The organism is Variovorax sp. E3 (assembly GCF_016082275.1).
GTDB lineage: Bacteria > Pseudomonadota > Gammaproteobacteria > Burkholderiales > Burkholderiaceae_C > Variovorax.
In genome coordinates this window covers 114,410-154,977 of record NZ_MOWM01000001.1, presented here as the reverse complement: position 1 = coordinate 154,977, position 40,568 = coordinate 114,410, and the positions used below count along the sequence as shown (strand labels likewise).

The following is a 40,568-nucleotide window of genomic DNA, read 5'->3' as shown; positions in this document are numbered from 1 at the left end:
GGGGGCGCCGCAGCCGGCGGCGTGGCTGCCGCCGCGGGCGGCGCGGCGGTGGCCGCAGGTTCAGGTTGGCATGCGGCGAGCCCGACGGCCAACGCCGCAACAGTCACACCATGGATTGCGGTCCGCCATCGCGCACGGTTCATAGGTCTTGGAGAATGCTTATTTCGCGGTCGACTTGGGCTGCTGTCGTCCACCTTCACGGTGAACTTGCCCGAGAGGATATCGGCCTGCCTGGCCTTCACCTTGGCGATGACGTCGGCCGGAACCTTCTTCTCGAAGGTACCGAGCGGCGCCAGCTCGGAGCCTTGTGCTTCATCTGCGCGTACACGCCGTAGTCTTCGGCCGCGAACTTGCCTTCCTTCACCAGCTTGATCGCGCGGTCGGCCGCGGGCTCGAAGTTCCACAGGGCCGAGGCCACCACGGTGTCGGGGTACTGGCTCTGCGTGTCGATCACGTTGCCGATGGCGAGCTTGCCCTTTTCCTTGGCCGCGTCGGACACGCCGAAGCGCTCGGCGTACATCACGTCGGCGCCCTTGTCGATCATGGCAAAGGCGGCTTCCTTGGCCTTCGGCGGGTCGAACCAGCTGTTGATGAAGCTCACGCTGAACTCGACCTTGGGGTTGGTTTCCTTGGCGCCGGCCATGAAGGCGTTCATGAGGCGGTTGACTTCGGGAATCGGGAAGCCGCCGACCATGCCGATGCGGTTGCTCTTGGTCACGCCGCCGGCGACCATGCCGCTCAGGTAGGCGGGCTCCTGGATGTAGTTGTCGAACACGCTGAAGTTGGGCGCCTGCGGCTTGAGCGACGAGCCCATCAGGAACGCGACCTTGGGGAAGTCCTTCGCGACCTTGCGGGCCGCCGCTTCCACGCCGAACACTTCGCCCAGGATCAGCTGGTTGCCGCCGGTGGCGTACTCGCGCATCACGCGTTCGTAGTCGGCGTTGCTGACGTTCTCGGTGGCCTTGTATTCGATCTCGCCGCGCGCCTCGGCGGCCTTCAGCGCCTTGTGGATGCGACCGACCCATTGCTGCTCGAAGGGCACGGTGTACACCGCCGCCACCTTCAGCTTGGCCTGCTGCGCGAGCGCAAGGCCGGGGGCGCCGGCCGCAAGTGCTGCGGCAACGGCGACGGAACGAATGATCAACTGGCGGCGTGCTGTCACGGTGCTTCTCCTCGGGGTATGGAAATCTTGTTCTGGGCTGCCCCGAGTCGAGTCGGGGAACAGCCGGGCGCGCGGCGGTGCGGGCGCCGGGGCGGCTTACTTCGTGCCGAAAATTCTGTCGCCGGCGTCGCCGAGGCCCGGAAGGATGTAGCCGTGGCTGTCCAGCTCGCGATCGATCGCGGCGGTGTAGATCGGCACGTCGGGGTGCGCGGTCTGCATCGTCTTCACGCCTTCGGGGCAGGTCAGCAGGCAGACGAACTTGATCGACTTGGGATTCAGCTCCTTCAGGCGCTCGACGGCGGCCACGGCCGAGTTGCCGGTGGCCAGCATCGGGTCGACCACGATCACGTCGCGGCTGTCCATTTCGCCGGGCATCTTGAAGTAGTACTCGACGGCCGTCAGCGTCTTGGGGTCGCGGTACAGGCCGATGTGGCCGACGCGGGCGCCGGGCACCACGGTCAGCATGCCGTCCAGGATGCCAGTGCCGGCGCGCAGGATCGACACCAGCACCAGCTTCTTGCCGTCGATGACCTTGGCCTGCATGGTCTCCAGCGGGGTTTCGACCTCGATGTCCTGCATCGGCATGTCGCGCGTGACCTCGTAGGCCATGAGCATGCTGATTTCGTTGAGGAGCCGGCGAAAGCTGTTGGTGGACGCGTCCTTGCGGCGCATCAGCGTCAGCTTGTGCTGGACGAGAGGGTGGTTGACGAGGTGGACGTTGCTCATTGGAATTTTGTGTGTGGCGTTGCTGAGAGAACCTTGTAGTCTAAAAGACAGTGCCGTCGCTCTCGATCAGCAGGGGCGGTGCACCGTCACGCAAGCGTTGTGCCAGGGCGCGGCCGGCGGCCCAGGTGCCGCCTTCGAGCACGCAGGCCAGCGGCAGCTCTTCCTCGGTGCGGTCGAGCACCTTGCGCACGCGCGGCGCCACCTCGTCGAGCAGCGCCACGGTCAGCGCGCGCCATTCGACGATGAATTCGTCGCTGGCCTTCCAGCGGCGGGTGAGAAAGGCCGGGTCTTTCGGCACGATCACGCCGCTGTCGATCAGCAGGCCGCCGTTGCGGTATTCGGGCAGGGCCGTGAGCGCGTCGAGGTGGCGCACCTTCACGCCGGCCCATTCGAAGGGTTCGAGCAGCGAGTACGTGAGCCACTGCGACAGCTTGTGAAAGGGCATCCAGCCGTTGGTCAGGCCGGGGCCGCGCACCGCGCTGTGGCGCCAGCAGTCGCCCAGCGCCAGCGCCGGGTCGCCCGAGCCGATGCCGCCCGCGTTGTCGCTGCCGTCGGCCGCGATGCTGTCCACCGAGTTGGCCGAGGGCCAGATGCGCGAGAGCGTCTCCAGCAGCAGCGACAGGATCTGGTGCGCCGTGATCTCGGCCGTGGGCGGCGCGGCCGGGCCGTAGGGGCCGACCAGCGCGTCGAACAACCGGCCCGGTCGGCCGTCGTCGCCGAAGGTTTCGGGCTGCTCGCTCATGGCTTCGCCGAGCCGGCGCAGCAAGGTGGCGCGGCCCGCCAGGCCGACCAGCGGGTTCACTTCGCTGACCTGGAAGGCCTCGCCCAGGCGGTCGGTCACCAGCCCGCGCAGGCCGGCCGCGTCGACCTGGTACGGGTGGTCGGGGTCGGACGAGAACAGCCCCGCCATGAAGGCGTGGTAGCTGGCCACGCCCAGCCCCTCGGAGCGCGTGAGGCGTTCGCCGGTGGCCGATTCGGTGTAGTGCCAGTCGGGGCCGGCGCGCGTCGAGCAGCACGCTCACCAGCACCAGGTCGATGTGGGCGCGGGCGCGCTGGCGGCTGTCGAGTTCGCCGAGCAGGGTGTCGAGTTCTTCGATGCGGTTGACGCCGCCGGCCTCGAAGTGGCGCCAGCGGCTGTGGTACGGAATGGTGTCCCAGGGGTAGCGCTCGCGCGTGACCTCGGCCACGGTGCGCGCCGCGTCTTCGAGCGTGTTGTCGTCGCCGATGCGAAACCACTGCGATTCGCCGCGCCGCGCGCGGGCCAGCAGCGCGCCGGCGCGCTCGCGGATGGCGGCGGTGGTGCGCAGCAGGCTGGCCGCGCCGGCGGGGTGCGCGGCGTCGGCGGTGAATTCGATCGACGGGTCGACCTTGCCCGCGCCGCCGGGCGGCAGGCTGCCGGAGCGTCGACGGGCATGTGGGGGTCGGTGTTGCGGCTTGTCGTCATTCAGTGAGTCCCCGGCCCTTGGCCTTTTTCAGTTCTTCGGCGTCCGGCACCGGGCCGGGCGTGAAATAGCCGGCCGCCATCTTGGCGTCCATCTCGCGCGGGCGTCGGCCGGAATGAGTTCGTCGGGAATGTTCACGCGCTCGCCGATCTCGATGCCCGAGCCGGTGATCGCGTCGAACTTCATGTTGCTCATCGACACGAGCCGATGGATCTTTTGGATGCCCAGCCAGTGGAAGACGTCGGGCATCAGCTCCTGGAAGCGCATGTCCTGCACGCCGGCCACGCACTCGGTGCGCGCGAAGTACTGGTCGGCCGTGTCGCCGCCCACCTGGCGCTTGCGGGCGTTGTAGACCAGGAACTTGGTCACCTCGCCCAGCGCGCGGCCCTCCTTGCGCGAGTAGGCGATGAGGCCCACGCCGCCGCGTTGCGCGCCCATGATGCATTCCTCGATCGCGTGCGTGAGGTAGGGGCGGCAGGTGCAGATGTCGGAGCCGAACACGTCGGAGCCGTTGCATTCGTCGTGGATGCGCGCCGTGAGCTCCACCGCCGGGTTGGCCAGGTCGCGCGGGTTGCCGAAGATGTAGAGCGTCTGCCCGCCGATGGGCGGCAGGAACACCTCCAGGTCGGAGCGCGTGACCAGCTCGGGGTACATGCCGCCGGTTTCCTCGAAGAGCGTGCGGCGCAGGTCGGTCTCCGAGCAGCCGAAGCGCCGCGCCACCTCGGGCAAATACCACACGGGCTCGATCGCGGCCTTGGTGACCATGGCCGCGCCGCCGGCGGTAAGGAAGTGGCCGTCGGCCTTGAGCCGGCCGCTTTGCAGCGCCTCGATCACCTCGGGCAGGATCACGTGGGCCTTGGTGATCGCAATCGTCGGGCGGATGTCGTAGCCCGCCGCCAGTTCGGGCGAGAACACGTCGGCGATCAGCGCGCCCCACGGGTCCAGCGAGACGATGCGCCCCGGCTCGCTCCACTGCGGATAGGGGCCGATCACGTCGGTGGGCGCCGTGTTGGTCAGGTCGGCCTTGTGCTCGCGCTTGAGCGCGCCCGACGCCACCGCCAGCGCGCGGTACACGCTGTAAGAGCCGCTGTGCGTGCCGATGACGTTGCGGTGCGCCCGCTTGGTGGTGGTGCCGACCACCGGCCCGCGCTCGGTGGCCGTGGCCGCGCCCCAGTGGATGGGCAGCGCGCCGAAGCCGCCGGCATGCGAGGTCAGCCGGATATGGCCGGTCGACGTGGAGGGGTGCAAGGGTGCAGGGGAAGGGAGGGGCGTGACGCCGCCCGGCGTGGAAGGGATCGTTGTGCTGTCTGCAGACATTGGGCGCCCTCAAAAAACACAATGTACCGATGGTGTGTAGTGCTTGCAAGCGGACGGCTTCGGCACAATCGGCCGGAATCTTTTTTCGACAAGGCTGTAACCAGCCGACCGGATGGCACGAAACACAGTAGGCAGCAGGACGAACTTGGGCGACGCGGAAGCGGCGCTGCGCAGCCTGTTCCTTCGCGGCCTCGATGGCGACGCGAAGGCGTACCGCGACTTCCTGCAGCAACTCAGCGCGCACCTGCGCGCCTTTCTGGGCAAGCGCCTTTTCGGCTGGCCCGATGAAGTGGAAGACCTCGTCCAGGAATGCCTGCTCGCCATGCACAACCAGCGCCATACCTACCAGAGCGACCAGCCGTTGACGGCCTGGGTGCACGCCATTGCGCGCTACAAGATGATCGACCTGCTGCGGGCCAAGTCGGTCCGTGAAGACCTGCATGACCCGCTGGAAGACGACCTGGCCGTGTTCGCCGAATCGGCCGAGGAGGCCAGCGACGCCCGGCGCGACCTGGGCGGCCTGCTCGAGAGCCTGCCCGAGCGCCAGCGCCTGCCGATCGTGCACGTGAAGATCGAGGGCCTGTCGGTGGCCGAGACCGCGAGCCTCACGGGCATGTCGGAGTCGGCCGTGAAGGTCGGCATCCACCGCGGCCTGAAGGCGCTGGCCGCGCGTTTCGGCAACAGCTGGGGAGGTGCCGCATGAAGACCGACGACCTCGTGGCGATGCTGGCCACCGGCGACGTGGCCGTGCCGCGCCGCAGCGCGAGCGGGCGCATCGGGCTGGCGGTGCTGGCCGGGCTGCCGGTGTCGCTGCTCATCCTGTTCGCCGAGTACGGCATGCGACGCGACATCGTGCAGGCCATGTTCTGGCCGATGTTCTGGGTCAAGGTGGCGTTTCCGCTGTGCATCGCGGCGGCCGGCTTCGTGGCCGTGCAGCGGCTCGCGCGGCCGGGCGTGCCGGCGCGGCATGCGTGGGCGGGCGCGGTGCTCCCGGTCGTCGGCATCTGGGCGCTGGCGGTGATCGCGTGGTTCACCGTGCCGGCCGAAGACCGCATGCCGTCGCTGATGGGCCAGTCGTGGCAGGTCTGCGCGGTCAGCATCGGGTTGATGGCGCTGCCGGTCTTCGCGGCCACGATGGTGGCGCTCAGGGGGCTGGCGCCCACGCGGCCGGCGCTGGCCGGGGCGGCGGCGGGCGCGCTCTCCGGCGGTGTCGGTGCGGCGGTCTATGCGCTGCACTGCATGGAGCTGACGGCACCGTTTCTGGCCGTCTGGTACGTCAGCGGTATCGCTGTGCCGGTGCTGGTCGGCGCCTTGCTGGGGCCGCGCCTGCTGCGCTGGTAGCCCGCCTGCGGTCCCCGATCGGGACAAACCCTTGCACGGGGGGAAATGTCGTTCCGATAACAGTCCTCGAAAAACGAAAGTAGTGGAATCGCGTCGCCTTTTTCTTCCAACAACGAAGGAGACACGATGCGAGAGATCTATCGAGCGGGGCTCAGGGTGCTGGGCCTGTGTGTATCGGCTTTGCTCATCAGCTGCGGCGGTGACGGGGGCGGAGGCGGCGGCGTCTTCCTGCCGTCGGGCAGCGCGCCGCCGGCCGCCAACCCGCCGGCCGCGCCGCCCGCGCCCAGCACGATGAAGATCCGCACGCTGTCGAACCGCGCGGACATGATCAGCGACGGCGACGCGTACGTGGAAATCGTCATGCCCGAAGGCGCGAGCGCCCTCGACCTGAAGGTGGACCTCGACGGCAAGGACGTGTCTTCCGCCTTCGCGCTGCGCGGCAACGGCCGCGTGCTGGGCACCGTCACCGGCCTGCGCGTGGGCGGCAACACGCTCACCGCCACGCTCAAGTCCACGAAGCAGGGCGCGAAGCTGGTCATCGAGAACTTCGCGCGCGGCGGCAACGTCTTCGCGGGCACGCCGATCCAGCCCTGGATCTGCGCCACCAAGGCGCCCAAGGCCAGCCTGGTGACGGCCCCCGGCACGGCGCTGTCGGACACCGTGACCAGCCAGGTCAGCGGGCTCGATGCCGACCCCGTCGACGCCGACTGCAACGCCCCCACCGTCTACAGCTACTACTACCAGCCCAAGGCGAAGGAGGGCACCGACTGCGGCCAGCAGCCCTTCGGCCCCTTTGCCTGCTTCGTGCAATACGACCCGGCCCACCGCCCGGCCGATGCCGACATCGCCAACTTCACCAACGACCGCGGCGACACCGTGAAGAGCCTGCTGCGCCTGGAGCTGGGCACCATGGGCCGCGGCGAATACCAGGTGGCGGTGTACTTCGACCCGGCCAAGCCGTGGACGCCATGGGCGCCGCAGAAGGGCTGGAACGGCAAGGTGCTCTGGAAGATGGGCGCCTCGGCCTCGGGCAACCGCTTCCAGCAGAACCCGGGCCCGGCGCTGTTCGACGACAACGCGCTGCGGGCCGGCTTCATGACCGTCAACTCGCAGCTCACCAACCACAACGACAACAACAACGAGTTCCTGGCCACCGAGAACATCATGATGGTCAAGGAGCACATCGTCGACACCTACGGCGAGATCCGCTTCACCATGTCCGACGGCGGCTCGGGCGGCTCGATGATGCAGACCGTGCCGGCCTCGGTGATGCCCGGGCTGCTCGACGGCCTGCAGACCGGCTACAGCTACCCCGACGCAGTCACGACCTGGATCGAGACGCGCGACTGCGGCGTGCTGTGGCGCTACTACATGACCGGCGCGGGCGGGGCGCTGTCGCCGACGGCGCGCGCGGCCATCGAGGGGCACCCGACGGACGCCTATTGCACCAACTGGGTCTACTCCTTCCTGGCGCCGCAGAACCCGGTGCAGGCGACCAACTGCGGGCCGGGCTTTCCGGCGTCGATCGTCTACGACCCGGTGCTGCGCCCGAACGGCGTGCGCTGCTCGATCCACGACGTGCTCACGCCGGTGCTCGGCACCACCGACTTCGACGGCGTGGCCAAGCCCAACTTGCCCTACGACAACGTCGGCGTGCAGTACGGGTTGAAGGCGCTGCGATCCGGGGCGATCACGGCGGAGCAGTTCGTGGCGCTCAACGAGGGCGTGGGCAGCTGGGACACCGACATGCTCTGGTCGGGCGACAAGGCCGTGGTGCCCGCCGCGCGCGCCCGCGCCTTGCCGGGCGCGATGACCACGCTGTACCGCAGCGGCCTCGTCAGCAACGCGAAGAACCTGGCCAAGGTGCCGATCATCGACCTGCGGCCCGAGCTGGGCGCCGACATCCACATGGCCTGGCGCACCTTCCAGCAGCGCGCGCGGCTCGACGCGGGCAACGGCGGGCACGACAACCACGTGGTGCGCGCGAGCAATGCCGGCACCGGCATCGCCATGACGAAGCAGGCTTTCCTGATGATGGACCGCTGGCTCAGCGCCATCGAGGCCGACACCTCGCAGGACGCGAAGGAAAAGAAGGTGGTGAAGAACAAGCCTTCCGACGCGGTCGACTTCTGCATTGCCACCGCCGGCATGACCAACGCCGAGCTGGTGGACATCGGCTTCACCAACCCGGCCTGCCCGGTGAAGGCCTACGAGTCGGTGCGCGTGGTGTCCGGCGGGCCGCTGTCGGAAGACGTCTTCAAGTGCCAGCTGAAGCCGGTCGACTTCGCCTCCGCCGACTACGCCGGCACCGTCTTCACGGGCGGCCAGCAGGTGCGCCTGCAGGCGGTGTTCCCCGAAGGCGTGTGCGACTGGACGAAGCCCGGCGTGGGGCAGGTGCCGTGGACGCCGACCACCTTCCGCGGCGGCCCCGGCGGGCAGGACCTGCCGGCGGCGCCGTCGTCCGTGGCGTTCTGAGGCGCGCGCCTCAGCCCGGCTGGTTGTTCGGAAACCTCGACAGGCGCTGCCTGTCGAGCACGTTGATGTAGCCGTAGCCGGTCTTGATGAGCTGGGCGGCTTCGAGCTCGTGCAGCGCCACGTTCACCCGCTGGCGCGACACGCCCACCATCCAGCCGATTTCTTCCTGGCTGACCTGCAGCGTGGCGTCGGTGTTCGGGTAGAGCACCGGATGGAACAGGCTCGCGATGCCGCGCGCCACGCGGGCGGTGGGCTCGAGCAGCCGGTCGAACTTCACGGTGGCGATGAACTGGCTCAGCCGCTCGTTCAGGTGCGACAGCATGAAGTGGTTGAACGGCACGCTGCGGTCCAGCAGCCAGGTGAAAGTGTCGCGCGGCAGGTGCAGCGTGGTGGTCGGGCGGGTGGCGGCAATTTCGTACTTGCGCTGCTCGATCTTCAGCAGCGAGCCCTCGCCGATCCAGCCGCCGGTGGCCACGCCCGTGAACATCACGGGCTTGCCGTCGGCCGAGGTGTCCTGCACGCGCAGGAAGCCGCGGATCACGCCGATCCAGCTGTCGGCGATCTCGTTGCGCTGGCAGACGAATTCGCCCTGGTCGTGCTGGCGCGTGTACATGGCCTTGAAGACCGTGTCGCGCTCCGACTGCGTCAGCACGCGCGGCCAGATGCAGCGTTCCCAGAAGGCGGAAACGTCCGCTTCAAGGGGCTTGCCGGCCGCGCTCATGCCGCCGCTTCAGCGCTTCTTGCTGCCGAAGATCCCGCCCAGCACGCCGCGCAAGATCTCCTTGCCCACCGAGGTGCCCATGGTGCGCACCGCCGACTTGGCCATGGTCTGCACCAGGCCGTCGTGCTTGGCGCCGCGCGGGCCGGTGGTGCCGAAGAGCATGTCGTTGAGCATGCCGCCCACGCCCGAGCCTGCTGCTTCGGCCCCGGGCTTGCCGCCCGGCGCGGTGGCTGCGGGTGCGTCAGGCGCGCTTTCCGCGCGGCCCTTGAGCTTTTCGTAGGCCGATTCGCGGTCGACCGTCTTTTCGTAGACGCCGGCCACCAGCGAATTGGCGATCAGCGCCTTGCGCTGGTCGGGCGTGATCGGGCCGAGCTGGCTGCCCGGCGGGAGCACGAACACGCGCTCGGTCACGCTCGGGCGGCCCTTGTCGTCCAGAAAGCTCACCAGCGCCTCGCCGACCGCGAGTTCGGTGATGGCGGTCTCGATGTCCAGCCCCGGCTTCTGGCGCATGGTGCTGGCCGCCGCCTTCACGGCCTTCTGGTCGCGCGGCGTGAAGGCGCGCAGCGCGTGCTGCACGCGGTTGCCGAGCTGGGCCAGCACCGTGTCGGGAATGTCCAGCGGGTTTTGCGTCACGAAATACACGCCCACGCCCTTGGAGCGCACCAGGCGCACCACGAGTTCGATGCGCTCGACCAGCGCCTTGGGCGCCTCGTTGAACAGCAGGTGCGCCTCGTCGAAGAAGAAGGCCAGCTTGGGCTGCTCGGGGTCGCCGATTTCGGGCAGTTGCTCGAACAGCTCCGACAGCATCCACAGCAGGAAGGTCGCGTACAGGCGCGGCGAGTTCATGAGCTTGTCGGCCGCCAGCACGTTGATCACGCCCTTGCCGCCCACGGTCTGCATGAAGTCGGCAATGTTGAGCATCGGCTCGCCGAAGAACTTGTCGCCGCCCTGGGTCTCGATCTGCACCAGCCCGCGCTGGATGGCGCCCACGCTGGCGGCGCTGATGTTGCCGTACTGCGTGGTGAACTGGCTCGCGTTCTCGCCCACGTACTGCAGCATGGCGCGCAGGTCTTTCAGGTCGAGCAGCAGCAGGCCGTTGTCGTCGGCGATCTTGAACACCAGGTTCAGCACGCCGGCCTGGGTGTCGTTCAGGTCGAGCATGCGGGCCAGCAGCAGCGGGCCCATGTCCGAAATGGTGGCGCGCACCGGGTGACCCTGTTCGCCGAACACGTCCCACAGCGTGACGGGGCAGGCCGAAGGCTCGGGCACGTCGATGCCGCGTTCCTTGAGCGTGGCGGCCAGCTTGTCGCCGATGGCGCCTTTCTGGCTGATGCCGGTCAGGTCGCCCTTGACGTCGGCCATGAACACCGGCACGCCGATGCCGGACAGCTTTTCGGCCATGGTCTGCAGGGTGACGGTCTTGCCGGTGCCGGTGGCCCCGGTGATCAGGCCGTGGCGGTTGGCCAGGGCGGGCAGCAGGGCGCACTCGACAGTCTGGTGGCGGGCGATCAACAATGGGTCTGTCATAGGGTCCTCACTCATGATTTGCGGGCAGTCTATCCAAACCCCGCCTTTACAATGGCTGCGAATTTTCGTATCAACGCAAACCGGAGCGCGTGTTGTCCTCGACCGTCCAAAACAATTCTTCCGCCGTAGGCGATTCGCCTGAACAGTCGCCCACCGAAAAAGAGCTGGCCGTGCTGCTGGTGAATGCGTTGAACCTCGAGATCGCTCCCGAGAACATCGTGCCGACCGACCCCCTGTACGGCGACGGCCTGGGGCTCGACTCGATCGACATCCTCGAAGTGGCGCTCGAAGTCTCGCGCCGCTACGGTTTCCAGCTGCGTTCGGACGACGAACGCAACCAGCAGATCTTCCAGTCGCTGCGCACGCTCGCGACCCACGTCGCCGAGCACCGCGTCGCAACCTGATCCCTATGTCTCGATGGCGATTGGCGCTCCTGCTGCTGGTGGGGGTCGCTTATGCCGGCCTCTCGCACTGGATGACGCTGTTCCACGCGGCAGCGCCGTGGGCGGTGGTGGTGTTGCTGGGGCCGCTGTGGCTGGCCGCCGTGGGCTTTGCCGCCAGCCGGTTCGGGCGCTGGGGCTGCGCCGGCGCCGTGCTGCTGGGCATTGCCGGCTTCGTGCTCGTCTTCCTCGGTGAGGCGGGCGACCCGAACCGCCTTTACGTGTTGCAGCACGTGGCCATCAACGCGCTGCTGTGCGGCTGGTTCGGCTCCACGCTGCGCGGCGAGGGCCTGCCGCTGATCACCCAGTTCGCCCAGCGCGTGCACCCGCTCAAGGGCCACATGCTGGCCTACACGACGCAGCTCACGCGCATCTGGACGGGGTATTTCGCGGTGGTGGTGCTGGCGTCGATCGCCATCTACCTGACGCGGCCGTTCTCCGACTGGTCGCTGTTCGCCAACGTGCTCTCGCCCGTGATGGTGGGCGTGCTGTTCGTCGGCGAACACCTGGTGCGCTACCGGCTGCATCCCGAATTCGAACGCACGCGGCTGGTGGATGCCGTGCGTGCGTTCTATGGCACATCGTCGGTGGACTCCAGCGCCGGCGGCCAATGACACAGGCGCTGCCCGCGTGACGACGACAGACAACTTCTTCCTGCCGCTGCTCGCGGACCGCGACCCCGACGCCCCCCTGGCCTGGCGCGGCGGCGTGCCCGTGAGCACCCGCCAGTTCCTGGCGACGTGGCCCGCTTCGCGCCCGAACTGCCCGGCGAAGGCCCGGCCGTCAACCTGTGCGCCGACCGCTACGCCTTTGCCGTGAGCCTGGGCGCGGCGCTGGTGCGCGGCCACGCGAGCCTGCTGCCGCCCGACGCGCGGCCCGACACGCTCGCACGCCTGGTCGAATCGGGCGGCCCGAACCTGTTCGCGCTGGCCGACGACCCGAAACTGCAGACCCCGGGCATGCGCCGCGTGCTGATCGAAGACCGCTCCAGCCTCGAAGGCGACGCGAGCGGCGCGGTGCCGCAGATCGCCGCCGGCATGCACGCGGTCAGCCTGCTGACCTCGGGCTCGACCGGCGTGCCGCAGCCGCACGCCAAGACCTGGCGCACGCTGGTGGGCGACGTGGCCGTGGCGGTCAAGCGCCTGTGCCGCGAACTCAACCGCACGTCGCTCGAAGGCCTGACGCTGGTGGCCACCGTGCCGGTGCAGCACAGCTACGGGCTGGAATCGTCGGCACTGCTGGCCATGCTGGGCGGCGCGGCCTTCGAGAGCGGCCGGCCGTTCTTCCCGGCCGACGTGGCGCAGACGCTGGCTTCGGTGCCGCGCCCGCGCGCGCTGGTCACCACGCCGTTTCACCTGAAGACGCTGCTGCTCTCGGGCATCGCGCTGCCGCCGGTCGATTTGATCCTGTCGGCCACCGCGCCGCTGTCGCCGCAGCTCGCGCTGCAGGCCGAGCAGGCCATGGGCGGCGTGCTGCTCGAAATCTACGGCAGCACCGAGTCGGGCCAGGTGGCCACGCGCCGCACGACCGAAAGCGAGATCTGGGAAACCTTCGGCGACATCCGCGTGCACACCGAACCCGGTGAAAGCGGCGGGCCCGAGCGCTTCATCTTCAGCGGCGACTTCATGCCCGAGCCGACGCCCATGGCCGACGTGCTCGAACTGCTCGACGACCGGCGTTTTCGCCTGTTCGGCCGGGCCAACGACCTGATCCACGTGGCGGGTCGGCGCAGTTCGCTCGCGCACCTGAACTACCACCTCAACAGCATCCCCGGTGTCGAGGACGGCGCCTTCTGGCTGCCCGACGAGGTGGCCGACGGCGTGGTGCGGCCCGTGGCCTTCGTGGTCGCGCCGACGCTCGCGGCGGGCGACATCATCGCCGCGCTGCGCCAGCGGCTCGAAGCCGTGTTCGTGCCGCGCCGCGTGGTGCAGGTCAAGGCTTTTCCGCGCGAAGGCACGGGCAAGCTCACGGTGCGCGCGCTGCGCGAGTTCGCGCTGGCGCAGCTCGCCGAAGACGACACGCCGGTGCAACTGGCCCACACGGTGCCGGCCGACCACCCGGTCTTTGCCGGCCACTTTCCGGGCCAGCCGCTGGTGCCGGGCGCGCTGCTGCTCGCCGAAGTGATGGAAGCCGTGCAGCGCGTGCCGGCCCTGGCCGCGCGGCTGGGCGCCAACCCCACGCTGGCCGCGGCCAAATTCCTGGCGCCCGTGCGGCCCGGCAGCACGCTGTCGATCGAGCTGCATCCGGAGGCCGGCGCGGGCCGCGGCGTACGTTTCGACGTGCGCTGCGACGGCGTGGTGGCTGTCAGCGGCCGGTGGACGGCCGTGCAAGAGTCTGCGTGATGAAGCACACAGACGTTGAAGCGCGCGCCGTGAACGAGGCCGCCCGGGCGCCCCAGTCCTCGCACGACAAGGGCGAATGGGCGCGCGCGCCCGAGCGCAGCAACATGCTCGCGCTGCGCTTCATCTGTCTGATGGCCCTCGTGTGCGGGCGGCACGTCACGCGGCTGCTGCTGCCGCCGATCAGCCTTTACTTTTTGCTGTTCCTGCCCGCGCAGCGGCGGCACATCAAGCGCTACCTCTTCAGGGCCATCGGCCCGCACGCGGGCTGGGTCGACGGCTACCGCCTGCTGCATGCCTTCGCCTCGACGGTGCTCGACCGGGTGTACTTCCTGCGTGGGCGCATGGACCTGTTCAAGGTCAGCATCCAGGGCAATGTGCCCATCGACAACGAGCTCACGCAAGGGCGGGGCGCCTTCCTGCTCGGTGCCCATGTCGGCAGCTTCGAGGCGCTCGGCGCGTGCAAGCAGCAGACGCACCAGCACGACCTGCGCGTCGCGATGCTGATGTACCCCGACAACGCGCAGCGCATCACCGCCATCCTCAATGCCATCGCATTGCCCGAACAGCGCCCCCACGTCATCGCGCTGGGCCGGCCGCATTCGATGCTCGCGCTGCGCGACTGGCTCGACGGCGGCGGCCTGGCCGGCATGCTGGCCGACCGCACCCTGCCGGGCGGCGAAGACCAGCCGGCGCACCAGCGCGGCAACAACATCGTGCTGCCGTTCCTGGGGCAGCCCGCGTGTTTCAACGACGGCCCTTTCCGGCTTGCGGCGCTGCTGCGTCGCAAGGTGTTCTTCATGGCGGGGCTCTACGGCGGCGGCGCGCGCTACGACGTGCAATTCGACCCGCTGGCCGACTTCGGCGAGCCGGTGTCCGGCGTGGCGGAGCGCGAGCAGCGCATTCGCGCCGCGCTGGAAGCCTACGTCGCGCGCCTCGAGGCGCTGTGCCGCGCCCACCCCTACAACTGGTTCAATTTTCATGATTTCTGGCTCGAAGATGCGGCTTGACCGGCTGGGCAGGGCCCTCGGGGCCTTTGTGCTGGCGCTGGCTTTCTGTAGCGCGATGCCGGCCTGGGCGGCGTTCGACCTGCCCGAGCTGATGACGCTGCTGGCCAAGCAGAAGAGCGGCGAGGCCCGCTTCACCGAACAGCGCTTCGTGCACGGCCTCGAAGGCCCGCTCGACGCCAGCGGCACGCTGAGCTTCGACGCGCCCGACAAGCTGGTGCGCCGCACGCTGTCGCCGCGCATCGAGACCATGGCGGTCGAGGGCAACACGCTGACGCTGTCGCGCGGCGGCCGCAACCGCACGCTGACGCTCGACAGCATGCCCGAGCTGCTGGGCCTGGTCGAGGCCATGCGCGGCACGCTCACCGGCGATGGCGCCACGCTGCAGCGCTACTTCCGCAGCACCGTGACGGGCTCCGCGGCCAAGTGGACGCTCGACCTCGTGCCGATGGACAGCCGGCTGGCCGCGCAGGTGCGCAGCATGCGCATCAGCGGCCGCGCGAGCGACGTGCTGGGGCTCGAAATGGAGTTTGTCGGCGGGGACCGTTCCGTCATGAACATTTCGCCGGGCGCGGCGCCCGCCGGCGCGGGCGGCCGCACCACGCCGTGACTGCTTCGCAGGCGGGCGGCCCGCCGAACTGGCGGCGCAGGGCGGTCGTGCTGCTGGCGTGGCTGCTGGTGCTGCTGTGCGGCGCCGTGGTCATCGCGCGCACGCAGATCGGCGCCGACCTGTCGGCCTTCTTGCCCAAGAGCCCCGACGTGCGCCAGCGCGTGCTGATCGAGCAGCTGCAAAGCGGCGTGGCCTCGCGCACGCTGATGCTGGGCATCGAGGGCGGCAGCGTCGAGCAGCGCGCCACGGTGTCGCGCGCGGTGGCCAGGAGCATGCGCGAGAGCCAGCTGTTCGACCTGGTGCAGAACGGCGACGTCAGCGACTGGAGCGACGCCGGCACCTGGGTCTTCCAGCACCGCTACCAGCTGTCGACCGGCGTCACGCCGGGGCAGTTCACCGCCGCCGGCTTGCGCGACGCGATCAACGAAACGCTGTCGATGCTCGGCACGCCGGCCGGCAACGTCATCAAGCCCTTTCTCGACCGCGACCCGACCGGCGAAACGCAGCGCATCGCGATGGAGCTGGTGCCCGCGAGCGCGCCGCGCAGCGAAGACGGCGTGTGGATGTCGCGCAGCGCGCCGCGCGCGCTGATGATCGCCACCACGCGCGCCGCCGGCAGCGACCTCGACGCGCAGGCCGTGGCCATCGCGCGCGTGCAGGCGGCCTACGAGGCCGTCTCGAAGGACATGGGCGCCGACGCGCCCAAGCTGCTGCTGAGCGGCCCACCGGTGTTCTCGGTGATGAGCCGCGACAAGATCAAGACCGAGGCCATCCACCTCGCGATCGTGGGCGGCATCGTGATGGGCGGGCTGCTGCTGCTGGCCTTCGCTTCGCCGCGCGCGCTGGTCATTGCCTTCCTGCCGGTGGCCACGGGCGTGGTGGTCGGCACCGCCAGCGTGAGCCTGGTGTTCGGCTCGGTGCACGGCCTCACGCTGGGCTTCGGCAGCACGCTGATCGGCGAGACGGTGGACTACGCCATCTACTACCTCATCCAGGCGCGCGGCGCGGCCGTGGCCGGCACCGGCTGGCAGCGCTGGCGCGACCTCAATTGGCCCACGGTGCGGCTCGGGCTGTTGACCTCGGTGTGCGGCTTCGCGGCGCTGGTGTTCTCGGGCTTCCCGGGGCTGGCGCAACTGGGCGTGTTCTCCATCGCAGGCCTGGTGGCGGCCGCGCTGGCCACGCGCCATGTGCTGCCGGTGCTCGCACCCGACGGCGCCACCGGCATGGGCATGCGCCGCCACATGGCCCGGCTCGCGGGTGCGCTGGTGCGCGGCCTGCCGCGCCTGCGCTGGCCGCTGGCCGCGCTCGGCGTGGCCGCGCTGGGGCTGGTGCTGTGGCAGGGCGGCCACCTGTGGCGCGCCGACCTGGGCGCGATGAGCCCGGTGCCCAAGGCCGCCCAGCAGATGGACGAAATGCTGCGCAACGACATCGGCGCCAGCGACGGCGGCGTGCTGGTGGTGGCCTACGGCAACGACGAGCAAGCCGCGCTGCGCAACACCGAGGCGGCGGCCACGCGGCTCGATGCGCTGGTCGACAGCGGCGAACTCATCGGCTACGAGACGGTCACGCGCGTGCTGCCCAGCGTGGCCGCGCAGACGGCCCGCCTTGCCAGCCTGCCCGACAGCGACGTGCTGCGCGCCAACCTCGCCGAGGCGACGCAGGGCCTGCCGCTGCCGGCCTCGCGGCTCGGGCCCTTCGTGGCCGATGTCGAGGCGGCGCGCAAGCTCGCGCCCGTGCAGCGCGCCGACCTGGCGGGCGGGCCGCTCGGCTCGGTCGTCAACACGCTGATGTACCAGCGCCCGGGTGGCGGCTGGGGCACGCTGGTGGTGCTGCACCCCGGTGCCAAGTTCGACCAGAAGCGGCTCGAAATGGCGCTGGCCGGCCTGCCCGAAGTGCAAGTGGTCGACGTCGGCCGCGAACTCGCGGGGCTGTACCAGCGCTATCTGCACGAGGCTTTCGTGCAGGTGCTGCTGGGCGCGCTGGCGGTGGTGGTGCTGCTGGGCGTCTACCTGCGCTCGTGGCGCCGGCTGCTGGCCGTGTGCCAGCCGCTGCTGTTCGCGGTGGTGCTCACGCTCGGCGGCATGGCCGTGCTGCAGGCGGCGCTGGGCATCCTGCACCTGGTGGGGCTGCTGCTGATCGTGGCGGTGGGCTCCAACTACGCGCTGTTCTTCGACCAGTTGCGCACCACGGGTCGGGCCGACGAAGACACGCTGGCGTCGCTGATGCTGGCCAACCTGACGACCGTGGTGTCGTTCGGGCTGATCGCGATTTCCGACATTCCCGCGTTGTCGTCGATCGGCCGCGTGGTGGCGCCGGGCGCGCTGCTGGCGCTGCTGCTGTCGGCGGCATTCGCACGCAGCGTGGGGCCTTCGAAGGCTTCCCGCGATCGATGAGGGGAAAATCCGGTTCCATGTCTTCCGCCTCCGCCCCTCGTGAATCCTGGCCCTGGCCGCCGGCCATCCGCGCCAGCGCGGCGTGGCACGTGGCCGCCATCGGCGCGGGTGTGCTGGTGCCGGGCGCATTGCCGTGGGCCGTGGGCGCCATCGTGCTGAACCATGCGCTGATCACCGGTGCCGGCCTGACGCCGCGCAGCAGCCTGCTGGGCCCGAACGTCACGCGGCTGCCCGAAGCGGCGGGCGCGCGGCGCGAAGTGGCGATCACCATCGACGACGGCCCCGAGCCCGAAGTCACGCCGCGCGTGCTCGACCTGCTCGACGCGCACGGCCAGCGCGCCACCTTCTTCTGCATCGCCGAGCGCGTGCTGGCGCAGCCGGCGTTGGCGCGCGAAATCGTGGCGCGCGGCCACAGCATCCAGAACCACACGGCGCGGCACCGGCACAACTTTTCGTTTCTCGGGCCGCGCGGTTTTGCCGCCGAGATCGCGCGGGCACAAGACATCCTGAGCGACGTGACCGGCCAGCGCCCGACGTGTTTTCGCGCGCCCGCCGGCCTGCGCAACCCTTTCCTCGAACCCGTGCTGCACCGCCTCGGCCTCTCGCTCGTGAGCTGGACGCGGCGCGGTTTCGACACGCGCGAAGGCGACGCCGCCAAGGTGATGGCGCGCCTGAGCCGCAACCTGCAGGCCCGCGACATCCTGTTGCTGCACGACGGCAATGCCGCGCGCACCGCCGAAGGACAACCCGTTTTGCTGGAGGTATTGCCCTTGTTGCTCGACCGCCTGCGCGCCGATGGACTGCGCGCCGTGACCCTGCCCGAGGGCCTGAAACCATGAACGCGGTGTTGCCGCCGTCGGGCTCGACCGACAACGCCTGGCGCGAGCTGCACGAAGCCGCGACCATTCCCTACAAGAAGGGCGGCAGCTTCGCCTGGCACTTCGCGCGCGGCAAGCTGGGGCGCGACCCGGTGTTTCGCGGCCTGCTCGAGCGCGGCCTGATCGGCGCGCAGCACAGGCGCGTGGTCGACATCGGCTGCGGACAGGGCCTGTTCGCGAGCCTGCTCGCGTCGATGAGCGCCATGCAGCAGAAGGGCCGCTGGCCCGCGTCGTGGTCCGCCACGCCCGCCGCCGCCGACTACACCGGCATCGAGCTGATGCCCAAGGACGTGGCGCGCGCCGAGGCCTCCATCGGCCATCTGCAGCCCGCGCCCCGGTTGGTCTGCGCCGACATGTGCTCGGCGGCGTTGCCGGACTGCGACCTGGTCGTGATCCTCGACGTGCTGCACTACGTGGGCCTTGAAGCGCAAGAGGGCGTGCTGCTGCGCGTGCGCGATGCGCTGAAGCGCGGCGGTAGCAAAGAGGCGCGCCTGCTGCTGCGCGTGGGCGACGCATCGAGCCGCCGTGGTTTCGCGATCAGCCAGTGGGTCGACCGCACGGTCACGCGCATCCGCGGCCACAAGGTCTCGCCGACCTGGGGCCGACCGCTGGCCGAATGGACCGCGCTGCTCGATCACATGGGCTTTCGCGTGCGCAGCATTCCGATGAGCGAGGGCACGCCCTTTGCCAACGTGCTGCTGGTGGCCGACCTCGAAGAGAGCCAGGCCGCATGACCGCACCGCAAACGCTCGACCGCGCCGGTATCGCGAGGCGCATTCCGCACAGCGGCAGCATGTGCCTGCTGGAGCGGCTCGAAAGCTGGGACGCCGACGCAATCCATTGCAGCACCACCACGCATGCGCAACCCGACAACCCGCTGCGCACCGAAAGCGGCCTGCTCGCACCGAACGCCATCGAATACGCCGCGCAGGCCATGGCGCTGCACGGCGGCTTGCTGGCCGTCGAAGGCAGTGCGCCGTCGGCCGGTTTCCTGGCGAGCGCGCGCAACGTGAAGCTCGCCGTGGCGCGGCTGGACGACATCGCGGGCGCGTTGCAGGTCAAGGCCAGGCGCCTGTCCGGCGACGACCGCCAGATCCTCTATGAATTCACGTTGAAGGCCGACGACGGTCGTTCGCTGGCCGAAGGCCGCGCCGTGGTCGTCCTGAACACGCCGCTCGCAACAGAAAGCACCCCGTCATGAGTCTCGAAGGAAAACGCGCCCTGATCACCGGCGCCAGCGGCGCGCTCGGCGCGGCCATGGCCCAGCGTTTTGCGCGCGAAGGCGCGACCGTGCTGCTGCACGCCAACTCGCGCCCGGAAGCCGTCGAGCAACTGGCCGCGTCGATCACCGCCGCCGGCGGCAAGGCCGAGTGCCATGTGTTCGACCTGCGCAGCGACGAGGCCTGCGCGGCCGCGTGTGCGCGCATTCTCGAAGGCGGCCCGGTGCAGATCCTCGTCAACAACGCGGGCGTTCACGACGACGCGGTGCTGCCGGGCATGCGCGCCGAGCAGTGGCACAAGGTGATCGACGTGTCGCTCAACGGCTTTTTCCGCGTCACGCAGCCGCTGCTGCTGCCGATGATGCGCACGCGCTGGGGGCGCATCCTGAACATCTCGTCGGTCGCCGCGATCGCGGGCAACCGGGGGGCAGGTCAACTACGCGGCAGCGAAGGGCGCGCTCAACAGCGCGACCAAGGCGCTGTCGCTCGAAGTGGCATCGCGCGGCGTCACGGTGAACGCGATCGCACCGGGCATCATCGCGTCGCCGATGGCCGATGCCGTGTTCGATCCGGCGCTCATCAACCAGATGGTGCCGGTGAAGCGTGCGGGGACGCCGGAGGAGGTGGCTGCGCTGGCGGCGTTCCTCGCTGGAAACGAAGCCGGCTACATCACGGGTCAGGTGATTTCCGTTAACGGCGGGATGATCTGACTCGGCAATTCTTGCTCCCTCTCCCTCTGGGAGAGGGTTGGGGTGAGGGCAGACGGCCTGAAGAAGAAGCAGGGCCCGTGTGCGACCCCCAAGCCCGGTATGCGGTGCGGTGTGGGCGGCCCCTCTGTGCCGCCGAGGAGCGCAGTGTTTCGCGATCAGGGCTCGCAGCTGTTTGAGCGAAGCGAGTTCTGCGAGACCCCGCGAAACGCGAGCACCGCAGGGGAGCCCGAAGGGCCGGCACAGTGGGGCCGACCGCGCCGTGCCGCGTACCGGGCGCTCCCCACAAGAAAATCAGACCTGAAACGGCGGCTTCCGAGTCAGCTTGCGAAACAGCAGCCCAGGCAGCCGCAACACGAACTCCACCATCAGCCGAGCGTGCATCCAAGTCAGCAGCACGTTGTCCCGTCCATAGCGGAAATGTGAAACCCCGCCTTCCTCGGCGGTAAGGTATTTCACAGGCGCGTCGATGTTCACCGGCTTGACCCCGCGCCACGCCAGCCGAACCACAGCCTCGGTATCGAAGTCGAAGCGACGCATCCAAGGCTGCTTCGCCATCACCGCGATCAGGTCGCTCACCGGATACACGCGAAAGCCGTAGAGCGAATCGCCGACGCCGGCGAACAGCGTCTCCAGCTGCGTCCATCCGTTCGACACACGCCGACCGCGCACACGCAAAAGCGGCGCGCTGGCATCGAACACCGGTCGCCCCAGCACCATCGTCTCCGGCCGCTCCAGCGATGCCTTCATGAACGCAGGGATCAGGTCCGCCGGATGCTGCCCGTCCGAATCCATCGTCAATGCGTGCGTGAAGCCCGCGTCCTTCGCGGCGCGCAGCCCGTGCAGCACCGCCGAGCCCTTGCCCTGGTTCTGCGGCAGCACCCACACGCGCAGGCCCGGGTCACCGGCCGCCATCTGCTGCAGCCGCTCGCCCGTGCCGTCGTCGCTGCCGTCGACCACCACCCACACCGGGTTCCATTGCGCACGCGCGGCCGCGACCGTGGAGAACACGCGTTCTCCCGTGTTGTAGCTGGGAATCAGGACAAGGTGGGTGCGCGAGGCGTCTGGCATTCGGGGGACGCGTCGGTGGCGCGCTGTTCCATGTTTTGGCGAAAGTAGTGTTCCAGGTCGGCCTGGAGCACGTCGCTGTCCTGCGTGGCCGCGAAGCGCTTGCCCAGCCGCAGGGTGAAGACGATCGGCAGCGGCGGCACGCGCCACAACGGCCAGCCCTTGCTGAGGTAGGGCGAGTCGGTGTCGATGAACACGGTCTGGATGGGCGCCTGCGCCAGCTTGGCGATCAGCGTCACGCCGGGGCGAAAGGGGTTGAGCGGCGGCGTCACCGTGCGCGTGCCTCGGGAAAAATCACCAGCTGTCCGCCGTTGCGCAGGTCGTTTACCGCCAGGCGCACCATCATCCGGGCCGACTTGTTGCTGATGTAGCGCGCCAGCCGCGCCCCGGCGCCAAGGAAGATGTTGCCCATCAGGTCGGCCTTCATGATGCAGGCGCTGCGCGGCAGCCGTGCCACCAGCAGCAGGGCGTCGAGCATGGTCGGGTGGTTGGCCACGAAGATCACGCCCGGCTCGTTGCGCATGGGGTCCAGGCAGGCCGCGTCGATGCGCATCATGCCGGTCACCGACGCCAGCCACCAGAACATGCGGTAGGCAAAGGCGATCGTCATGCGGCCCAGCGCGCGGGCGGGCCGCGTGGGAATCACGGGGTAGATCAGCATCGCCACCAGGTTCCAGAACAGCGAGATCAGTCCGAGGAACAGCAGCAATGCGTAGAGCATCAGCGCGAGCGGAATCGAGGTGAGGATGCGCAGCACGCGGGTCATTGAATCAATCGGGGGCGGTCGGGCGGTGGGCCGATCGGTCGGGCGCGACCGGTCAGGCCCGCAATCGGCCGGCGGCCACCGTGTGGGCCTCGATCTCGACCAGCAGATCGCTGCGGCAGATGTCGGCTTCGAGGTAGACCGCGTGGCGGGCCATCGGCGCGTCGGCGCCGAGGGTGCCTTCGATGATGTCGCGCACGGCCTCGGTGTCCGCCGGGTGCCGCACGTAGACCACGCAGTCGAGCGAGGCCAGCGAGAACTTCGCGGTGCCGCGTTCGTTGGCTGCGGTGACCACGGCCTGCAGGTTGCGCAGGGTTTCGCGCGTTTGCTCCAGCACGTCGCCGTGGTGCACGGTCTCGTGCCCGACGATGCTCGCGGTGCCCGAGATGAAGAGGGCGATGTTGCCGTCGCCGATGTCCGACAGCGCGGCGCGCGAGAAGGTCGGCGAGCGCGGGCCGTAGGTTTCGGGATAGCGGTAGGCCGACACCTGGCGCGGGTTCTCGACGGGCAGCGGCGCCTGCTGGCCCGCCAGGAAGCGGATCGACAGCGCGCCCTGGTGAATGCCCAGCGCGCAGGCCGCGGGCGCGCCCTCGAAGGCGGCGCGGCCGGCTTCGAGAAACGCCTCTTGCCGGCCCGCGTTGAACTGGCGATAGCGCTCCAGCCCGCCGCCGTCGGCATTGATCTGCGGCAGGTAGTTCCAGATGCGCTGCAGGTGCGGCGCGCCGGCCTGGTCGAGCGTCTTGAACAGGTCGCGGTAGGCGCGGTGCGCGAGTTCGGCAAGGCCCTGCTTTTCAGTGGCTTCGTCCAGGTCGATGGCGCCCAGCAGCCAGTGGCCGTCGGTGCGCCAGCGCGCGATGCCGGTGGTGCCCGACTCGATGTTCGGGCCCGTCACGTGCCACACGTCGGCCATGGCGCCGCGCGGCGAGAGCACGCGCGCATTGACCGTCGGCATCCATGCCACGCCGTGCGGCGTGCCGTAGCCCAGCGCCGCGAAGGGCGCCTTGCGGTCGGTGGCCAGCGCCAGGCTGTCCGGCAATGAAAGGCGCTCGACGCGCAGATGGGAAGAAGAGGGTTCGTCCTGTGGTCGCACTGTCACCTGGCCTCGACGTTGGGTTCTGGTTTGATGGCGGTATAGGCGGAGAAGACGCCGAGGCTCGCATGCCGGCGCACGTCGCGAAAACCCGCGGCGGCCAGCGCCTGCATCACCTGTTCGGGCGGAATGCAGGCCTCGATCGTGTCCCAGTAATAGCGCCAGAGTTCCGAGGTGTCTGCCCGGCGACCGACCACGCGGGCGATCAGCGGCACCACGGCGCGCATGTAGCCCTTGAGCAGCGCCGTCGCGACGCGGCCCTCGGGCTTGGTGATTTCGAGCACCACCGCGCGCCCGCCGGGGCGCAGCACGCGATGGAATTCGCCGAACGCGGCGGCCACGTCGCTGATGTGGCGCATGGCATAGCCCATGCTCACGAAGTCGCAGCTGGCGTCGGGGCGGGGCAGTGCTTCGGCAAAGCCGCGCACCAGCTCGACGCCGGGCAGGTCGACCTGGCCCATCATGCCGGGGCTGGGGTCCACGCCCACGAGGCGGCCGGTCGGGCCGATGAGCTTGAGCGCCTCGCGCGCCACCAGGCCGGTGCCGATGCCCACGTCGAGCACGTGCGCGCCGGCGGCCAGGCCGGCCTGCTGCAGCGCCGCACGGCGGTAGGCGGGGCCGGTGCCGAAGGCGAGCACGCTCTCGATGCGGTTGTAGTCGGCCGCGGTGCTGTCGAAGATCCGCAGCAGGAACGCCTGGTGCTCTGCCTCGTTGTTGTAGTACAGCGGCAGGGGAGCGTGGGGCGGCAGGACGACGGGCGTCGAGGGGCCGCCGTGAGGCGATGGCGTCATCGAACGATTATCACCAAAAGCCCAGGCCCGAATTCCAGGGGGCCGGCGGGCGTTGTGTGCGCCGGACAGTAAACTCGGAGCTTGCTTTGAAAACACAAGACAGCGAGATAGAAAGCCATGGCCGGACATAGCAAATGGGCAAATATTCAGCACCGCAAGGGCCGCCAGGACGAGAAGCGCGGCAAGCTCTGGACCCGTGCCATTCGCGAAATCACGGTGGCGGCGCGCGCCGGCGGCGGTGACCTGAGCGCCAACCCCCGGCTGCGGCTGGCGGTGGAAAAGGCCAAGGCCGTGAACCTGCCGATCGACACCATCAAGCGCAACATCGACAAGGCCACGGGCAACCTCGAAGGCGTCAATTACGAAGAAATTCGTTACGAAGGGTACGGCATCGGCGGCGCGGCGATCATCGTCGACACCATGACCGACAACCGCGTGCGCACCGTGGCCGAAGTGCGCCACGCCTTCTCCAAGCACGGCGGCAACATGGGCACCGAAGGCTCGGTGGCCTTCCAGTTCAAGCACTGCGGCCAGATCGTGTTCGCGCCGGGCACCGACGAAGACAAGGTGATGGAAGTGGCGCTCGAAGCGGGCGCCGAAGACGTCATCACCGACGAGGACGGCGCCATCGAGGTGCTGACCCCGGTCGCCGATTTCGAGGCCGTGAAGAACGCGCTGGAAGCCGCGGGCCTGAAGCCCGAGGTGGCCGAAGTCACCATGCGCGCCGAGAACCCGATCGATGTCACCGGCGAAGACGCCGCGAAAATGCAGAAATTGCTCGACGTGCTCGAGGACCTGGACGACGTGCAGGACGTTTATCACAACGCCTCCTTGTCCGAGTAAGCACGAATATGAATGTTGTTTGTTGAATCACAGCGAGAAATGAAGGCCCGCGAATGAAGGTACTGGTAATTGGGGGAGGGGGCCGTGAACACGCTCTGGCATGGCGCCTGGCGCAGGCCACCCGTGTGAGCCGCGTGTACGTGGCGCCGGGCAACGGCGGCACCGCGAGCGACGAACGCTACGACTGCATCGACATCACCGAGCCCGCCGCGCTGCGCGAGTGGGCCATCAACGAAAAGATCGCGCTGACCGTGGTCGGCCCCGAGGCGCCGCTGGCGGCCGGCGTGGTCGACGAGTTCCGCGCGCACGGCCTGCGCATCTTCGGGCCGACGCAGGCCGCCGCGCAGCTCGAAAGCTCCAAGGCCTTCTCGAAGGCGTTCATGAAGCGCCACAAGATCCCCACGGCCGAGTACGAGGCGTTCACCGACGCCGCGCTCGCGCATGCCTACATCGACGCCAAGGGCGCGCCCATCGTCGTCAAGGCCGACGGCCTGGCGGCGGGCAAGGGCGTGGTCGTGGCCATGACCGCGCAGGAAGCGCACGAGGCGGTCGACTTCATGCTGGTCGACAACAAGTTCGGCGTGTCGCACAACGAAGGCGGCGCGCGCGTCGTCATCGAAGAATTCCTGCAGGGCGAGGAAGCCAGCTTCATCGTGCTGTGCGACGGCAAGAACGTCACCGCGCTGGCCACCAGCCAGGACCACAAGCGCCTGCTCGACAACGACGAAGGCCCCAACACCGGCGGCATGGGCGCGTATTCGCCCGCGCCGGTGGTCACGGCCGAGGTGCATGCGCGCGCCATGCGCGAGATCATCCTGCCGACCATCCGCGGCATGGAAAAAGACGGCATTCCGTACACGGGTTTCCTGTACGCCGGCCTGATGATCGACGCGGCCGGCCATCCCAAGACGCTCGAGTTCAACTGCCGCATGGGCGACCCCGAGACGCAGCCGATCATGATGCGCCTGAAGTCCGACCTGTTCGAGGTGTTCTGGCACGCCACCGACGGCACGCTCGACCAGGTCGAGCTGCAGTGGGACCGGCGCGTGGCCATGGGCGTGGTGATGGCCGCGCACGGCTACCCGCTGTCGCCGCGCAAGGGCGACCGCATCACGGGCATTCCCGCCGAAGTGGCCGACGCCGTGGTGTTCCACGCCGGCACGACGCTGGAGAACGGCGAGCTTCGCACCAGCGGCGGCCGCGTGCTTTGCGTCACGGTGCTGGCCGACAGCGTGAAGCAGGCGCAGCAGCGGGCCTACGAAGTGGCGGCGCGCGTCAACTTCGACGGCGCGCAATACCGCAAGGACATCGGATTCCGCGCCGTGCATGCGCGCAACACCCCCCACGCTTGATGCAGCAAACCAACCCGGCAGCGGTCGGCGACTACCTGCGCGGACTGCAGCAGTCGATCATTTCAGCGGTCGAGAAAGCCGACGGCGGCACCTGCGTGCGCGATGCCTGGCAGAAGCTCCCGGCGAGCCGCTGCAGGGCCACGGCCTGACGTGCATTCTCGAAGGCGGCGAGCTGTTCGAGCGCGCGGGCTGCGGCTTCTCGCAGGTGCGCGGGCCGAAGCTGCCGCCCTCGGCCACGCAGAACCGGCCTGAACTCGCCGGCGCGCCCTTCGAGGCCATGGGCGTGTCGCTGGTGTTCCACCCGCGCAACCCCTACGTGCCGATCGTCCACATGAACGTGCGCATGCTGGCCGCGCTGCCCGAGGGCGGCGAGCCGGTGTGCTGGTTCGGCGGCGGCATGGACCTCACGCCGTGCTACGGCTTCGAGGAAGACGCGGTGCACTTTCACACCGTGTGCCGCGATGCGCTCGCGCCCTTCGGCCAGGACAAGTACCCGCGCTTCAAGACCTGGTGCGACGAGTATTTCTTCCTGAAGCACCGCAACGAGCAACGCGGCGTCGGCGGCATCTTCTTCGACGACTTTTCCGAGGGCGGTTTCGAGAATGGCTTTGCCATGATCCGCTCGGTGGGCGACGGCTTCCTGCCGGCCTACCTGCCCGTGGTCGAGCGTCGCCGGGCCACGCCCTACACCGAGCGGGAGCGCAACTTCCAGCTCTACCGGCGTGGGCGCTATGTCGAGTTCAACCTCGTGTGGGACCGCGGCACGCATTTCGGCCTGCAATCGGGCGGACGCACCGAATCGATCCTGCTGTCGATGCCGCCGCTGGCCAGTTGGGCCTACCAGCAGCAGCCCGAGCCGGGCAGCCCCGAAGCCGCGCTGTACAGCGACTTCATCGTGCGGCGCGACTGGCTGTGACCCCTCCCGGCAAGGCTCCGCGCATCGGCGTTTTCGGCGGCGCGTTCGACCCGCCGCACCGGGCCCATGTGGCGCTTGCCGAAGCCGCGCTGGCGCAACTCGATCTTGCCGAACTGCACGTCATTCCCACGGGGCAGGCCTGGCACAAGAGCCGCGCGCTCACACCGAAAGAAGACCGCCTGGAGATGACCCGCCTGGCCTTCGCGGGCCTGAAGGGCACCGTCGTCATCGACAGCCGCGAAGTGCTGCGCAACGGGCCCACCTACACGCTCGACACCCTGCACGAACTGCAGAAAGAACAGCCCGGCGCGCAGCTCGTGCTGATCATGGGCGCCGACCAGGCCAGCGCGTTGCCGAGCTGGCACGGCTGGCAGGCTATACTCGGCATTGCTATCGTTTCTGTAGCGTATCGCGCATTATCGACGGGTGACATCGCTCGTTTTGATCCGAAAATGCTGCCCGGCCTCCCGGCCGGCGCACGTTTCGAGGCGCTCGAATTGCCGGCCATGGACACCAGCGCAACCGAAATTCGGCGGCGCGCGGCGCTTGGCGTGGACATTTCCTCGCTGGTTCCGGCCACCGTTGCACGCTATATTGACCAACACCACCTCTACCGCTCTGCCTGATGACCACTGAAGCCGCCGCCAAAAAAGACACCCAGAAACTCCAGCGAGCCATCATCGATGGTCTCGAAGACGTCAAGGCGCAGGACATCCAGGTATTCGATACCGAGCATCTGTCACCGCTGTTCGAGCGCGTGATCGTTGCGTCGGGCACGTCGAACCGCCAGACCAAGGCGCTGGCCGCCAGCGTGCGCGATGCCGTGCGCGAAGCCGGTTTCGGCAAGCCGCGCATCGAGGGCGAGGAAAACGGCGAGTGGATCATCGTGGACTGCGGCGCGGCGGTCGCGCACATCATGCAGCCGGCCATCCGCCAGTACTACCACCTCGAAGAGATCTGGGGCGACAAGCCGGTGCGCTCCAAGCTGGGCGGTGCCAAGCCTGCCGCGTCGACGAGCTCGTCGGTCAAGGACGAGCCCGAGGCCAAGAAGAAGCCCGCCGCCAAGGAACCGACGCTGCGCCGCTCGAGCGCCGCCAAGACCGCCATCCGCGCGGCCGAGCAGGAAGCCAAGGCCGCGAAGGCGCCGGCAAGAAAGCCGGCTTCGAAGACGGCCGCCAAGACCACCGCCAAGAAGGCACCGGCCAAAAAGACCACCACCGCGCGCGTGCCGGTCAAGGTGGTCGGCAAGCCCGCCGCCAAGAAGCCCGCTGCAAAGACCGCAGCGAAGACTGCCGCCAAGAAGGCGCCAGCCCGCCGCGCATGAAGCTCCTGGTGGTCGCCGTCGGGCAGCGCATGCCCGATTGGGCTCAGACTGCCTGGGACGACTACGCCAAGCGCTTCCCACCCGAGCTCAAGCTCGAGCTGCGCGCGGTCAAGACCGAGCCGCGCGGCTCCAAGACCCTGGAGACGCTGTACGCCGCCGAGCGCGAGCGCATCGAGGGCGCCATCGCGCGCGGCATGCGCATCGTCGTGCTCGACGAGCGCGGCACGGCGTTGACCACCAAGGCGCTCGCCACGCGGCTGCAGACCTGGCAGGGCGAGGGTGACGACGTGGCGCTGGTCATCGGCGGGCCCGACGGGCTCGACCCGGCCTTCAAGGCCGCGGCCCACGAGCGCATCCGCCTGTCCGACCTGACGCTGCCGCACGCAATGGCGCGGGTGCTGCTGGTCGAGCAGCTGTACCGGGCGTGGTCGGTGAACGCGGGCCATCCTTACCACCGCGAATGACGAGCGCCGACGGGCAGGCCGCGTGGCTCGACGAGAAGGGCTATGTGCTTGTACCGGCGCTGCTGCCGAACGGGCTGCTGGACGAAGCCGCGCAGTCGCTTGAAGGCTGGCTGGGGCACGAAGCGGCAGGCAGTCGCAACCTGTTGGCCCAATCGCAATGCCACCGGATGGGCGTTCAACTGAAAGCGCGGCTGGTCGATCTCGGCCTGCTCGAGGCCGAATCCGTCGCCGTGCAATGCACGCTGTTCGACAAGACCGCCGACCGCAACTGGCTGGTCGCGCTGCACCAGGACACCTCGATTCCCGCCTCGGGCGGCAGCCTGCCGATGGTGACCAAGGAGGGCGAACCGTACGTGCAGCCTTCGATCAAGGTGTTGCAGTCGCTGCTCGCCGTGCGCGTGCACCTGGACGATTGCGGCGCTGAAGCCGGGCCTTTGCGCGTCGTGCCGGGCAGCCACCGCGTCGGCCGGCTGGGCGACGCCGAGGCGCAGGCGCTGCGCGCTGCCCATGGCGAAGAGGTCTGCATCGCGGCACGCGGCGATGCGCTGCTGATGCGCCCGCTGCTGCTGCACGCCTCGTCCCGCGCCCGGTCGCCTGTGCGCCGCCGCGTCCTTCACTTCCTCTTCGGACCCGGGCGCCTGCCGCATGGCCTGGTCTGGAATCGCACCGTGGCCGGCGCGCGGACTGCGCCGCCGGCCTCACAGGAGAACTGAGCCTTGACCGACTTCATCTACCTCGCCTCGCAAAGCCCGCGCCGCGCCCAACTGCTCGGCCAGCTCGGCGTTCGCCATGCGCTGCTGCTCGCCGATGCCGGCGAAGACGCCGAGGCGCTCGAAGCGGTGCTGCTCAACGAGCGCCGGCCTCCTACGTGCAGCGTGTGACCGCGCTCAAGCTCGATGCGGCCGTGGCGCGGCTGGCGCGCCGAGGCCTGGCCAGTGCGCCGGTGCTCTGCGCCGACACCACGGTTGCGCTCGGCCGCACCATCCTCGGCAAGCCCGAGGACGCCGCCGATGCCGCGCGCATGCTCGCGATGCTGTCGGGCGCCACGCACCGCGTGCTCACGGCGGTGGCGTTGCAGCACGGCGAGCAGCGCCATGCCGCGCTCAGCGTTTCGCGCGTGCGCTTCGCGAAGATCACCGAGGCCCAGATCGCCCGCTATGCGGAAGGCGGCGAGCCGCTGGGCAAGGCCGGGGCCTACGCCATCCAGGCGCGGCGGCCGCGTTCATCGAGCACATCAGCGGGTCCTATTCGGGCATCATGGGACTTCCCATGTTCGAGACGGCCGGCCTGCTTCGAAACGCCGGCTTCAATACTTAAGACTTCCATGCAAGACATCCTGATCAACTGGTCCCCGCAGGAGACCCGTGTGGCGCTGGTCGAGCACGGCGCGGTGCAAGAGCTGCACGTCGAGCGCACGCTGGAGCGCGGGCTGGTCGGCAACATCTACCTGGGCAAGGTGTCGCGCGTGCTGCCGGGCATGCAGTCGGCCTTCATCGACATCGGCCTGGAGCGCACCGCGTTCCTGCACGTGGCCGACATCGTGGCGCCGTTCACGCCCGGCTCGCGCCCCAGCGCGCCCGCGCCCGAGCGCGACCACCGCAACGGCGGGCCAATGGTGCCCATCGAAAAGCAGGTGTTCGAAGGCCAGTCGCTGCTGGTGCAGGTCATCAAGGACCCGATCGGCACCAAGGGCGCGCGGCTGTCGACACAGATCAGCATTGCCGGCCGGCTGCTGGTGTTTCTGCCGCAGGACAACCACATCGGCGTGTCGCAGAAGATCCCGTCGGACCAGCGCGAGTCGCTGCGCAACCGCATGCTGGCGCTGATCGAGGCGGCTGCCGCGGCCGACAGCGGCGGCGTGGTGCCGGCCAACACCGGCGGCTTCATCCTGCGCACCAACGGCGAGGATTCGTCCGACCCCGAGCTGGCCGAAGACATCGCCTACCTGCGCAAGACCTGGTCGCGCATCCGCGAGGCGTCCGGCCGTATGCCCGCCATGTCGCTGCTGCACCAGGACCTGAGCCTGCTGCAGCGCGTGCTGCGCGACATGACCGTCGAAGACACGCAGACCATCCGCATCGACTCGCGCGAGCAGTTCGAGGTGCTGCTGAAGTTCGGCCTCGAATTCATGCCCAAGGCGGCCGGCAAGCTGCAGCACTACAAGGGCGAGCGGCCGATCTTCGACCTGTACTCGGTCGACGAGGAAATCGCCAAGGCGCTGGGCCGGCGCGTCGAGCTCAAGTCGGGTGGCTACCTCGTGGTCGACCAGACCGAGGCGTTGACCACGGTGGACGTGAACACCGGCGGCTTCGTCGGCGCGCGCAATTTCGACGACACCATCTTCAAGACCAACCTCGAGGCGGCGCAGGCCATTGCGCGGCAACTGCGGCTGCGCAACCTGGGCGGGATCATCATCGTCGACTTCATCGACATGGGCCGCGACGACCACCGCGAGCAGGTGCTGGCGGAGTTTCGCAAGCAGCTGGCGCGCGATCGCGTCAAGACCACGGCGGGCGGTTTCTCGCAGCTCGGGCTGGTCGAGATGACACGCAAGCGCACCCGCGAATCGCTGGCGCACATGCTGTGCGAACCATGCGTGGCCTGCGGCGGACAAGGCATCGTGAAGACTGCGCGCAGCGTGGCCTACGACGTGATGCGAGAGATCTTGCGCGAGGCGCGCCAGTTCACGCCGCGCGAGTTCCGCATCGTGTCGTCGCCGCAGGTGATCGAGCTGTTCCTCGACGAGGAAAGCCAGCACCTGGCGGGGCTGAGCGACTTCATCGGCAAGCCGATTTCGCTGCAGTCGGAGCCGGCGATCGGGCAAGGGCAGTACGACATCGTGCTGCTCTGATTCCGATCCCGTCGGTGCGGTCGGTTCCGGCCAGCTAGCGGCGCGACTCCTGCCCCTGCCGCATCCAGATGCTGGCCAGCGCGGCGGCCACCAGCAGCACCGCGATCAGGAGCAGCCCGTTCCTGGTGCTGCCCGTGCTCTGCTCGATCCAGCCCATCACCGAGGGGCCGATGAAGCCGCCCACGAGGCCGCAGGTGTTGACCAGCGCCAGTCCTCCGGCGAGCGCGACGCCCGCCAGGCGGGAAGACGCGAACAGGAAGATCACCGACTGCACCACGAAGAACATCGAGCCCGTGACGCAGAAGCCCGCGAGCGCGACGGCGGGGCTTGCGAATGCCGCGAGCCACAGCCCCACCGCCATCGCGAGCAGCCCGACCAGCAACAGGCGCCGGCCGCGCTGCGGTGTGACCGCAAGCCGCGGGAGCGTGACGGCGCCGATGGCGGCGGCGATCCACGGCAGCGAGTTGAGCGCCCCGATCTGCAGCGGCGAGAGCTTGCCGTAGGTGCCGATGATGCCCGGCAGGAAGAAGATCACGGTGTAGATGCTGATCTGGTGGCAGAAGTAGACAAAGATCGCGAGCCAGATCTGCCGGTCGGCCAGGCAGGCACGCAGGGATTCGCCGACCTGGCCGCTCGCCACATCCTCGGCGCGTTCGGCTGCCAGCCGGTGTTCGATGGCTTGTGCCTGCGCTCGCGTGAGCCAGCTGGCGCTGGACGGTCCGTCGGGCAACTTGCGCCAGACGACGAAGGCCAGCACCACGGCCGGCAGGCCCTCGAGCACGAACATCCATTGCCAGCCGTGCCAGCCCAGCAGGCCGTCCATCTGCAGCAGCGCGCCGCCGACCGGGCCGCTCAGGATGTTCGCGATGCACACGCCGAGCAGGAAGTAGCCCGTCGCGCGTGCGCGGTCCTTGCGGCCGAACCAGTAGTTCAGGTAGAGCATCACGCCCGGGAACAGGCCGGCCTCCGCCGCGCCCAGCAGGATGCGCATCACGTAGAACGAGGTTTCCCCCGAGACGAAGGCCATGCCGGCCGACAGCAGCCCCCAGGTGATCATGATGCGCGCGATCCACCAGCGTGCGCCCACCCGGTGCATCACCAGATTGCTGGGCACTTCGAGCAAGGCGTAGCTCAGGAAGAACAGACCGGCACCGAGCCCGTAGGCCGCGGCCGAGATGCCGATGTCCACGGCCATGTGGCTCTTGGCCAGCGCGATGTTCGTGCGGTCGATGAAGCTGACCACATAGGCCAGCACGAGCAGCGGCATGAGCTTGCGAAAAGAGCAGCGCGTTCAGGGAGCGTTGTTCTTCGGTCGTCTGTTCGAGCTGGAGCCCGATCGGGGCGGTCTGGGTGGATGCGTGTGGCATCGTGTGTCTCCTTCTGGGTCCGGGGATGGGCGCCGGGAGGTCCGGGCAGGGCCGACCGACGGGCGTGCAGGGTCCGGCCGCGGCGATGCGGCCAGGACGATGGTTCTCGTGCAGGCTAGAAGTCGACGCGCGCGGCGCCCTTGAGCCCGAGCATTTCGCGCGCCTCGTCGGGCGTGGCGATGTCGATGTTCAGCGCCTCCAGCACCGCGCGGATGCGCAGCACCTGTTCGGCGCTCGACGCGGCGAGCCGGCCGGGCCCGATCCACAGCGAGTCCTCGAGCCCCACGCGCACGTGCGAGCCCATGGCGGCGCCGATGGTGGCCAGCGGCAGCTGGTTGCGGCCGGTGCCGAGGATCGACCATTGGAAGCGGTCGCCGAACAGCCGTGCGGCGGTGCGGTGCATGTGCATCAGGTCCTCCGGGTCGGCACCGATACCGCCCAGGATGCCGAAGACGGTTTGCACGAAGAGCGGCGTCCGCACCAGTCCGCGATCCAGGAAATGCCGCAGGTTGTTGAGATGGCTGACGTCGTAGCACTCGAACTCGAAGCGCGTGCCGTTGGCGTTGCCGAGCTCGAGGATGTTCTCGATATCGGCGAAGGTGTTCTTGAAGATCAGGTTGCGGCTGTTCTCGAGGTGCTCGCGCTCCCAGTCGTGCTCGAGGGACTTGAAGCGCTCGAGCATCGGGAAGAGGCCGAAGTTCATCGAGCCCATGTTGAGCGAGGCGAGCTCGGGCTTGAAGGTGGTCGCCGGCCGCATGCGTTCCTCGACGCTCATGTGTGGCTGCCGCCGGTGGTGATGTTGATCACCGCATCGGTCGCGGCCTTGATCTTCGACAGGAACGGGCGGAACAGCGCCGGGTCTTGCGAGGGGCGGCCGTCCTTCGGGTCACGCGCATGCAGGTGCAGGATCGCGGCGCCGGCGCGGGCGGCTTCGATGGAAGCCGCCGCGATTTCATCGGCCGTCACGGGCAGGTGGGGCGACATGCTCGGTGTGTGGATTGCGCCCGTGGGCGCGCAGGTGATGATGGCTTTGGAGCGGTGGGCCATGGGTGTGTCTTGTCCGGATGAGAAGAGGAAAGAAAAGGAAGGGCGGCCGGCGATCAGCTCAGTGCCTGGGTATGGCCGTCCACCGCGAGCGCCTGGCCCGTGACGCTCGCGGCCAGGTCGCTCGCGGCGAACAGCACCATGTTGGCGATGTCGCCGGGCGTCACCATGCGCCCCAGTGCCGATTGCGCGGTGTAGCTGCGCGTGACTTCCGCCAGCGGCTTGCCCAGCGCTTCGGCCTTGGCGGCGATCACTGCGCGGATGCGGGGGCCGTCGACCGCACCCGGCAGGATCGCGTTGACGCGAATGCCGTCCTTGCCGAGTTCGATCGCGAGTGTCTTCGTGAAGCCGATCACCGCCCATTTCGAGGCGGAGTAGGGCGAGCGCCCCGGCATGCCCAGGTGGCCGGCGGCCGAAGAGAGGTTGACGATGGACGGGTTGCGCCCTTGCCGCAGTCGCGGCACCGCAAGCCGTGCGCAGAGAAACTGTCCCGTGATGTTGACGGCGAGCGTGCGCTCCCAGTCCGCCAGCGAGAGGGTTTCGACACCTCCGGTCGGCCCGGCCACGCCGGCGTTGTTCACGAGCACGTCGAGGCCGCCGAGCTCGCGGTCCACGGCGTCGAACAGCCGGGCCACGTCTTCTTCGCTGGAGACATCGGCGAGGCGGCCGGCAATCGCCGGCAGTTCGCGTTTCAATTCATCGAGGCTCGCCTGTTGCACGTCGCAGGCCAGGACCCGGGCGCCCGCCGCGGCGAAGCCACGCGCGATTTCGAGGCCGATGCCGCTTGCACCGGCCGTGACGAGCACGCGTTGGCCGGCGAGGGAATTGCCATTCCACATGTTGGAGAACTCCTTGGGTTGATGCGTTGACTGGGCGGGATCGTATATCTGTGATCACAGATATTTCATAGGGAATACCCCGCTCGTATACTTCGCCGCATGGGCCTTTCCGATCTCGTCACTCCGCTCAAGCGCCAGACGCTCAGCGCGAACGTCTATGACCAGTTGCGCGACCTCGTGATGAGCGGGCAGATGATGCCGGGCGAGCAGATCTCGTTGCGCAGCGCCGCGGCGGCGCTCGGCGTGAGCGTGATGCCGGTGCGCGAAGCCATGCAGCGCCTCGTGGCCGAACAGGCGCTGGAGCTGACGCCCAATCGCGCCTTGCGCGTGCCGAGAATGACGGCGGCGCAGTTCAAGGAGATCACGATCATCCGCACCAACCTCGAGGCCTGGCCACCGAGGTCGCGGCCTCGGCGTCCGGCGGCGTGTCGTTGCGCGACATCACGCAGTGGCACGATGCATTCGCCGCCGAAATGAAGTCCGCGAGTCCCGACGGATCGAAGCTCGTCACCTTCAACAAGGAATTCCATTTCGCGGTCTACGCTGCGGCGGACATGCCCGTGCTGCTGCAGATGATCGAGGCGCTGTGGCTGCGCATCGGCCCCATCCTCAACTACGACCTGCGCGGCGGCTCCCGTCGTGTGCGCGAGAAGGTGGCGATGTCGCACCACGCGGCGCTGCTCGCCGCGCTGAAGCGGCGCGACGGCGCCAAGGCGCGGGCCGCGCTGCAGGGCGACATCGAGAGCGCCGCCGAATTCATCCTGTCGGCCGGCGTGCTGGTCTCCCACGGCGCATTGCCACCGGAGAGCACCGCGCCGGCGGCGAAGAAGCCGCGCGCCACGCCTGCCGCGCCGCGCTGACGCGGCGCCGTATCAGAGCGTCGGGTCTTGCCCCGGCGTGGCGCTGCGCACAGCCAGTGTCTGCAGCCGCGCATACAGCCCGTCCAGCTGCATCAGCTGCTCGTGGCTGCCTTGCTCGGCAATGCGGCCTTGCTCCATCACGATGATGCGGTCCGCGTGCTGGATGGTCGACAGGCGGTGGGCCACGATCAGCGTGGTGCGGTTCTGCATCAGGCGTTGCAGGGCGTCTTGCACCAGCCGTTCTGATTCGGTATCGAGGGCCGAGGTGGCTTCGTCGAGCAGCAGCACGGGGGCGTTCTTGTAGAGCGCACGCGCGATGGCCAGGCGCTGGCGCTGGCCGCCCGACAGTTGCGTGGCGTTGTGGCCCAGCACGGTGTCGATGCCTTGCGGCAGGCCTTCGACGTGCGAGCTCAGGTTGGCGGCGGCGATGCATTGCAGCACGCGGTCGCGGTCGATGTCGGAGCCCAGCGCCACGTTGGCGGCGAGCGTTTCGTTGAGCATGACCACGTCCTGGCTCACCATCGCGAACTGCGAGCGCAGGCTCTTCAGTCGCCATTCGCTGGTGTCGTGCCCGTCGAGCAGCACCTGGCCGCCGCTGGGTTGCACGAAGCGCGGCAGCAGGTTGACCAGCGTGGTCTTGCCCGAGCCCGAGGGGCCGACGAAGGCCACCACCTGGCCGGGCTCGATGGTCAGGCTCACGCCGTCGAGCGCGCGCTGCTCGTCTTCGCCGCGGTAGTTGACCTGCACGTTGCGCAGTTCGATGTGGCCGCGGGCATGTTCGAGGCTGAAGCTGCCTTGCGACTCCGGCGCCACTTCGTCGACCAGCACCAAGCCGCGTTCGAGCGCGGCAAGGCCACGCGTGATGGGCGCGGCCATGTCGGCCAGCCGGCGGATCGGCGCGATCAGCATCAGCATGGCCGTGATGTAGGCGACGAAACCGCCCACCGTCAGGCCCTGTTCGCCGCTTTGCCAGAGCGCGATCATCACGACGACCGACAGCGCCAGCGACGCCATCATCTGCGTGAGCGGCGTGGTGGCGGCCTGGGCAATGGTCGACTTCACGGCCAGCCGGTTCAGGCGCTGGCTCAGTTGCTCGAAGCGCTGGCCCTGCGCGGCTTCGGCGCCGTGCAGCCGCACCACGCGGTGCGCGAGCACGTTTTCCTCGACCACGTAGGCCAGCTCGTCGGTGGCCTGCTGGCCCTGCTGCGTGAGGCGGTAGAGGCGCTTGGAAAACACCTTCATGATCCACGAGATGCTGGGCACCAGGAACGCCACGATCAGCGTGAGCTTCCAGTTCAGGTAGACGAGGTAGCCGAGCAGCGCGATCAGCGTGAAGCCGTCGCGCGTGAGCCCGAGCAGCGCCTGCACCAGCAGCATCGCGCCGGTCTGCACTTCGTAGACCACGGTGTTCGACAGTGCGCTCGCCGACTGGCGCGTGAACAGGGCCAGCTCGGCGCCCATCAGCCGTTCGAACAGCACGCGGCGCAGCCGCTGCATGCCTTCGTTGGCGATGCGCGACAGGGCGTATTGGGAAATGAACTGCGCAATGCCGCGCACCGCGAACAGCAGCAGCACGGCAGCCGGCACGATCCACAACTGGAGCTGGCCGCGGTTGAAGCCGCGGTCGAGCAGCGGCTTGAGCAGGGCGGCCATCAGCGGTTCGGTAATGGCCGCCATCAGGGCGCCGATCAGGCCTGCGGCCCACCATTGGCGGGAGCCACCGAACCAGGTCATGAGTCGCGCCAGGCGGCGCATCAGGGGAGGGCGCGCGTTCTCGCTGCCGGGGGATGCTTGCATGGCGGCGGATTCTACGGGGCCCCCCATTTCGGGCTTCCTGAAGTGATTCTGTAGGACCGCATCGCCGGATAAACGTTTTGTGACGGCGCCTGCGAGCCAGTGTGTAACATGTGGCCCGTCAAGCCGGGAAGAAACTTTTTCGCCGGAAACCTCTCCGAACCGCATGAACAAGCCGTTGCCAACTCCAATTCCAACTCCTTCTTCATCGCTATTTGCACGCCGCACCCTCATTGCGGCCCTTGCTGCCACCCCCATGCTTCCAGCGCTCGCCCAGTTCCGGGTCGAAGTGTCGGGCGTCGGGTTGACGCAATTGCCAATCGCGCTCGCCCCCTTCAAGGGCCAGGAGTCTTCGCCGCAGAAGATCTCGGACATCGTCCAGGCCGACCTGGAGCGCAGCGGCCAGTTCCGCGGCGTCGATGCCTCCGGCCAGGCGCTGGACGAAGCCTCGCGCCCCGACCTGTCGCTGTGGCGCCAGCGCACCGCCGACTCGCTGGTGGTGGGCAGCGTCAGCAAGCTGGCCGACGGCCGCTTCGACGTGCGCTTTCGCCTGTGGGACGTGGTCAAGGGGCAAGACCTCGGCGGCCAGAGCTACACCGTGCCGCAGGGCGACCTGCGCCTGGCTTCGCACCGCATTGCCGACTACGTCTACGAGAAGCTGACCGGTGAGAAGGGCATCTTCTCGACCCGCATCGCCTACGTCACCAAGGCCGGCAGCCGCTACTCCCTGTGGGTGGCCGACGCCGACGGCGAGAACGCGCAGGCCGCGCTCGCCAGCCCCGAACCCATCATCTCGCCGTGCTGGTCGTCCAACGGGCAGCAGCTGGCGTACGTGTCCTTCGAATCGCGCAAGCCGGTCGTGTACGTGCACAACGTGGCCAGCGGCCAGCGCCGCCTGCTTGCGAACTTCAAGGGTTCGAACAGCGCGCCGGCCTGGGCGCCCGACGGCAATTCACTGGCCGTCACCCTCAGCCGCGACGGCGGCTCGCAGCTGTTCACCATTCCGGCCAGCGGCGGCGAACCGCGCCGCCTGACCCAGAGCTCGAGCATCGACACCGAGCCCGCGTACTCGGCCGACGGCAGCACCATCTACTTCGTGAGCGACCGTGGCGGCGCCCCGCAGATCTACAAGATGGGCGCCAGCGGCGGCAACCCGACGCGCGTGACCTTCAGCGGCACCTACAACATTTCTCCGGCTGTCAGCGGCGATGGCCGGTGGTTGGCCTACATCTCGCGGGTGGGCGGTGCCTTCAAACTCCACGTGATGGAGTTGGCCACCGGCAATGTGAGCGCAATCACCGACACTTCCGCCGACGAAAGTCCAAGTTTTGCCCCGAACAGCAAATTGATCGTCTACGCCACGCAACTGCAAGGTCGCGAAGCCCTCATGACGACCACTTTGGATGGAAAAATAAAGGCTCGACTGGCGGGACAGGCGGGAGACATAAGAGAACCGGACTGGGGTCCGTTTCAAAAGCAATGATTAGGTTTACTTGAGGAGTTCGAAAATGTTGAAACGTACGATTTATTCGCTGGCCATCGTGGCCCTCATCGCCGGTTGCTCGTCGGGCACCAAGCTCAACGAAACGCCGGTGACCGACCGCTCCGGCACCGCCGGCGGCCAGCAAGGCGGCGCCAGCAGCGTGGCACCCGTCACCATCGATCCGAACGCGGGCACCGCGCAAGGTCCGGTGGGCGTGGCACGCATCATCTACTTCGATTACGACAGCTACACGGTCAAGCCCGAGTTCCAGTCGGCCATCGATGGTCACGCGCGCTTCCTGAAGGCCAACCCGCAACGCCGCATCTCGATCGAAGGTCACACCGACGAACGCGGCGGCCGCGAATACAACCTGGCACTGGGCCAGAAGCGTTCGGAAGCCGTGCGTCGCGCACTGGCCCTGCTGGGCGTGAACGACAGCCAGATCGAAGCCGTGAGCTTCGGCAAGGAAAAGCCGGCGGTCACGGGTTCGGGTGAAGAAGTCTGGGCGCAAAACCGCCGCGCCGAAATCACGTACCGCCGGTGATGCAACGCGCTGTGTTGCGAGGCGCGGCGCTGGCTGCCGCCTTGCTCTGCGTCTCGATCGGGTCGCAAGCCGCATTGTTCGAGGATGACGAAGCCCGCAAGGCCATCCTCGACCTGCGGCAGCGCGTCGAGGCCATGCGCCAGCAAACCGACCAGCGGCTGACCGACGAAAACGGCCAGCTGCGTCGCAGCCTGCTCGATCTGCAAAACCAGATCGAGCAGATGCGCGGTGACCTGGCGCGCATGACCGGCCAGAACGAGCAACTCACGCGCACGCTGAGCGAAATGCAGTCGCGCCAGACCACCCTCGACGACAAGCTCAAGCAGAGCGAGCCCTCGAAGGTGTCGGTGGACGGCCGCGAGTTCAACGCCGACCCGAAGGAAAAGGCCGATTTCGACGCCGCCCTCGGTGTGTTCCGCTCGGGCCAGTTCGCGCAGGCGCAAACCGCGTTCGCCGACTTCGTCAAGCGCTACCCGCAAAGCGGCTACAACGCCTCGGCGCTGTTCTGGCTCGGCAATGCGCAGTACGCCACGCGCAACTACAACGAAGCCATCGCGAATTTCCGCTCGATGCTGTCGCTCGCACCCGACCATGCCAAGCCCCCGAGGCCGTGCTGTCGATCGCGAACTGCCAGATCGAACTGAAGGACACGCGCGCCGCGCGCCGCACGCTGGAAGACCTGGCCAAGGCCTACCCGCAGTCCGAAGCCGCGCAGGCCGGCCGCGAGCGTCTCTCGCGTCTGCGCTGATGCAGGCGGGGCTTTCCGCTTGAGCGCCGTCATCGCTGCCGCTCCCGCTTCCTCTGCCGCCGCGGATGTCGTCACCGACACCGCGGCGCCCGACTTCGCGCGCCGCTTCGGCGGGCTCGAGC

The 40,568-nt window shown here is 68.7% G+C and carries 34 protein-coding genes and 10 pseudogenes (1 of these 44 cut by a window edge); 29 read left to right on the top strand and 15 right to left on the bottom strand.

All coding sequences use genetic code 11. From position 1 onward, the window contains the following. Positions 1-159 precede the first annotated feature (159 nt). From BMG07_RS00735 to BMG07_RS00720, 4 genes and pseudogenes are all read right to left on the bottom strand, one after another. A pseudogene (locus tag BMG07_RS00735) lies at positions 160-1,162 on the bottom strand (BMP family protein). A 96-nt stretch (positions 1,163-1,258) separates the two neighbouring features. Then, on the bottom strand, positions 1,259-1,888 hold the full coding sequence (gene upp, locus BMG07_RS00730; RefSeq protein WP_093240978.1) for a uracil phosphoribosyltransferase: 630 nt from the start codon (positions 1,886-1,888) through the stop codon (positions 1,259-1,261). A 40-nt stretch (positions 1,889-1,928) separates the two neighbouring features. Further along, positions 1,929-3,332: pseudogene (locus tag BMG07_RS00725) on the bottom strand (URC4/urg3 family protein). Then, positions 3,329-4,647, bottom strand: a pseudogene (locus BMG07_RS00720) (GTP cyclohydrolase II). Before BMG07_RS00720 ends, BMG07_RS00725 begins: the two co-directional pseudogenes overlap by 4 nt. Positions 4,648-4,759: 112 nt before the next feature. On the opposite strand from BMG07_RS00720, the gene BMG07_RS00715 reads away from it, so the two are divergent. The 3 genes from BMG07_RS00715 (at position 4,760) to BMG07_RS00705 (ending at position 8,463) form a co-directional block, all read left to right on the top strand. After that, positions 4,760-5,350, top strand: a complete 591-nt coding sequence (locus BMG07_RS00715; RefSeq protein ID WP_198082738.1) for a sigma-70 family RNA polymerase sigma factor — start codon at positions 4,760-4,762, stop codon at positions 5,348-5,350. Further along, complete coding sequence (locus tag BMG07_RS00710) at positions 5,347-5,988, top strand: DUF1109 domain-containing protein (protein ID WP_198082737.1); 642 nt, start codon at positions 5,347-5,349, stop codon at positions 5,986-5,988. The genes BMG07_RS00715 and BMG07_RS00710 overlap by 4 nt, the downstream gene beginning before the upstream one ends. Before the next feature lie 126 nt (positions 5,989-6,114). Then, positions 6,115-8,463, top strand: coding sequence for a DUF6351 family protein (locus tag BMG07_RS00705; protein ID WP_198082736.1), 2,349 nt, complete (start codon positions 6,115-6,117; stop codon positions 8,461-8,463). A 10-nt stretch (positions 8,464-8,473) separates the two neighbouring features. On the opposite strand, the gene BMG07_RS00700 is transcribed toward BMG07_RS00705, so the two are convergent. Further along, a complete protein-coding gene (locus BMG07_RS00700) occupies positions 8,474-9,184 on the bottom strand; it encodes a Crp/Fnr family transcriptional regulator (protein WP_198082735.1) in 711 nt (236 codons plus the stop codon). A gap of 9 nt (positions 9,185-9,193) precedes the next feature. Further along, positions 9,194-10,711 (bottom strand): helicase HerA-like domain-containing protein, encoded by a 1,518-nt coding sequence (locus BMG07_RS00695; RefSeq protein WP_198082734.1) that lies wholly within the window; start codon positions 10,709-10,711, stop codon positions 9,194-9,196. 92 nt (positions 10,712-10,803) lie between these two features. Here BMG07_RS00695 and BMG07_RS00690 point away from each other — a divergent pair, with 92 nt between their 5' ends. From BMG07_RS00690 to fabG, 11 genes and pseudogenes are all read left to right on the top strand, one after another. Then, complete coding sequence (locus BMG07_RS00690) at positions 10,804-11,115, top strand: phosphopantetheine-binding protein (RefSeq protein WP_198082733.1); 312 nt, start codon at positions 10,804-10,806, stop codon at positions 11,113-11,115. Positions 11,116-11,135: 20 nt separating this feature from the next. Beyond that, the gene (locus BMG07_RS00685; protein ID WP_269758491.1) at positions 11,136-11,765 is read left to right on the top strand and encodes a hypothetical protein; all 630 of its coding nucleotides are present in this window, start codon (positions 11,136-11,138) and stop codon (positions 11,763-11,765) included. 16 nt (positions 11,766-11,781) lie between these two features. Next, positions 11,782-11,970, top strand: a complete 189-nt coding sequence (locus BMG07_RS41210; protein ID WP_269758490.1) for a hypothetical protein — start codon at positions 11,782-11,784, stop codon at positions 11,968-11,970. Continuing rightward, a complete protein-coding gene (locus BMG07_RS00680) occupies positions 11,892-13,493 on the top strand; it encodes an AMP-binding protein (RefSeq protein WP_307866816.1) in 1,602 nt (533 codons plus the stop codon). Before BMG07_RS41210 ends, BMG07_RS00680 begins: the two co-directional genes overlap by 79 nt. Next, positions 13,493-14,500: an acyl-CoA synthetase gene (locus BMG07_RS00675; protein ID WP_198082731.1), complete on the top strand. Its 1,008-nt coding sequence runs from the start codon at positions 13,493-13,495 to the stop codon at positions 14,498-14,500. Before BMG07_RS00680 ends, BMG07_RS00675 begins: the two co-directional genes overlap by 1 nt. Beyond that, positions 14,472-15,107, top strand: coding sequence for a LolA-related protein (locus BMG07_RS00670; RefSeq protein ID WP_269758489.1), 636 nt, complete (start codon positions 14,472-14,474; stop codon positions 15,105-15,107). Before BMG07_RS00675 ends, BMG07_RS00670 begins: the two co-directional genes overlap by 29 nt. Next, positions 15,104-17,500, top strand: coding sequence for an MMPL family transporter (locus BMG07_RS00665; protein WP_198082730.1), 2,397 nt, complete (start codon positions 15,104-15,106; stop codon positions 17,498-17,500). The genes BMG07_RS00670 and BMG07_RS00665 overlap by 4 nt, the downstream gene beginning before the upstream one ends. Positions 17,501-17,517: 17 nt before the next feature. After that, a complete protein-coding gene (locus BMG07_RS00660) occupies positions 17,518-18,339 on the top strand; it encodes a polysaccharide deacetylase family protein (RefSeq protein ID WP_198082729.1) in 822 nt (273 codons plus the stop codon). Next, positions 18,336-19,112 (top strand): class I SAM-dependent methyltransferase, encoded by a 777-nt coding sequence (locus BMG07_RS00655; RefSeq protein ID WP_198082728.1) that lies wholly within the window; start codon positions 18,336-18,338, stop codon positions 19,110-19,112. The genes BMG07_RS00660 and BMG07_RS00655 overlap by 4 nt, the downstream gene beginning before the upstream one ends. Further along, on the top strand, positions 19,109-19,579 hold the full coding sequence (locus BMG07_RS00650; RefSeq protein WP_198082727.1) for a hydroxymyristoyl-ACP dehydratase: 471 nt from the start codon (positions 19,109-19,111) through the stop codon (positions 19,577-19,579). Before BMG07_RS00655 ends, BMG07_RS00650 begins: the two co-directional genes overlap by 4 nt. After that, positions 19,576-20,308: pseudogene (fabG, locus tag BMG07_RS00645) on the top strand (3-oxoacyl-ACP reductase FabG). The gene BMG07_RS00650 and the pseudogene fabG overlap by 4 nt, the downstream one beginning before the upstream one ends. 291 nt (positions 20,309-20,599) lie before the next feature. On the opposite strand, the gene BMG07_RS00640 reads toward fabG, so the two are convergent. Genes BMG07_RS00640 through BMG07_RS00625 form a run of 5 tightly spaced genes read right to left on the bottom strand, consistent with a single transcriptional unit; the run spans position 20,600 to position 24,017 of the window. Then, the gene (locus tag BMG07_RS00640) at positions 20,600-21,376 is read right to left on the bottom strand and encodes a glycosyltransferase family 2 protein (RefSeq protein ID WP_198082726.1); all 777 of its coding nucleotides are present in this window, start codon (positions 21,374-21,376) and stop codon (positions 20,600-20,602) included. Beyond that, positions 21,343-21,645 carry a hypothetical protein gene (locus BMG07_RS41205; protein WP_269758488.1) on the bottom strand — a complete coding sequence of 101 codons (303 nt, stop codon included), beginning with the start codon at positions 21,643-21,645 and terminating at the stop codon, positions 21,343-21,345. Before BMG07_RS41205 ends, BMG07_RS00640 begins: the two co-directional genes overlap by 34 nt. Then, on the bottom strand, positions 21,642-22,139 hold the full coding sequence (locus tag BMG07_RS41200) for a 1-acyl-sn-glycerol-3-phosphate acyltransferase (protein WP_269758487.1): 498 nt from the start codon (positions 22,137-22,139) through the stop codon (positions 21,642-21,644). The genes BMG07_RS41205 and BMG07_RS41200 overlap by 4 nt, the downstream gene beginning before the upstream one ends. 52 nt (positions 22,140-22,191) lie before the next feature. Next, complete coding sequence (locus tag BMG07_RS00630) at positions 22,192-23,226, bottom strand: hypothetical protein (protein WP_198082745.1); 1,035 nt, start codon at positions 23,224-23,226, stop codon at positions 22,192-22,194. Positions 23,227-23,228: 2 nt separating this feature from the next. Beyond that, entirely contained in the window at positions 23,229-24,017 is a 789-nt protein-coding gene (locus BMG07_RS00625) for a class I SAM-dependent methyltransferase (RefSeq protein WP_198082725.1), read from the bottom strand. Between the two features lie 117 nt (positions 24,018-24,134). Here BMG07_RS00625 and BMG07_RS00620 point away from each other — a divergent pair, with 117 nt between their 5' ends. The 10 genes and pseudogenes from BMG07_RS00620 (at position 24,135) to rng (ending at position 31,767) form a co-directional block, all read left to right on the top strand. After that, the gene (locus BMG07_RS00620) at positions 24,135-24,860 is read left to right on the top strand and encodes a YebC/PmpR family DNA-binding transcriptional regulator (protein WP_198082724.1); all 726 of its coding nucleotides are present in this window, start codon (positions 24,135-24,137) and stop codon (positions 24,858-24,860) included. Between the two features lie 53 nt (positions 24,861-24,913). Then, the gene (gene purD, locus BMG07_RS00615) at positions 24,914-26,212 is read left to right on the top strand and encodes a phosphoribosylamine--glycine ligase (protein ID WP_198082723.1); all 1,299 of its coding nucleotides are present in this window, start codon (positions 24,914-24,916) and stop codon (positions 26,210-26,212) included. Further along, positions 26,212-27,128, top strand: a pseudogene (gene hemF / locus BMG07_RS00610) (oxygen-dependent coproporphyrinogen oxidase). Before purD ends, hemF begins: the two are co-directional and overlap by 1 nt. Further along, positions 27,125-27,754: a nicotinate (nicotinamide) nucleotide adenylyltransferase gene (nadD, locus tag BMG07_RS00605; protein WP_198082722.1), complete on the top strand. Its 630-nt coding sequence runs from the start codon at positions 27,125-27,127 to the stop codon at positions 27,752-27,754. Before hemF ends, nadD begins: the two are co-directional and overlap by 4 nt. Beyond that, positions 27,754-28,452, top strand: a complete 699-nt coding sequence (gene rsfS, locus BMG07_RS00600; protein ID WP_198082721.1) for a ribosome silencing factor — start codon at positions 27,754-27,756, stop codon at positions 28,450-28,452. Before nadD ends, rsfS begins: the two co-directional genes overlap by 1 nt. Beyond that, positions 28,449-28,916, top strand: a complete 468-nt coding sequence (rlmH, locus tag BMG07_RS00595) for a 23S rRNA (pseudouridine(1915)-N(3))-methyltransferase RlmH (protein WP_159276828.1) — start codon at positions 28,449-28,451, stop codon at positions 28,914-28,916. Before rsfS ends, rlmH begins: the two co-directional genes overlap by 4 nt. Then, positions 28,913-29,629 carry a phytanoyl-CoA dioxygenase family protein gene (locus BMG07_RS00590; RefSeq protein ID WP_269758486.1) on the top strand — a complete coding sequence of 239 codons (717 nt, stop codon included), beginning with the start codon at positions 28,913-28,915 and terminating at the stop codon, positions 29,627-29,629. The genes rlmH and BMG07_RS00590 overlap by 4 nt, the downstream gene beginning before the upstream one ends. A gap of 3 nt (positions 29,630-29,632) precedes the next feature. Continuing rightward, positions 29,633-29,797, top strand: coding sequence for a hypothetical protein (locus BMG07_RS44580; RefSeq protein WP_374221210.1), 165 nt, complete (start codon positions 29,633-29,635; stop codon positions 29,795-29,797). Continuing rightward, positions 29,785-30,066: pseudogene (locus BMG07_RS44575) on the top strand (Maf family protein); the annotation flags it as partial. The gene BMG07_RS44580 and the pseudogene BMG07_RS44575, both read left to right, overlap by 13 nt. Positions 30,067-30,240: 174 nt before the next feature. Then, positions 30,241-31,767 carry a ribonuclease G gene (gene rng, locus BMG07_RS00580; RefSeq protein ID WP_198082720.1) on the top strand — a complete coding sequence of 509 codons (1,527 nt, stop codon included), beginning with the start codon at positions 30,241-30,243 and terminating at the stop codon, positions 31,765-31,767. A 34-nt stretch (positions 31,768-31,801) separates the two neighbouring features. Here the strand turns inward: rng and BMG07_RS00575 are convergent. The 3 genes and pseudogenes from BMG07_RS00575 to BMG07_RS00565 all read right to left on the bottom strand — a co-directional run bounded on the left by BMG07_RS00575 (position 31,802) and on the right by BMG07_RS00565 (position 35,017). Further along, positions 31,802-33,134, bottom strand: a pseudogene (locus tag BMG07_RS00575) (MFS transporter). Between the two features lie 115 nt (positions 33,135-33,249). Further along, positions 33,250-34,181 (bottom strand): annotated as a pseudogene (locus tag BMG07_RS00570) (3-keto-5-aminohexanoate cleavage protein). Positions 34,182-34,234: 53 nt separating this feature from the next. Beyond that, complete coding sequence (locus BMG07_RS00565; RefSeq protein WP_198082718.1) at positions 34,235-35,017, bottom strand: SDR family oxidoreductase; 783 nt, start codon at positions 35,015-35,017, stop codon at positions 34,235-34,237. Between the two features lie 99 nt (positions 35,018-35,116). Here BMG07_RS00565 and BMG07_RS00560 point away from each other — a divergent pair. Beyond that, a pseudogene (locus BMG07_RS00560) lies at positions 35,117-35,877 on the top strand (GntR family transcriptional regulator). A 12-nt stretch (positions 35,878-35,889) separates the two neighbouring features. Here the strand turns inward: BMG07_RS00560 and msbA are convergent. Beyond that, a complete protein-coding gene (gene msbA, locus BMG07_RS00555; protein WP_198082717.1) occupies positions 35,890-37,674 on the bottom strand; it encodes a lipid A export permease/ATP-binding protein MsbA in 1,785 nt (594 codons plus the stop codon). 253 nt (positions 37,675-37,927) lie between these two features. Here msbA and tolB point away from each other — a divergent pair, with 253 nt between their 5' ends. From tolB to BMG07_RS00535, 4 genes and pseudogenes are all read left to right on the top strand, one after another. Beyond that, on the top strand, positions 37,928-39,154 hold the full coding sequence (gene tolB, locus BMG07_RS00550) for a Tol-Pal system beta propeller repeat protein TolB (RefSeq protein WP_269758485.1): 1,227 nt from the start codon (positions 37,928-37,930) through the stop codon (positions 39,152-39,154). A 25-nt stretch (positions 39,155-39,179) separates the two neighbouring features. Further along, positions 39,180-39,698: a peptidoglycan-associated lipoprotein Pal gene (gene pal / locus BMG07_RS00545; RefSeq protein WP_198082715.1), complete on the top strand. Its 519-nt coding sequence runs from the start codon at positions 39,180-39,182 to the stop codon at positions 39,696-39,698. Beyond that, positions 39,698-40,446, top strand: a pseudogene (gene ybgF / locus BMG07_RS00540) (tol-pal system protein YbgF). The gene pal and the pseudogene ybgF overlap by 1 nt, the downstream one beginning before the upstream one ends. Positions 40,447-40,477: 31 nt before the next feature. After that, positions 40,478-40,568, top strand: partial view of a ThiF family adenylyltransferase gene (locus tag BMG07_RS00535; RefSeq protein ID WP_374221211.1) — the beginning only. 740 nt of this gene lie beyond the right edge of the window; 91 of the gene's 831 nt are visible here — the first part of the coding sequence; the start codon lies at positions 40,478-40,480; its stop codon lies beyond the right edge, outside the window.

What these genes read in the sequence shown, in the direction of transcription:
- upp (WP_093240978.1), bottom strand. Translation starts at nt 1,888, where the DNA reads ATGAGCAACGTCCACCTCGTCAACCACCCTCTCGTCCAGCACAAGCTG.
- BMG07_RS00715 (WP_198082738.1), top strand. Translation starts at nt 4,760, where the DNA reads ATGGCACGAAACACAGTAGGCAGCAGGACGAACTTGGGCGACGCGGAA.
- BMG07_RS00710 (WP_198082737.1), top strand. Translation starts at nt 5,347, where the DNA reads ATGAAGACCGACGACCTCGTGGCGATGCTGGCCACCGGCGACGTGGCC.
- BMG07_RS00705 (WP_198082736.1), top strand. Translation starts at nt 6,115, where the DNA reads ATGCGAGAGATCTATCGAGCGGGGCTCAGGGTGCTGGGCCTGTGTGTA.
- BMG07_RS00700 (WP_198082735.1), bottom strand. Translation starts at nt 9,184, where the DNA reads ATGAGCGCGGCCGGCAAGCCCCTTGAAGCGGACGTTTCCGCCTTCTGG.
- BMG07_RS00695 (WP_198082734.1), bottom strand. Translation starts at nt 10,711, where the DNA reads ATGACAGACCCATTGTTGATCGCCCGCCACCAGACTGTCGAGTGCGCC.
- BMG07_RS00675 (WP_198082731.1), top strand. Translation starts at nt 13,493, where the DNA reads ATGAAGCACACAGACGTTGAAGCGCGCGCCGTGAACGAGGCCGCCCGG.
- BMG07_RS00670 (WP_269758489.1), top strand. Translation starts at nt 14,472, where the DNA reads ATGATTTCTGGCTCGAAGATGCGGCTTGACCGGCTGGGCAGGGCCCTC.
- BMG07_RS00660 (WP_198082729.1), top strand. Translation starts at nt 17,518, where the DNA reads ATGTCTTCCGCCTCCGCCCCTCGTGAATCCTGGCCCTGGCCGCCGGCC.
- BMG07_RS00655 (WP_198082728.1), top strand. Translation starts at nt 18,336, where the DNA reads ATGAACGCGGTGTTGCCGCCGTCGGGCTCGACCGACAACGCCTGGCGC.
- BMG07_RS00650 (WP_198082727.1), top strand. Translation starts at nt 19,109, where the DNA reads ATGACCGCACCGCAAACGCTCGACCGCGCCGGTATCGCGAGGCGCATT.
- BMG07_RS00640 (WP_198082726.1), bottom strand. Translation starts at nt 21,376, where the DNA reads ATGCCAGACGCCTCGCGCACCCACCTTGTCCTGATTCCCAGCTACAAC.
- BMG07_RS41200 (WP_269758487.1), bottom strand. Translation starts at nt 22,139, where the DNA reads ATGACCCGCGTGCTGCGCATCCTCACCTCGATTCCGCTCGCGCTGATG.
- BMG07_RS00625 (WP_198082725.1), bottom strand. Translation starts at nt 24,017, where the DNA reads ATGACGCCATCGCCTCACGGCGGCCCCTCGACGCCCGTCGTCCTGCCG.
- BMG07_RS00620 (WP_198082724.1), top strand. Translation starts at nt 24,135, where the DNA reads ATGGCCGGACATAGCAAATGGGCAAATATTCAGCACCGCAAGGGCCGC.
- purD (WP_198082723.1), top strand. Translation starts at nt 24,914, where the DNA reads ATGAAGGTACTGGTAATTGGGGGAGGGGGCCGTGAACACGCTCTGGCA.
- rsfS (WP_198082721.1), top strand. Translation starts at nt 27,754, where the DNA reads ATGACCACTGAAGCCGCCGCCAAAAAAGACACCCAGAAACTCCAGCGA.
- rlmH (WP_159276828.1), top strand. Translation starts at nt 28,449, where the DNA reads ATGAAGCTCCTGGTGGTCGCCGTCGGGCAGCGCATGCCCGATTGGGCT.
- BMG07_RS00590 (WP_269758486.1), top strand. Translation starts at nt 28,913, where the DNA reads ATGACGAGCGCCGACGGGCAGGCCGCGTGGCTCGACGAGAAGGGCTAT.
- rng (WP_198082720.1), top strand. Translation starts at nt 30,241, where the DNA reads ATGCAAGACATCCTGATCAACTGGTCCCCGCAGGAGACCCGTGTGGCG.
- BMG07_RS00565 (WP_198082718.1), bottom strand. Translation starts at nt 35,017, where the DNA reads ATGTGGAATGGCAATTCCCTCGCCGGCCAACGCGTGCTCGTCACGGCC.
- msbA (WP_198082717.1), bottom strand. Translation starts at nt 37,674, where the DNA reads ATGCAAGCATCCCCCGGCAGCGAGAACGCGCGCCCTCCCCTGATGCGC.
- tolB (WP_269758485.1), top strand. Translation starts at nt 37,928, where the DNA reads ATGCTTCCAGCGCTCGCCCAGTTCCGGGTCGAAGTGTCGGGCGTCGGG.
- pal (WP_198082715.1), top strand. Translation starts at nt 39,180, where the DNA reads ATGTTGAAACGTACGATTTATTCGCTGGCCATCGTGGCCCTCATCGCC.